Origin of the sequence: Paenibacillus sp. FSL H8-0079, from assembly GCF_037991315.1 — a bacterium.
Taxonomy (GTDB): domain Bacteria; phylum Bacillota; class Bacilli; order Paenibacillales; family Paenibacillaceae; genus Paenibacillus.
Genome location: NZ_CP150300.1, coordinates 2,940,000 through 2,997,670 on the forward strand (window position 1 = coordinate 2,940,000; position 57,671 = coordinate 2,997,670).

Sequence of the window (57,671 nt, forward strand, 5' to 3'; positions counted from 1 at the left end):
ACATTGGAATGGGACTCTTCAGGCTTCAAGTGAACATAACGTTTTTACGTAATAATATTTTTATACGGAATAGGGTTGACACCATCTCACCTCCCATGTAATATATGAAAAGTCGTCACACACGAATTACATCAAATTGCATATATCATTTCGTATAACCTCGCAGGCCGAAAGTGTACACAGGGCGAGGGTCTCTACGGGAAGCCTATACTTCCTAACTACGATGCCAAGGAATCGATGTATTCCTTGCTCATAGTTAGGATTTTTTGCATTTGCATGGTGTCTGTGACCTTGGCATGAACCAAACATGCGGACGTACTTTTTTGATCATCAGGAGGTTTATTCACAATGAAATATTATCTGTCCGTTCTGGCGGGAGCGATGAGCTATGGCATATTATCCACGATTGTGGTTCTGGCGTACGGCGAAGGATATAAACTTGGAGAGGTTGTGGGAGCACAGCTGATCACGGGTTTTCTTCTATCCTGGATGCTCGCGCTATACACACGGTTTAGAACCAAACGCAAGTCACAGGCAAATGGCAAATCATCAGGAGCCGTGGCACAGGTATTCAAACGGTTGACGTGGAAACAACGTCTGTTATTGATGGCTGCCGGAACACCAACAGTAATCACAGGTCTCGTGTATTATCAGTCTTTACGTTATATCCCGGCTTCACTTGCCATAATCCTGTTGTTCCAGTTCACATGGATTTGCGTATTGATTCAGGCGATTAGCAAACGTCAACGTCCAGATAAAGTCACGTTCCTGACGTTGATCATTCTGTTCGGCGGAACTTTGCTGGCAGCCGGTTTCCTGGAACAGGGACTGGGTGAGTTCAACGGTCTGGGTATTGCTCTTGGACTAATGGCAGCCGTTAGTTATTCCCTGTTTGTATTGTTCAGCGGCAAAGCAGTTCCTTCGGCACATCCGGCCTTCCGCAGTGCGTGGATGGTTACAGGCGGATTGATCCTGCTGTGCATTTTGTTCCCACCGACATTCCTCTTTAACGGATTGATCTGGAGCCAGTTGCTTGTATTTGGATTGTTGCTTGGATTCTTCGGGGCTTTCATTCCGCCAGTATTGTTCGCTATCGGCGTTCCACATATTGGTGGTGACATGGCCGGAATCCTGGGTGCAGTGGAGCTTCCAATTGCAGTACTGCTATCCTCTATCGTGCTCCATGAGCATGTCAGCGGATTGCAATGGTTCGGGGTTATCATTGTGCTCATTGGTGTAGCCCTGCCAGAGTTGTACAAATTACGCATGAGACGAAGTCGAAGTACCCCGATCTATTCCTGAGTTATACGAAAAGGGATATGGCGAAGCATGAACGGGAATAACCGTAGTAAAGCCTGAGAAATCAGGCTTTTTTTATTGAAATATTTTTGCTCAAACACAATAGCCCAGAGGGGTCATTTTCATTGTCATGCGAATCAGGTATGCTTAAAGAATACATCCGTCTGTTGATTGATTATTGATGGGACATCGAATGAGGAGTGTTTATATGAAAAGCTGGTTAGGAAAAACATGGCCTTGGTTAACGCTGGGCTTGACTGTAGTCGTATTGCTTGGATCATTTCTAGTTTATTTTATGGGCAAAGATTTATCCCCGGGATCGGGAAGTGCGGTAACTGCACAAGCCGATACTCCGGAGGATTTGAAGGGATATGAAGTCATTGATGTGGACGTGAGCAACGATGGTTTTGGACCAGACGTTATCGAGGTGAAAGCTGGCGTACCGACTAAAATTAACTTTATTCTGACCCGGTCGGTTACACATGTCAAATCGGTGGGATCACAAAAGCTTGGCATGGATCTATACATGCAAAAGGGGCCTAATTATTATACGGTCGACAAAGATCTGCCGAAGGGCGAATACGAGATTCACTGCGGTATGTACATGATATACGCAACGATTAAGGTCGTATAAGCAGAAGGAGCAAAGTTTCGGGTCACCGAGCTTTGCTCCTTTTTTTGGTGCGTGATATCATGGAAAAGTGGGTAAAATCGATCAGGAGGTGGCGAAAATGAAAGCGCTATTTATTGGAGGGACAGGCACCATCAGTACGGCCATTACGGAGATGCTTGCACAGCAAGGCTGTGAGCTTTATTTGATTAATCGCGGTAATCGGAACGATGAGTTGCCGGCAGAAGTCAACGTACTTCAAGCCGATATTAATGACGAGGCACGTGTAGCGGAACTGATTGCTGATCTGGAATTCGATGTTGTGGCAGACTTTATCGCCTTTGTACCGTCTCAATTGGAGAGAGATTACCGTTTGTTTAAGGATAAAACGAAGCAGTTTATTTTTATAAGTTCAGCATCGGCGTATCAGACTCCTTTGGCTGATTACCGGATCACGGAAGGGACGCCATTATCGAATCCATATTGGGAGTATTCTCGCAACAAGATTGCGTGTGAAGACTATCTGACGAAACAATACCGCGAGCAAGGTTTCCCGGTGACTATTGTGCGTCCGAGCCATACGTATGGGAACCAATCCGTACCTCTCGGAGTTCATGGTGCTCAAGGCAGTTGGCAGGTTCTCAAGCGCATACGTGAAGGAAAACCCGTTATCGTTCATGGAGATGGCACATCACTGTGGACCATTACGCACAATACTGATTTTGCCAAAGGGTTTATCGGGCTGATGGGAAATATCCATGCCATTGGTGAATCGGTACATATCACCTCAGATGAATCCGTCACGTGGAATCAGATTCATGAGATTATAGCCAGCGTGCTGGGCGTTAAGCTTCATGCGGTACATGTACCCTCCGAGTTCTTGGCAGCATGCAGTGACCAGGATTTGCGCGGCGGGTTGCTAGGTGACAAAGCCAATACCGTTGTATTCGATAACAGTAAGCTGAAACGGCTTGTTCCGGAATTTGTAGCGACTACAAGAGCCGATCAGGGCATTCGAAGTACGATTGAGCACATTCTGGAGCATCCTGAATTACAGACCGAAGATCCGGAATTTGATGTGTGGTGTGACAAGGTCGTTGGCACATTGGACGAGGCGTTACTGAAGATCAGAGATGAGAAATGAGAAGTAAGGCGTTCATGATCAACTGTTTACATTCATGAGCTGAATCGTTATAATCAAGAAAAAATGACACTTGTTAGGGGAGGCACCCCAACTTAGGACATCGTTCCTTTGTTGGGGTGCCTCCCTTTTTTGGTGTGCCAAAAAGGAGAGCAGACGTTGAAGAAATCAGGAAAACGTGTGAAGAAACAAGCCGAACAGTTAACCAAAGTGGTGCTGGCCTTTGCGTTATTATCACCTCAAGCCCTGTTACTTGAATGGGGTGCAGCCACGGTAATGGCTGAAACGGTTGAAACGATTGGGGTTGTAGCCGATACATCCAGCATGAAGGCTGTACAGTCCTCCAAAGTGAAAGTGGAGATGAACAGTGACGGTAAATACAGAATTGTATTACTACCGAACACGAATGTATTTTACGGTGGCGATACAGGGAATGTATCTACGATTATCGACCACAATGGATCACCCGTGAACTTCAAAACATTACCGCTTAATTATTACCGAATTAACAATAATGTGATTGAAATGTCCCGGCAAAAGGACAATGTCGAATATATTTTGCGAGTATCCATCGTCAACGCCACATCACAGGGCGGTTACATGAAAGTGGAACTGGAAGCCATCAATCGCAGCGGGTCGGCACTGAATTTGGGTGGAACATTTTATTGGGACACGATGGTGAATGGCAATGATGCTTCTCCGTTTGAAGTCATTGAGAATGGATGGCGCAATTATAGCGGCGGTGTTCAGGTCACGGCTTTTTATGCGAATACGTATAATGTTGTAAATGCAGACCGCATATATATGGGCCAGTACAGCAGTCCGGACAGCGCGCAACTTACAGGGGGTTCTTCACCTTCGACATTCAGTCCAGGCCAGACCGTGACGGCGAGTGATACAGCTGCACAGTTCTGGTGGAATGCCAAGGCAACAGCGAATCAGGCTTCACGCAAATTTTCGACCATTGTGGGGATTGGCCCCAAAAATGTTCCGCCTTCATTTACACTAACAGCACCCTCTTCGGGTCAAACCTATTATAAAGGCGAGCAACTGCAGATCTCCGGTACAACGCGAGACACCGATGTAGGCGACTTGTTGACCGTGAAATGGTCCATTGATGGTGGGTCAGAGAACATTCTGACCCAGATGACTGCGACGGGTTCGAATCAGTCGTTCAACACCAATTACACGTTGCCTGATACCCTGCCAGATGGCACGCACACATTGCAAGTATGGGTCATGGACGACAAAGGTGGGGTATCCTCGGCAGGAACCGTTAACTTCACGGTAAGGAGTTTTGTTGTGCCTGGAACGCCGACGTATACACTGGTTAACCCTAATAACTTGACTGTGAACTGGGATAAGAAGGCCAATGATGCATCCGTTACGTATGAACTGAAGAATATGACAACCAATCAGATCGTGGATACAGGTACGTCAAACAGTCGGCAGGTGACAGGCCTCACTCCGAATACGAGTTATTCTTTTGCTGTACGTGCCAAAAATTCAAGTGGTTCCTTCACGGGGTACTCCAGTCCATCCACAAAATATACATTGGCCAATCCACCCGCTACTGCGGCTGTGACACAATCAGGCAACTCTGTTACAGCGAGTTGGAATAATAATAGCAACCCTGCGGGCACCCAATACAAAACGGAAATAGTCAGTCCAGGCGGGCAGGTCCTTGCATCAGGAACAACAACTTCCACACGTACAGAGTTTGCCCTGACCGGACTCGCGGACGGAAAATATGAAGTATTTGTGGCGGCCCTGAATGGCGAAGGGATACAGACCCCGTATATATCCGCTGGAGAGATGATTAAAGATACGACGGGTCCAACTGCTCCTTCCGTTACAGTCACTCCATCCACATGGACAAAGGAAGATGTTCTGGTCACGGTTGGAGAAGGAAAGGATGCTTTGAGCGGAACTCAGAAGACTGAAGTTAAAGTCGGTCCGGCAGGAGAATGGCGTGAATACAGCGCTCCGTTTACCGTAAACAGTGAAGGCAACACAACTGTTATGGCACGCAGTATTGATGCGTTCGGTAATACGGGACAGGAAACAGCTGTGACAGCCAGGGTAGATCGGACGGCACCAACGCCACCTGTCATCTCGTTGAATCCGACAGAATGGACAAAAGCTGCGGTAATCGTGACATTGACAGAGGGTACGGACGAAGCGAGTGGCATTGGTCTGACACAGTATAAGCTTGGAAGCGAGGGAGAATGGATCGACTACAGGACCCCTTTTACACTGAACAAAGAAGGGATAACCGAGATTTATGCACGAAGTGTTGATCGGGCGGCCAATGTCAGTGCTTCCACTTCGGCAACAGCTAGAATCGACAAGACTGGGCCTGAGCAACCAACGATTATATTAAGTGAAGAGGATTGGACGAATGAGGATGTATCTTTTGCAATACATAGCGGAGAAGATACAGGCAGCGGGCTTGCCAAGAGCCAATATCGACTTAACGAACAAGGTCCCTGGCTCGATTACACGGGCGAAGTGAAGGTTACCGATGAGGGAGAAACGATCGTATATGCACGCTCGCTTGACCATGTAGGAAATATCAGTACGTTGGCTCAGGCTACGGTTCGAATCGACAAGACAGCTCCAACCGATCCGGTGATTAGTATAAGTGCATCAGGATGGAGCAAAGAACATGTGCAATTCACCATCGCTGGAAGTGTGGATGAACGAGCGATATCGTATGAATACAGTCTGAACGATGCCCCTTATATTACAGGCAATACGGGTACAGTAAGCACGAACGGGGCTACCACCATTCGGGCCCGAGCAAGGGATACAGTTGGCAATGTGAGCAAGGAAGTCAGTCGAATCGCCTATGTAGATCAGATTGCTCCCACGATTACATTTACACCGAACGGTCATGGCTGGACGGACACGGACATATCCACTACCATTCAGTATGCTGACGCCCACTCAGGCATTCAGGAGCTGGAACGATTCTATCAGGTTACGAACAGTGCAGAATCACCGGATCACTGGCTTGAAGCTCGTTCTGACGAGCATAAATTATCCATTGAATCGGAAGGTATCTGGTACATCCATGCCAAAACCATGGACAGAGCTGGTAATACATATGAGACAACATCCTCAACTTATCAGATTCAACGTAAGCCCGAGCAACCGAGTGGTGTGAGAATGACGCAGATCGGAGAGACATCAGCTGAACTTACAGTGGACTTGCCGACGGGTGAAAGGTATACCGATGGATATCAGTATGAGATAACGAATAAAACGACAGGACAGTCATGGACACTGGATTATCCTAACCACAGTATAATTGATCACTCCTTAAGTGGTGGCCAGGTCTATGAATATGAAGTTAGAGTGAGAAACCATACCGGAGTAAGTGATGCAGCCACCGCTAATGTATTGACCACCCCGGCAGCTCCAGGAACGTTGCACGTTCGAAAAGTAGATTCCCAGCCCACTTTGGCCGAAATTCAATTTGATTCAGTACGGGGAGCAGATGCTTACCGCATCATCGCAGCTACTTCGGATGGTATCACCGTGTTTGATCAGACGGTATCTGACCTCGCTAGTCTTCCCTATATCAGCAACCTCGTTCCAGGAACCATTCATAGCATTTCGGTAACGGCAATGAATGAAAGCGGAGCAGGCGGTAGCAGTAGAACTGGATTTCTCACATTGCCGGCAGTGCCCGGTGAGTTTATGGCGGTTCAGATTCGGGAGCATGATATTTCATTAACGTGGGAGACGGTGACTTCTGCAACGTATTATGATCTTTCACGCGATGGAACAGCTATATATGAAGGAGAGCAGACGGAGTATCTGGACTCGGGTCTGGATAGCGGAACGGAGTACAGCTATGCGTTAATTGCCGGAAATGAGACAGGACCAGGGCCGTTGGCAGGATTACCTTTGCTCAAGACGTTACCTGGGCAGGTGTCCGGCTTACAGGTATCAGATGCTTCAACAGCGAGCCTTCGTCTGAATTGGGAAGCAGTACGAGGAGCTGATCGTTATGAATTATGGTTGAATGGAGAGAAGTCGGGAACGGTTCCTGCCGGAACCCAAGAATGGGTCTTTGCGGGACTGAGTTCAGGAACATCATATCAACTGGATGTTCAAGCGGTGAACGGAAGTGGGCAAGGTGTGCGAAGTTCAGTATCAGGAACAACACGACCGGAGAGCCCGTCGGGACTTCACGTTGTTCAAGTAACTGAACAGGGAGGGATCTTGAGCTGGGAGCCTGTCGTTGGGGCAACAAAATATCGGGTGGTCATCGATGGGCAGAGTCGTGAGATATCAGATACACAACTTGCAGTCAACCATCTGACAAGCAGTCGTGAATATACCTATGAAGTACATGCAGGCAATGCTGCTGGGTACGGTGCATCAAACAGTAGTACAATTCTTACGCTACCCAGCAGGCCGGAAGGACTGAATGTCACATCGACTGGTGAAACGAGTATGGGACTTGCATGGCAAGCTGTAGATACGGCAAATCTCTATATTGTGAAAATCAATGGAACAGAAGTGGGCAGAACATCAGAACTGGTCTACACGGTTGAGGGATTATTGCCAGGTACAGAGTACGCTTTGGAAGTTCAAGCTACGAATGCTTCTGGTCCAGGTGAGACAGCGCAGCTCATCCGATTGTCTAAACCTGTGTCGCCTGCCGAAGTACTTGTTGATCCAGGAGTACATCATGCAAAAGTTTCCTGGTCTGTCGTGGAAGGTGCCGCTGAATACGTGATTGAGCAGAATGGCAAGAAGATCTATAGAGGAATGGAGAATGAAGCGACGATTACAGGGCTCCAGGATGGAACGTGGCATCGCTATCAACTATGGGCTGTCAACAGACAGGGGACTCGATCTGAAGCGACGGATGTATCCTTGCTGACTTTGCCTGAGAAACCCGTTAAGCTTGCGGTATATGATGTGACAAAAAACAGCCTGGGTCTGGATTTTAGCAATACAGGTGCTCAAGGGGCAGATCATTATATTATTGAAAGAGATGGAAGAGAAATCGCTCAGATGGATTCGAGTGAGACGCTGTTCGTAGACAAAGATCTATCCCCAGGAACGAAATACACTTACGTGATTCGGGCAGTCAATGGGAGTGGAACGAGTGCGCCGCTTACTTTCAGTGTAATGACTCAAACGTTGCCACTGGTTGCAGATGATATCACGGTGAAAGTTGGAACACATACGTTGGATATGGCTTGGGATGCTGTAAAAGGAGCGGCTGCTTATGAAATTCACAATCAGGTAACGGGAGAGGTACAGAGCGTATCTGACCAGTCTGTACATCTCAAAAGTATGCTGGATGGCACAGTGTATGAATTCGAACTCGTTGCCATTAACGAAGATGGTCATCGGTCGGAGCCCATTCAAATTCAGGTTTTAACGAAACCCATCGCGCCTCAGACGGCAGGTATAGCCTACATCACAGATCAGTCGGCGGTACTTGACCTGACGGGAAGCTCCACACGGGGAGCAGAGCAATTCATCATTATGAGGGATGGCGTGCAAGTCGCGAGGATTCCAGCAGATCAAGCTTCATTTGAAGATCATGGACTAACAGCAGGAGAAACATACACGTATACCATCAAAACATCCAATGCAGCGGGGGAGAGTGATTCCGGTTTTGAAGTTCAATTGCGGACATTGCCTGCGACCATTATTGAACCTATACATCCAAGCATGATTGGGGAAAAGGAAGGATTAATCTCTTGGCCAAAGGTACAAGGTGCGGAGGGATATACGATACGTATCGGAGATCAGATCATCACCACGATTGAAGAAGAGGATATCACAGAGATGAGATTAACCCATCTGGCGAGTGCGACCCGATATGATCAGGTGCAGGTTATTCCTTATAATACGGCTGGTTCAGGAAGCCCAATGACTGTGACCGCTTTTTACACTCTACCTCATGTTGATTCACTGGAAATGAAGATATATCCGGAGACAGATCACGTTAAATTGGAATGGGACTTTCCTTATGTGAACGAAACATTCGTTGTAATGCTAGATGGTACTGAAGTATACCGCGGCAAACAAAGAGAGTTTATTTTAAATCAACTGGATGCAGGCAATCGGTATCAAATTGAAATCTACACGGAAAATGATCAGGGAGAAGCGTCGGAGAAGCTGGCGTATTCCGTTCTGACCAAACCAGTAGCGCCTGTCAAAGTGGAGTATCATTCAGCGAAGGACCACATTCGTCTTTTATTGGAACAGAGCCGGGTCGAAGGCGCCGATCAGTTTATCATTGAGCGGGATGGTGTGGAGATTGCTCGTGTTCCGGCAGACGAACTGTTCTATGATGATGAGGGACTCGAACCAGGCGTGAACTATATTTATACGGTCAAGACCATGAATGCCTCGGGCAGTAGTGTTGGTGGTTATTACCTTCATGCCATGACTTTGCCCGGAAATGCTGCTTCATCTCCTGTAGTAGAGGGGCGTTCCATGTATGGTGCAGATATTGTGTGGGAGCTGATTCCTGGTGCTGCGGGTTATCGAGTTTATCGAAATGAAGAGCTTGTGGGAACAACAATGGAGACATCCATACATGTGTCTGAATTAAACAGTGCAGAGCGTTATGCTGACTTTGCAATCGTTCCATTTAATGAGGCAGGTGAGGGTGAGGCGCTTCAGGTTCCGGAATTCGAGACGTTGCCTTCCGAGGAACTTACAGTAGCAGCCATAGCGCAAGGTACTAATACGATTAAGCTAACTTGGGAACTGGAATCGATGAATGAAGTGATTGTGATTACCCATAAAGATCGTGAGATCTACCGTGGCACGGAGCGTAGTTATATATGGACGGGGCTGAATGCCGAGCAGCATTATGAGGTGGAAGTATGGACGGAGAATTCAGCAGGTGAAAAAAGTGAAAGCAATCGGGCAGCAGCTACGACTCTGCCGTATCCACCATCTACCTGGGGCGGTGGCAGTGTAGCACCAAATCCAACAGGTACTTCGGTCAAAGACGATGAGGTGAGTTCACTACCTGAACCCTCTGAGCAACCTAGCACAAAAAATATCAAATTTATCGATATCGGCCAAACGTTCAATAAAGACCAGATCACCTGGCTGGCAGAACAGAATATCATTCAAGGTGTAAGCGAAACTCACTTCGAACCGCGCCGTCCAATCACACGTGCAGAGTTCACCGCACTGATCGTACGATTGATGGGTGTGGACACATCAGCCAATGAGCAGCATGGATTTCATGATGTTAACGACGATGATTGGTTCGCTCCTGAGATCACGGCAGCAGTTCATCATGAGATGGTTCAAGGTATGGGGAATGGCAAATTCGCTCCGCATGCGCTGGTGACACGTGAACAGGCATCCAAGATTATAGCGAACGTTGTCCGTAAAATCAGACCGGAAAGGCTGACTTCCCCAAAAGTATTTACCGACCAGACTGATGTATCCGATTGGGCCAAAGAAGAAGTAGAGGAGCTTGCAGGTTTGTACATGATTACCGGATATGAAGACGGCAGCTTCCGCCCTATGCAGCACTTAAGCCGATCCGAAGCCGCAGCGCTGATCTTCCGCTTAAATAAGCTGATGCAAGTCATTACCGCTTGAATAGTTTTTAATGCTATAATAGGTTGCCAATATGATAAAAAAGGGTAATGAACAATGGTGATGAATAATGAATAATAAATTTATCCGGATATATGAAGATATTGCAGATCGTATTCGGACTGGAGAGATTGAGGCAGGTACGCTACTTCAATCGGAACTTGATCTATCGGAAAGTTATCAAACGTCTCGAGAGACTATTCGTAAAGCGCTGAAAATGTTGTACGAAGAAGGTTATATTCAGAAGATTCAAGGCAAGGGCTCGATTGTACTGGACATACGCAAGATCGATTTTCCCATCTCAGGTTTGGTTAGCTTCAAGGAATTAGCCAAAAAAATGGGGCATCGGGCTCAAACGTATGTGAAGGTTTTCGAGGAGCAAAAAGTAGATCAGGTGCTGCACAAGAAAATCAACTTTGGTCTGAATGAACAGGTCTGGGAGATCAGACGTGTGCGCAAAGTGGATGGAGAACACGTCATTCTGGACAAAGATTACATCAGCCAGCGTCTTGTTCCGGGTCTCAGCAAAGAGATCTGTAATGATTCCATCTATGAGTACATTGAACAGGAGTTGGGGCTTTCCATTTCGTTTGCCAAGAAAGAGATTTTGGTGGAAGAACCCACCGCTGAGGACAGGGAATTACTTGACCTTGAAGGTTTCCACAATGTAGTTGTGGTGAGGAGCCAAGTGTATCTGGAGGATGCTAGTCAATTTCAGTATACGGAGTCGAGACATCGACCGGACAAGTTCAGATTTGTAGATTTTGCACGTCGCAGATAAGTTAATCAAGATCAATCAGAGAGTACCTTTCACTGCATTATTCGGTGGATTGGTACTCTCTTTGGTTATGGGGAAATCCGAAGATCGTCCATCAAGAACCACTTAATGTCAATGTTCTTCCTTCATGCTGGAGCGTATGATCATCATATACACGAGGCCAAGGAGTGAGGGAATTGAATCACGTGACAGCGAAATCGAACGTACGCATATGGGAAGAAACCAGAGATATTCCAACCTATGGTACTGGTAAACCGGACAAAAATCCGATGTTTCTTGAAAAACGAATCTATCAGGGCAGTTCGGGTAAGGTGTACCCGCATCCAGTAATCGACAGCATTGAAGATGAGGCCAAAATGAAGTCGTATCGATTAATTATTCTCGAAAATGAATACGTTCGTATCGAGATGATGCCTGAATTGGGTGGACGGATCTATCGTGCGCTGGATCGGACCAACGAGTACGATTTTGTATATTATAACCGGGTGATTAAACCTGCACTTGTGGGTCTGGCAGGGCCATGGATTTCTGGCGGAATTGAATTCAACTGGCCACAGCATCATCGGCCGAACACGTTTGGTCCAGTCGATTATACATTTGACAGTAATGAAGATGGAAGCGCTACCTTATGGGTGGGTGAGATTGATCGTATGTATGGTACCAAAATGACCGCGGGCTTCACATTACATCCGGGTAAAGCCTATCTTGAAATCCATGCTGAGGTATACAATCGTACCAGTGCACCTCAAACTTTTCTCTGGTGGGCCAACCCGGCTGTAGCCGTCAACGATTACACGCAATCGGTGTTTCCACCTGATGTAACGGCTGTATTGGATCATGGCAAACGGGATGTATCCCGGTTTCCAATCGCAACTGGAACTTACTATAAGATGGACTATTCCGAAGGTGTGGATATCTCGCGATACAAAAACATACCGGTTCCAACATCCTACATGGCGTATAAGTCGGATTATAATTTCGTAGGCGGCTATGACCACGGAGTTCAGGCAGGTTTGTTGCATGTAGCCAATCACCATATTTCTCCGGGCAAGAAGCAATGGACTTGGGGGAACGGAGCATTCGGGCAAGCCTGGGATCGCCAGTTAACGGATGAGGATGGACCTTACATTGAATTAATGACCGGGATCTATACCGATAATCAGCCTGATTTTACGTGGTTACAGCCCTATGAAGCGAAATCATTTTCGCAGTATTTTATGCCGTATAAAGGAATTGGCATGGTCAAAAATGCAACGATTGATGCAGCGGTTAATCTGGAAATGGACGAAACGACCGGAATGGTAACCGTGATGGTATATGCGACGTCGGTTTTTGAACAAGTGACCATTGAAGTGATAGGATCAACCACGGTATATCTCCATGAGAGATGTGATATCTCACCTACGGAACTATATAAATCTTCATTCCCGTGGAGCGGACAAGATGAATGGCATCAGTTGAAGTTAAGTGTTCGAACTGCGGAAGGAAAAGTACTTGTAGCCTATCAGCCTGAACGTTCTGAGATTCAGGAAGTGCCCGATCCGGCGAAACCACTCCCACTACCATCCGAGATTCGTACGAATGAACAACTATATCTGGCTGGTCTTCATTTGGAGCAATATCGGCATGCGACGTATGAACCGGAACTTTATTATCTGGAAGGCTTGAAGCGAGATGCAACGGATATTCGTCTAAACATTGCGTATGGCACATTGCTGCTGCGAAGAGGATTGTTCCAAGCTGCAGAGAAGCATTTCAGACAGGCCGTTCAATCGCTGAACTGGAAAAATACGAATCCGTATGATAGTGAAGCATTTTACCAACTCGGTCTGAGTTTGAAATTACAGGGGAAACAGGAAGATGCCTACGCAGCACTGTATAAAGCCGTATGGTCTGCACAGTATCAGGATACGGGTTATTACATGCTTGCTCAGATCGATACGGGGCAACATCGCTACATCGAAGCTTTGGATCACATCGAACGTTCGCTGATTCGTAACACCAGAAATTATAAGGCTCGGCATCTGAAAGTGGCTCTGTTACGTAGAATAGGTCAAGATAAACATGCCATTCAATATGCACGTGAGACATTGGAACTGGACCCGGTTGAATTTGGAGCCGCACATGAATTAGTCCTGATCTACAGCGGAGCAACTGCACCTTCAGAGAGAGAACAAGCGGAGCAAGCGCGTGAACATTTCCATCGTCTGATGCGAGGAGACGTTTATAATTATCTGAATGTAGCCGCGGATTACGCGGATAGTGGGTTGTGGGAAGAAGCACTGACGGTACTCTCGTATGTTGAATCCGAAGTTTCACAACAGTATCCCATGGTTGGTTATGCGGAGGCCTACTTGTATCGTCAGTTGGGGGATGTGGAACAGGCACGAGAATATCAAAAGCAGGGGAAAGCTGCTCCAACCGATTATTGTTTTCCTAATACCCTATTTGAATTCCTGGTGCTTCAGGATGTATTGGCAGTGGATTCGAATGATGCGCGTGCTCACTATTACCTGGGAAATTGGCTATATGATCATAAACGCTACGAGGAAGCGATCACTCATTGGGAAACTTCGCGTGAGGAGGATGCTACCTATTCGACTGTACATCGCAATCTGGGACTGGCTTATTATAACAAGCTGAATCGGCCAGATCTTGCACTGGTATCCTTAGAGGAAGCTTTCCGGTTGGATTCACAGGATGCCCGAATCTTCTACGAGTTGGATCAATTGCGCAAGAAGATGGGATATTCTTGTGAGCGTCGAATTAGATTGTTGGAACAACATATAGAGTTGGTTCATCACCGTGATGATCTGTATATCGAGTGGGTGACTCTATTAAATATGCAGGGTAGTCATCAGGAAGCATGGGATGCTCTTCAGGCACGGCGGTTTCATCCCTGGGAGGGTGGAGAAGGCAAAGTTACAGGACAATATGTTACGGCACTGACGGAACTGGCGAAGCAAAATCTGGAGAAACAACAACCTGAACTAGCATTGGAGCTGTTGCAGAAGGCTTTGGTTTACCCGGAGAACTTAGGTGAAGGTAAACTGGAGGGAGCTGTAGACAATCCATTGTACTTTTATCTGGGCTGTGCCTACCAGCAACTGAAGAATAATCAGGCTGCAGAGGAGAATTTCCACAGAGCATCGATCGGCCTGAACGAACCGGCAAGCGCGATGTTCTATAATGATCAGCCGCCGGAATCGATCTATTATCAGGGACTGGCCTGGCAGAAACTTGGCAATACGAAGGAAGCAAACAGACGTTTTAACAAACTGATTGATTATGCCGAAAGACATATGCAAGATCACATCCGAATGGATTATTTTGCGGTCTCTCTGCCCGATTTTCTAGTATTCGATGATGATCTCGATCAGCGAAATGAAGAACATTGCCGGTATATGCGGGCATTGGGCCTTCTGGGACTGGGTCGGACGGATGAAGCAAAGGATGAGTTGGAGCGAGTACTGGAGAAGAACCCGAATCATCAAGGGGCAATCGTCCATGTATAATTGATAATCTACATCATCAACCATATCCCATTTATATCGAAGGAGTTATATAATCCATGAACGATAGTGTAGCAGGTAGCCATATTCGCTTTGTATTGGACGCGGAAGATAAGGACATTCGTGCTGGTCGCATGACTGGCAGCAGTGGCAAGAATCCACGAGGGGAGTCGTATGACTTTACCAATTATTATATGGTCCGCAACGATAAGCCCTACATTCCTGTGGTTGGTGAATTTCATTTCTCCAGATTCGCTTACCTGCAGTGGGAGGAAGAATTACTGAAGATGAAGGCAGGCGGGGTGAACATCGTCGCTTCCTATGTCTTCTGGAATTTTCACGAGGAGCAGGAAGGCGAGTTTAATTGGTCGGGAAATCTGAACTTGCGGCACTTTGTGGATCTGTGTGGCAAACATCAGCTGCCTCTCATCGTGCGGATTGGTCCATTCTGTCATGGGGAAGTTCGCAATGGGGGGATGCCGGATTGGTTATTCAGTTATGCATTTGAAGTCAGATCGAATGATGAAGGGTACCTGTATTACGCCAAGCGACTATATCGCGAGATTGCCCGTCAGCTCAATGGCTGTTTTCACCAGGAGGGTGGGCCCGTTATAGCCGTACAGTTGGAAAATGAGTACATGCACGCTGGCGCACCCTTGGATGCCTGGGGATATACACGTGAAAAGTATATTTCCTCCGGCCGGGACGGGCGGGAACATCTAAAGGTGCTTCGCCGTATTGCCGAAGAAGTCGGCATGAACCCCTTGTTCTATACTGCCACGGCTTGGGGGAATGCTGCGGTGCCTGAAGAAGGCACGTTGCCGATGCTCGCGGGGTATGCGTACACACCATGGATTCCGAATCAGCCTCCAAGCCGCGAGTATTTATTCCGGGATCTCCATATAAATCCTGTTGAAGAAGTGGATTATGACAGTCTGGAGTATCCTGCGGCGTATTGCGAGCTTGCTGGCGGCATGCAGGTCAGTTATCACGCACGGCCAGTTGTCGATGCGGACAGTGTTGAGGCGATGACCATTGTGAAGCTGGCAAACGGCAGTAATCTCGTCGGATATTATATGTATCATGGCGGTACCAATCCGATAGGGCAAAAATCTTATATGAACGAACAGGCATTGCCGAAAATGACGTATGACTATCAAGCCCCACTCGGAGAATTCGGACGTATTGGTGAATCGTATGACCGTATTCGTACCTTGTCCATGTTCCTGGAAGCATACGGTGAGCTGCTTGCGCCAATGGGAAGTGTTGTACCTGATGAACAGCATTCGATAACACCGGAGAACACGATGGATATACGTTGGTCTGTTCGCCAACAAGATGGCTCGGGATTCCTGTTCATGAATAATTATCAGGATCATGTGGCGTTGCCTGATCGTGATATTCAATTGGCGTTGCATACCAGCCAAGGGGTTGCTTCTTATCCCATAGAAGGAACGATGCAGCTGAAATCCGGCATGGCTGTCATTCTGCCATTCCATATGAATCTGAGTGGAATGAAGATCATTAGTGCTACCGTTCAGCCACTGACCCGATTTATGGTAAATCAGGAGCTTACGGCTGTCTTTTATGCCCATGAAGGTATGGCGCCTGAGTATGTTATTGATACATCATCTGTTACAAATGTGGATATGCCCGAAGGCAAAGTATCTGAGCAGGGAAATGAAGTTGTGATACACCCGATTGCCGGCAAGGACCATCATCTGAGAGTCACAACATCGGATGGTGTGGAAATACGAATCATTACGTTGACCCGTGAAGAGGCACTGCATGCGTACCGTTTCCATGTGGGCGGAGAAGAAAGGCTTGTAATTAGCAACAGTCATCTATATCTACAGAATGAGATGCTCATATGCACATCCGTAGAGCAAGCAGAGTTTGAGGTATCCGTTTATCCCGGAGCAGAACAGATTACCGCTTCTGAATATGCCGTCTCAACCCAGTCTAAGCAAAGAGTATTCGATACGTACACATTCCAAGTTTCGCCTTACGAGCCTGCTGTAGAGGTTGATTATCCGAAAGAGTATGCAGTAACACTGAGATTGGACACAGCGTGGCCGGAACAAGTAGATGACGTGTGGGTTAAGATTGATTATGAAGGAGACGTTGCTGCAGCACATATTCATCATCAGATGTTAACAGATCATATTCACTATGGGCACAGCTGGATGTTTGGTTTGAAGCAATCCCGTCATTTGTTGGCTGATCACGCGCTTCGTCTGTCTATAACCCCAATTCGAAAAGGGACGACTGAGAGTTATGTGAATCAGGCTTATGTGGAGCGGTTTGAGGGCGTGGAGATCGGAAAATTTAATGAGATTCGGGTGAAACCACAGTACCGGGTTGGGTTGGTATTGACGGGAGTTAGGGAAGACGCTTAGTCTAAATCAGGAGTTAAACAACAGATAAACAAGACTTAAACAAGAGTTAACTGATGTTTATGATACAGAGGGGTTCTTTCTCCGAGCAATTGTGAGGGGAGAGAGCCTTTTTTTGCTGTGTGATGTAAAAACAAATGATTCCTAATCATGGTAAAAACATCTTGACTAGTAAGCGTTTTCATTTTATTATAACCTCATAACCTTATCGATAAAGTTAATTTAACCTAATTACACAAATTAATTAGGGTGTGTAATCAAGGTTTAATTAGGGACAGGTTAATTCTATTACTAACGATTTTAGTTAACTTCTTGCCTTGAGCAGGGTTAATTGAAATAAAAAAACAAATACAGGAGGTTCCAAACGAATGGTTAATCTGAAAAAGTGTACAATCTTCACGGTTATTGCTGCTCTCATGTTCATGGTACTGGGAAGTGCAGCCCCCAAAGCATCTGCTGCCACAGGATTTTATGTAAGCGGTAACAAGTTATATGATTCCACAGGTAAAGCTTTTGTCATGAGAGGTGTTAATCACGGACATTCTTGGTTCAAAAATGATTTAAATACCGCTATCCCTGCAATCGCTAAAACAGGTGCCAATACAGTACGCATTGTTCTTTCAAATGGTGCCCAGTACACCAAAGATGATCTGAACGCTGTTAAAAATATAATTAACGTGGTCAACCAAAATAAAATGATAGCTGTACTTGAAGTCCATGACGCCACAGGGAAAGATGACTATAATTCGTTGGACGCGGCGGTGAACTACTGGATTAGCATTAAGGAAGCTTTGATTGGCAAAGAAGATCGGGTAATCGTGAACATTGCGAATGAATGGTATGGAACGTGGAATGGAAGTGCGTGGGCCGATGGTTACAAAAAAGCCATTCCGAAATTAAGAAACGCGGGAATCAAAAATACGCTGATTGTGGATGCAGCAGGATGGGGACAATTCCCTCAATCCATCGTCGATTATGGACAAAGTGTATTCGCAGCCGACTCACAGAAAAATACCGTGTTCTCCATTCATATGTATGAGTATGCTGGCAAAGATGCTGCAACCGTCAAAGCCAATATGGAAAATGTGCTGAACAAAGGATTGGCTCTGATCATTGGTGAGTTCGGGGGATACCACACGAATGGTGATGTGGACGAGTATGCGATCATGAGATATGGTCAGGAAAAAGGGGTGGGCTGGCTGGCCTGGTCCTGGTATGGAAACAGTTCTGGTCTGAACTATCTGGACATGGCTACAGGTCCGAACGGAAGTTTGACGAGCTTCGGAAACACCGTAGTGAATGATACCTATGGAATTAAAAACACTTCCCAAAAAGCGGGGATTTTCTAATCCGCTGATGAAACAGGAACACTCTGACGTTCACGTTAGGGTGTTTTTTTAAATAAAAGTGCTTAATCCATATTGGTTTTTGAATTTTTCCGTTTATATTTAAAATCTTTTGTTTTCAAAACAAAACAAAGATGATAAACTCGAATTAGGAATAAAACAAACATTATCGGAGGGAAACGAATGGTACAGAGTTTATGGAATGCATCACAGGCATCTGAGAAAACAACAGGACTGGAGCAATTGGTTTACCGATCCAACCTGATTGGAACCGATCGCAGTGTATGTAACATTTTCGGTGGTAATACATCTACCAAAACGACAGTGAAGGATTTTCGTGGTCGTGATGTAGAAGTAATGTATGTGAAAGGCAGCGGCTCCGATCTGGGTTCTATGGAAGCGAAGCATTTTACCGGACTTGGGCTCGAAGACATTCGACCATTAATTGAACGTGAATCCATGTCGGATGAAGAGATGGTTGAATATCTGGGACATTGCATGATTGATGCCAAGCATCCGCGCGCCTCCATCGAGACTCTGCTACATGCGTTCCTACCATATAAGCATGTGGATCATACGCACCCGGATGCGATTATCAGCCTGTGTTGTGCGAATAACGGCAAGGAATTGGCGAGAGAGATCTACGGTGATCGTTTTGTATGGGTACCTTACGTTCGTCCAGGGTTCACCTTATCTAAAATGATTGCTGAAAGCGTATTCTCGAATCCTAATGCCGAACTCGTACTGATGGAAAAACACGGACTTGTGACTTGGGGAGAAACATCCGAGGAATGTTACGCACAAACGATCAAGATTATCAATGAAGCAGAAGCATTCATCGAAGCACGGGTGGACGAAGGAAGTTTGTTCGGTGGTGTGAAACACCCGGCATTGGCCGCTGATGTTCGTCGTCAGATCGTATCACGTGTGATGCCAACGATTCGTGGAGCGGTATCGGATAGTAAAAAAATGATTTTGTCCTTTGATGATCAGGCGGATGTGCTTGCTTTTGTAGGCGGAGCGGACTCTCCGCAATTGTCTCAGGTGGGTGCGGCTTGCCCGGATCATCTGGTACATACCAAAGTCGTACCTCTGTTCATCGATTGGACACCGGATGCGGAAGATATCGAAGGCTTAAAAGCCAAGCTGGTAGAAGGCGTTGCCGCCTACAAAGAACAATATCAGCAGTATTTTGAGAGCAACAAAAACGAAGGTGATGTCATGTTCGAAGCGGCACCTCGCGTTATCCTCATTCCGGGTGTGGGCATGATCAACACAGGCAAGAGCTGGGCGCTCTCTCAAGTAAGCGGTGCATTATATCATAGAGCGATTGCCGTTATGCGTGGAGCCACTAGCCTAGGTCAATTCGTATCGCTCAGTGCAAACGAATCTTACAATGTGGAGTACTGGCCGCTGGAATTGTACAAATTATCTCTGGCTCCCGCAGAAACCGAATTCTCCCGCAAAGTGGCATTTATCACAGGTGGAGCAGGCGGGATCGGAAGTGAAACAGCACGTAGATTGGTATCTGAAGGTGCTCATGTCGTGCTTGCTGATCTCAACCTGGAGGGCGCACAGAAGGTAGCACAGGAAATCAATGATCAATACGGTGCGAATCGTGCGTATGCGCTGAAAATGGACGTGACCGATGAAGAAGCCGTTCAATCTGCGTATGCAGATGTTGCGGTGCAATATGGCGGAGTGGACATCATCGTGAACAATGCCGGATTGGCGACATCCAGCCCATTTGATGAAACGTCCCTGAAAGAATGGAACCTGAACATGAATGTACTGGGTACAGGGTATTTCCTTGTGGCTCGTGAAGCCTTCAAGCTGATGAAACAGCAGGGCATTGGTGGAAGCATGGTATTTATCGGGTCCAAAAACTCAGTGTATGCGGGTAAAAGTGCCTCTGCTTACAGCTCGGCCAAAGCACTGGAAGCTCATCTCGCACGCTGTATTGCAGCAGAAGGCGGGGAGTATGGCATTCGTGTAAATACAATTCTTCCAGACGCCATTCTACAAGGGTCAGCGATCTGGAACGGTTCCTGGAGAAACGAACGAGCAGCGGCATACGGTATCGAGCCGGATCAATTGGAAGAGTATTACCGCAAACGGACGACATTGCTCGTAAATATCTATCCAAGAGATATTGCGGAAGGGATCGCATTCTTTGCTTCTTCGAAATCCGAAAAAACAACCGGTTGCATGATGACCATTGATGGCGGTGTACCGGCAGCATTTACACGTTAAATAGGAGGGTTCTTGCGGATGGATAACCAAGTCAAGCAAGCGTATGAAGCAGCCAAGGCATTGTATGCCCAGCACGGAATTGATACGGACGAGGTGCTGAACAAACTTGCGGATATCAAAGTATCCGTACACTGTTGGCAAGGCGATGATGTTAAAGGCTTTCTGAATAAAGATGGGGAGTTAACAGGTGGTATTTCCGTTACAGGTCAGTATCCGGGGGCTGCGACCACACCTGCTGAACTTCGCAACGATTTGGAGCAAGCTTTCGCTCTGATTCCCGGCAAACATAAGGTCAATCTGCATGCGATCTACACGGATACAGACGAAAAGGTTGAACTGGATCGGATTGAGCCGAAGCATTATGAGAACTGGGTGAAATGGGCCAAAGAACAAGGACTCGGTCTGGACTTTAACCCAACGTGTTTTTCCCATGAAAAATCAAGTGACGGATTCACGCTCAGTCATCCGGACCCTGAGATTCGCAAGTTCTGGATTGATCACTGCAAGGCGTCTCGCCGGATTGGTGCTTACTTTGGTGAACAGCTTGGTCAGACCTGTGTAACCAATGTATGGGTACCGGACGGATTCAAGGATAACCCGGTTGACCGGTTAACACCACGCAAACGTCTCAAGGAATCGCTAGATGAAGTATTCGGCGAACCACTTAACCCGGAGCACAACCTGGACGCGGTAGAGAGTAAGTTGTTTGGTCTCGGTTCGGAAGCATATGTGGTGGGTTCTCATGAATTCTATATGGGTTACGGTTTGCAAAATGATACGTTAATCTGCCTAGATGCAGGTCATTTTCATCCAACAGAGGTTATTTCCAATAAACTGTCGTCCCTATCTTTGTTTACTAGCGGCATTCTGCTTCACGTAAGCCGCCCGATGCGCTGGGACAGTGACCACGTCGTAATCATGGACGATGAGTTGCTGGAAATTGCCCGTGAACTGGTTAGACATGATCTGCTTGCGACTACACATATTGGACTGGATTTCTTTGATGCAAGTATTAACCGTGTAGCTGCGTGGGTTGTGGGTACACGTAATACGGTCAAAGCCCTTCTGCGTGCGATGCTGGAACCGGTGGATGCCTTGAAACAGGCCGAGTTGGACGGAGATTACACCCTGCGTCTAGCATTGACGGAAGAGTTCAAATCCTATCCGTTTGGCGCGATCTGGGACTACTATTGTGCTCAGCAAGGCGTTCCAGTTCGTGAAAAGTGGATCACGGATATCAAAACCTATGAACAAGACGTATTGCTACAGCGTGATAAATCATTGGTGTAACCGCATTTATTTTTCGTATAAACCACTATGGAATGAAAATTCCGTGGTGGTTTTTTTGGCATAATCAAGCTGAAATGCATAAGTGAGGCGATTGTTTCCATACTAGGAATATAGATCCGAATCGCATACGTTTGCTTACGCAGAGGAGGTTAATAGAGTTGAATCTAGCCCATAACAAACTGTATATCGCTGCACTTGGCGGCGTGAATGAAATAGGGAAGAATATGTATTTCATCCAATACAATCAGGACATCATCGTGATTGACTGTGGTTCGAAGTTTCCCGATGAGACCTTGCCGGGTATTGATCTGATCATTACGGATGTAACGTATCTGCTGGAGAATCTGGATAAAGTAAGGGGTCTTGTGGTTACCCACGGACACGAAGATCACATCGGTGGCATTCCTTATTTGTTAAAACAAATGAACATTCCGGTGTATGCATCTAGGCTCACGCGCGGGCTGATCGAACTTAAACTGAAAGAGCATGGGCTGCTGCGCCAGGCGGACCTGCACACGATCGATGCTCACTCCAGCATTACGCTGGGAGGGATCGAAGTTTCCTTTTTCGCAACCAGTCATAGTATTCCAGATTGTCTTGGGATTTTCTTTCAGACCCCAGCCGGCAATGTCGTGCACACCGGAGATTTCAAATTCGACATGTCTCCTGTACATGGACCTTTCCCTGATCTGCACCGTATGGCCGAGATTGGAAAACAAGGCGTTCATATATTGCTCTCCGAAAGTACCAATGCAGAAAGACCCGGATTTACACCTTCCGAGCGTATTGTAGGAGACCACATTCTGGATGCCTTTATCCGTGCGAAACAAAAAGTATTTATCTCGACCTTTGCGTCAAATGTTAGCAGGGTACAGCAGATTGTGAATGCAGCATTCGAGACAGGGCGCAAACTGGCACTGTTGGGCAGAAGTATGGTGAATGTGGTATCGGTGGCAAGTGAATTGGGGTATTTGCAAGTTCCTGACGGACTGTTGATTGAGGCCATTGATTCGGATCAGTTTCCACCAGAACAAGTTGTTGTATTATGTACTGGTAGCCAGGGAGAAGCGATGGCAGCATTGTCACGTTTGGCATCCGGTAAGCATCCTCACGTAAGAATTAACGCCGGGGATACGGTTATTATTGCCGCCGGAGCTATTCCGGGTAATGAACGGAATCTTGCACATGTGATTGATAATCTGTATGTTCTCGGAGCACGTGTGATATATGGTTCTAGTGGTGCGGCAGGAATGCATGTCTCTGGACACGGCAGTCAGGAAGAACTCAAATTGATGTTGACCCTGATGAAGCCGGATTATCTGATTCCGATCCACGGTGAGTTCCGCATGTTGTATCAGCACAGACTGCTTGCCGAGTCCGTAGGTATAGCGCGTGATCATGTGTTTATTGTGAATAATGGGGATATGGTCCAATACAAAGACGGCACTGCTTCTCTGGGTCCCAAAATTGCGTCAGGCAACAGTCTCGTAGACGGTCTGATCATGGGTGATGTCGGCAACATTGTACTTCGTGACCGCAGGCAGCTGTCATCCGATGGCATGCTGGTGATTGTGACTACACTGAGCAAAACGGACAAACACTTGGTAACCTCACCCGAAATTATCTCCAGAGGGTTCGTATTCGTCAAAGACTCGGAAGAATTCATGCATGAGATTCATGAGCTGGTTCTGAACCGAATGGGGGAGTTGACCGGCGCTGGTGTGAATCAGTGGAATGTGATCAAAAGAAAGCTGAAAGACGAGATCGGTCACTACATTTACGCTCAAACAAAGCGAAGACCTATGATCTTGCCTATTATTATTGAAGTCTGAGACCATAAGGAATAGGAATCGTTCTTGTGCTGGTGCTCTGAGCAAACGTGTATATTGAAATTTAACAGCCTGATGAATGTCGGATCATACTTCTGTATGAACGTCACATTATTATCGGGCTTTTGCTGTTTAATAGGAACCGTTTAAATTGTACATAGGTGTGCGATAAATTGAGTTGAATCAAATTCGCCATGGGTTTGCGATTCGAAGTATAATAAAAGGTAAACTAGCTTATAGAAATAAGAGGAGTCTTTATGAATAAAACGATTTCTGATATCGCTCAGATGGCAGGTGTGGCGAAGAGCACGGTCTCTCGCTTCCTGAATGGCGGATCTGTTAGTGAGGATACAGCCCAGAAGATTGAGCGCATTATCAAACAATACAATTATGTTCCCAACACATTTGCACAGAGTCTAAAGGCGAAGAAGACTAGTATTATCGGTACGGTTGTGCCACGACTCGATTCTTTTGCGACATCCCAGACATTGATCGGAATTGATGAAGAACTGCGGAGTAATCAGTATCAGATGCTGATTGCGAATACGAGCCAGGACATGCAGCGCGAGATTGATGCCATATATGATTTTGCAAGACAGAAGGTGTCGGGTATTATTCTGCTGGCGGCTGAAGTAACTGAAGCACATCTGAAGGCCGTTAAGGATATAGGTATTCCGGTGTTATTGGTGGGGCAGCAGCATGAGCAACTACACAGTTTGGTTCACAATGATGATCAGGCAGGCTATGAGATGGGAAGATACGTCGTCGGACAGGGCCACCGCAAGATCGTGTATATGGGAGTTAGCGAGAAGGATCAGGCGGTGGGTATTCATCGCAAACAGGGATTCCAGCGAGCGATCGCCGAATGTGGTGAATGCGAAGTGAAGTATTATGAGACGAGCTTCAAGATGTCTGAAGCCATCGTTACCGCTGAAGCCATACTGAAAGAGATTACACCAACGATCATTGTAGGGGCTACGGATAATATCGCACTGGGTGTGATGAAGATTGCGTTCTCCAATAAAATCCGCATACCGCAAGAATTATCTGTTACCGGATTTGGCGGATACGATATTACGGAGATGATTCATCCCACGCTAACGACCGTGAAATATCACTATCTGCAGGCAGGCAAAGTAGCAGCGAATCATATTATACGTCTGGTCAAAGGCGAGTCGGTGGAGGAACGAACAACACTTGATGTAGAACTTATTCCTCGAGAAAGCGTTGACAAAATATAAAAACATCCTTTATGATAATTCCATCGAACCGGTTCCATTATATATATCCAATTCGGATATACGAACACGGGCAGGCACTAATGCCATATGGAATTATTTTTTTGCGTCTAACGGAACCGGTTCCTATAATTTGAATGGAGAACAGCTATGAAGATGACTAGAGAGCAACGATACAGACGAATTGAGCAAGCGGAGCCTGGAGAGATTGCGAAGCTTGAAGCACAGATATCCGTATGTCCTTGGAGACAGAGTTATCACATTCAGCCCGTAACAGGTCTGCTTAATGATCCTAACGGCTTTGCATATTATCAAGGCTATTATCATCTGTTCTATCAGTGGTTTCCACTTGGAACAGAACACGGCATGAAATACTGGTATCACACCCGCTCGAAGAATCTGGTGAACTGGGAAAATGTTGGCATTGGCATTCAACCTGGTGACCCATATGACTCGCACGGAGCTTATTCCGGTAGCGCCATTGAAAAAGACGGCAAACTGCATTTGCTGTATACAGGCAATACGAGAGATGAGGCTTGGGTCAGACATCCGTATCAATGCTTGGCAGTAATGGATGAAAGCGGTTCAGTAAGCAAGCTGAATCATCCGGTAATCTCTTCGGTTCCACAAGGATACACGGAACACTTCAGAGATCCCAAAGTGTGGCAACAAGGAGACACGTATTATTGTGTAATCGGAGCACAGCGAGCAGATGAGACGGGATGTACGGTGCTGTATCGCTCATCAGATCTGAGAAACTGGGAGTTTCTCGGTGAAATTCGTACGCAGCTAACCTCCTTTGGCTACATGTGGGAATGCCCGGATTATATGGAGATGGACGAGAAAGGTGTGCTTGTCTTTTCCCCACAAGGCATAGACGCTGCAGGAGATCACTATCAGAATATTTTTCAGTCTGGTTATCTGATCGGTGACCCGCTGGATCTACAGACGAGAGAGTTCAATCATGGTGAATTTCAGGAACTGGATCGTGGATTCGATTTCTATGCTCCGCAGACAATGCAGGGCCCGGACGGAAGACGGATTCTGGTTGGTTGGATGGGACTTCCCGATCTGCAATACCCGACAGACGATAGTGGCTGGGCTCATTGCCTGACCATTCCTCGGCAACTTTCACTGCGAGACGGGAAGTTAATTCAACAACCTGTTGCAGAGATGGTGCAATTGCGTCTGCATGAGGAAGGGACTCATATTCTTGCAACGATTGACAATGAGAGTCGATCCTTCGCTGGTTTTGAGGGGGTTGCCTATGAGCTGATATGTGAGATGAGCCATGTAGATGCAGAGACTGTAGGCATCGAATTTCGGGCAGATGGAGCTGAGAAAACGGTTCTTCTGTATGATCGGATCCAGCAAAAAGTTGTTCTGGATCGGACCATGTCGGGTGCCGAGTTGGCAGAGCAAAATGGTACGATACGGCGGTGCACACTTACTGCAGACGTGATTAAGTTCCATCTGTTCGTAGATTCGTCTTCGGTCGAGATCTTTGTGAATGATGGGGAAGAGGTCTTTACCAGCCGGATTTTCCCAAGTCGGGACAGCGTGGACATTCGATTCTTTGCACACGGCGGCAAGGCTGATTTTGAAGCAACTCAATGGAATTATTAAGTATTACGTGAGAGGAATGAGATAACATGTCGGAGAATCAACGCATTGCCCAGGAAGTCATTCATGCCATCGGGGGCAAAGAGAATATCGCATCATTTGCACATTGTGCAACACGTCTTCGGATCATGGTGAAAGATAAAGAGAAGATTGATCAGAAAACGGTCGAGAATATCGAGAAGGTTAAAGGTGCGTTTTTTAACTCGGGTCAATATCAGATTATCTTCGGTACGGGAACGGTGAATCGAATCTTTGAAGAGGTCGAGAAGCTGGGAATCGAAGGATCGTCCAAGGATGATGTCAAGAGTCAGGGGAAAAAAGAAGGAAACGCTTTTCAACGGGCTATCCGCACGTTTGGTGACGTATTTGTACCTATTATTCCTGTACTGGTTGCCACAGGTTTGTTTATGGGATTGCGCGGATTACTTACCCAGAATGAAATACTGGCTTTGTTCGGTGCAACACCTGATGATATCTCGGCCAATTTCCTGTTGTTCACTCAGATCCTGACGGACACGGCCTTTGCTTTCTTGCCTGCGCTTGTAGCGTGGTCCGCATTCCGCGTATTCGGCGGAAGTCCGGTATTGGGTATCGTACTAGGACTAATGCTCGTCAATCCGGCATTACCAAATGCTTACGCGGTGGCAGATGGATCAGCACAGCCGCTGCATATGTTCGGCTTCATACCTGTCGTGGGTTATCAGGGATCTGTTCTACCCGCGTTCTTTGTAGGTTTGATTGGAGCCAAGTTCGAGAAGGTTTTAAGAAGACGAGTGCCTGAGGCACTGGATTTAATTCTGACTCCTTTTATTACGTTGACAGTCATGATTACGCTCGGACTTTTCGCCATTGGTCCTGTATTCCATTCCCTTGAAGAGTGGGTGCTGCATGGAACGACGGCCGTATTGGATCTGCCGTTCGGAATCGCAGGTATTATCATTGGTTTCTTCCATCAGATTATTGTGGTTACCGGTGTGCATCACATCTTTAATTTCCTGGAGATTCAATTGCTGGAGAAGACGGGATTCAACCCATTCAACGCGATTATCACATGTGCTATGGCTGCACAAGGAGCCGCTTGTCTTGCCGTAGGTCTGAAGACCAAAAATATGAAACTCAAAGCACTTGCATTACCTTCGTCCTTGTCCGCATTTCTGGGCATTACGGAGCCAGCGATCTTCGGAGTTAACTTGCGTTATATGAAGCCATTTATTATGGGACTGGTTGGTGGTGGTGTAGGTGGTTTCATCGCTTCATTGTTCCATCTGCAGGGTACAGGTATGGCTGTAACGGTTATTCCCGGTACACTGCTCTATCTGAACAGCCAACTGCCGTTGTACATCTTGTCCAACGTGGTCGCCATGGCCATTGCTTTTGCACTTACCTGGTTCTTCGGATATAAGGATCGACCAGTTGCAGAGGAGTCGGTGAGCCATGACAACAGTGGAGTAACATCAGCTGAAGTTAGTGCAATGGATTCTAATCCGCGCACTGATTCAGCTACCAATGTCATTACAAGCAATCGTCCTAAGGTAAATTTGCTCGAAATAGCTTCGCCAATGAACGGTACCATCATTGCTCTGGAGCAGGTTCCTGACCCGGCGTTCTCGGAAAAACACATGGGTGAGGGCATTGCCATTGAGCCATCTGAAGGTAACGTGTATGCACCGTTTGATGGTGTCATCGCACATGTCATGAACAAGAGTAAACATGCGGTGATTCTGGAGCATGAGACAGGTGTACAGATGCTAATTCATATCGGAATTAATACGGTTGGACTGAAAGGAAACGGTTTTACCGCGCATGTGAATAGCGGAGATCGTGTAACTGCAGGACAATTGTTAATTGAATTCGACATGGATGTCATTCATGCTGCGGGTCTGCCGGTGATTACACCTGTGCTGATTCCAAGCGGAAATGAAACCATTGCGACTGTTACAGCAACGTCATCTGGCTATGTTCAAGCCAATGGGGAAGCAGTACTGCTCGTAAAATTTACTGAGCCACAATAGTGGCATGTAATCAGGGAAATGGTAGAGATTCATCTCTTCCGTTTCCCTTTTTTTTGTGTACAATCGTATGAAATTAAAGAAACAGATCATCGGTGATCTACATCAAATCTGCCGCAGATATCCTTGGCGCAAATTCTTCCGGCAGATCAGGTAGCTCAGGCACTGGTCCTCCATAACCCGGCAAGCCCGCAAAAGCTTCCAGTTTACCACCATCGGTTGGATGTACACCTTTCCAGATCTGAGCAATGCTCGGATAATCAGGGTTACTTGTACGTTATTCGGTCGTTCACAAACAAAACGTTCTGCCAGAGCTTTAGGCTCTGAGCAGAACGTTAGATGAGTTCTTATTTGGAAGCTACGCCAACAACGCTGGTTCCATTTTTCGTGATTTTGTACGTAATCACATCTCCGTTCCAGAAGTGGAACTTGAGGGTGACTTCACCATCATTGGTTTCATTAAAGAAGTTTGGTTTTAGCTCAATCACATTACGGTCGTAATCTGGGCTAAATGTATAGGAGAACTCTTTGAACGAAGTCCAGTTCTGTGGACCGGCGTTTTCTCCGTTTGCATATGTTGCTTCCATCGTTGCCAGTTGGTTACCGTTAAACGTAGTCGGAATGGCAAATGCACTGGTTGTACCTGTTGCATCGCTCAACGTAGGTGTGTCATATTTAATGATATTGAAGTTCCAGTCAGCACCTTCGTTGAATCCAGCGGTGAGTGTGGCATTGACGCCCAAATCACCAGAGGCTGTTAATCTGGTTAACAGATTGGATTTTAACGTAAGTACATCTTTTCTGATCGTATAGTCTTTACCTCTGACAAGAGGGGTATTGCCGTTCTTCAAAGAATTGAATTTGTTTCCATTCAGATTGAGCTTTACTTTTTTATCTTGAATGGCTTCATTTTGTTTAAGATATACGAGGTCCGTTTCAGCTGTGGATGATCGACCACTCCAGCTGGCTTGCATCGTATTGAATAATTCTTGGTCAGACCAAGTGAAGCTTGTGCGTCCGAAATGCTGTCCATTGTCCCATAACATCGTTGCCATCTGTTTTTGACGCAGATAATGTCCAACGAATTCGAAGAATTTCAGCTTTTCGCCTTGCTCAATGACACCTGTGTGCTGGTCAAACCCAAGCAAGCCATACTCACCAACGATCACCGGGATGCCTTTGGCTGTGAAAGCATTGTGTACCCGATCGAATGTATCAGTAATGTCTTTCTGTACTTCCTCGTTATACGTGGTGTTACCTGCGATGTTCACACTGAATGGCCAGAACCCATAATAGTGAACGGTTGCAATAATATTGGAGTCATTCAATTTTTGAATGGTTTTATTCAATGCATCCAGATCCGGTTGAGCAGAAGAGGTATGCATCGTCGGAAGCACAAGTGGACGTGTCTCGTTGTTTCCACCCGAAGTTCTTACGATCTTGTGAAAAGAAGTATTCAATTCGTCCAGCATGCGATATCCAATCGCTGCATCTGTTGTGCCGCCTTCGGAAAAGCGGGGTTCGTTCACACTTTCGAACATGAGCTTATCGGATGCATCTTTGAACTTGTCAGCAATCTGAGTCCAAGCAGAGTTGTAACGTGCAAGCACGTTGTCATGGTCTTTCTCCATGTAACTGATCCAACGCCAGGAATCATGGTGAAGATTGATCATGACATAGAGATCTGCATCGAGCGCCCAATCTACAACTTCTTGAACCCGATTCATGTAAGCGGAATCAATTGTGTAGTCGGGTGCGTCGCCGATATGGGCTTCCCAGGTCACAGGGATACGGATACTGTTATAGCCCTCATCTGCGATCGATTGAATCAGTTCCTTCGTAATGCGCGGGTTGCCCCAGGCTGTCTCATCCTCACCAACGGCGTCGAGAGAGTTACCCAGATTCCAGCCAGGCTCCATGGTGTTTACGTAGGCCTGCATTTTGCTTGGAGCAGCTGGTGCATCGGCCTGTTCGCTGTTGTCAGTTGCAGCGGAAGCCATAGCTGAAGAGAACAGAGATAGAATCATGGCAGTCACAAGCGTAAGAGAAAGGACTGATTTACGGTTTTTTTTCATCAATATAGTCTCCTTCAAGTATAGAATGGTTGAACTTGAATAGCGGTTAAGCATGGGTGAAAATAGAGCTCAACGTAAACAATAGTTTACTTGTTTAATACTGGAATCACCACCGATTTATGTACTGAAAGCGTTTTCGTAATTTACTATATCATGATTTAATATTGGACAATACCTGCACAATTGGAATAAAAATCATGTGAAAATCAGTGATTTTGTCATATGAATAGATTGTGTAGTGATCGTGTATTTCATTGGAAATGAAAATCATAAGGTTGCTTTTTAATGATAATTAGATTTAAATACCCTGGGAGGGATGTAATATGAAGCTGGACGCACATCAACATTTCTGGGAATACAATGTCGCCGATTACGGATGGATTGGAGAAGAGATGAAGGCCATTCGTCAATCTTTTCTCCCGGAAGATCTTGAACCTTTATTGGTCCAATCAGGAATGGACGGATGTATTGTAGTACAAGCCAGACAATCACTGACAGAAACCGAGTGGCTTCTGCAGCTGGCAGATCGGTACGAATGTATCAAAGGTGTAGTCGGATGGGTGGACCTTTGTTCGGATGAAGTTCGGACTCAGCTTGAATTGTTCGCGTCCAATCCGTGTCTGAAGGGCGTACGTCATGTCATACAGGATGAAGTTGATCTGAAGTATGTATTGAGAGAAGACTTTCAGCGGGGGATTTCATTACTCAAAGAGTATGATTTGGCATATGACCTGTTAGTATCCAAGGAGCAACTGCCTTATGCCGTTGAACTGGTTAAGGCATTTCCTGAACAGCGATTTGTACTGGATCATCTAGCCAAACCCGACATAAAATCAGGTATACTCTCACCCTGGAAAGAAGCACTTGAGTCATTGGCCGCACAACCGAATGCATACTGTAAACTTTCAGGGATAGTGACGGAAGCAGACTGGGCAAATTGGACTCCAAAGGATTTTACACCCTATCTGAATATCGCCATAGAAGCCTTTGGTGCGGAACGGTTAATGTTCGGGTCCGACTGGCCCGTGAGCAACGTTTCAGCTACGTATTCTGATGTATACGGTCTCATTATAACTCGCATTAATGCCCTACCTATAGCAGATCAACAGATGATTCTTGGCGGCACATGTGCTGCGTTCTATCAAATATCGTAGTGGGCAATCCGAAGCTATACCGGTTTCAAAAAGTTGACAACTGTTCTGATTCTTGCTAAAGTTTTATCCAATCCGCATAATCATGATCTGGGAATGTTACCGATATGGGCATAACCTGAGCTGGCTTGTTTACACGTAATCGTGTACCCAGGCTGGTTCGGGTTTTTTCTATTTTGTCTTTTTAATGTTTCTAACGATTGGAGCGGGTAGCTGAATTACATATTTGGAAGGAGAATGATGATGACGAATTTTAAATTTCCTAAAGACTTTCTGTGGGGTGGAGCCATTGCTGCCAATCAGGCTGAGGGCGCGTATCTGGAAGATGGTAAAGGGCTGAGTATCGTTGACTTGCTTCCGACAGGAGAGAACCGCAGAAGTATTATGAAAGGTCATGTTCCGGCCTTTACGCCGCTCGCTACCGAGTTCTATCCTTCGCATGAAGCAATCGATTTTTATCACCGTTACCCTGAAGACATTGCTTTATTTGCAGAAATGGGATTCAAAGCATTGCGTGTTTCCATTGCCTGGGCACGGATTTTCCCGACAGGAGAAGATGCGCAGCCGAATGAAGCGGGATTACAATTTTACGATAACCTGTTTGATGAATTGTTGAAAAACGGCATTGAACCTGTGGTTACATTGGCTCACTTTGATGTGCCTGTGCACCTGATCGAGAAGTATGGCAGCTGGAGAAGTCGTGAACTGGTAACTTTATTCGAGACTTACGCTAAAACGGTATTCACTCGTTACAAAGACAAGGTGAAATACTGGATGACATTCAATGAGATCAACATGCTGCTACATCTTCCGTTCCTTGGGGCGGGACTGGCGTTCAATGAAGGGGATAACATCAAGGAAATTCAATATCAGGCTGCTCACCACCAACTGGTTGCAAGTGCACTGGCAGTCAAGGCATGTCATGAGATTATTCCTGGTGCCATGATTGGGTGCATGCTCGCGGCAGGAAGCTTCTATCCGTATACCTGTAATCCGGAAGATGTGTTCAAGGGTATGGAAAAAGATAGAGAGTCCTATTTCTTCATCGATGTGCAGTCGCGTGGGGAATATCCGGGTTATGCCAAACGTTTCTTCAAGGATCACGAATTGAACATCGTTATGCAGCCGGGTGATGCAGAAATCTTGAAGAATCATACCGTAGATTATATCGGGTTCAGCTACTATTCAAGTCGTACAACCAGCACCGATCCGGCAGTTATCAAAAATATGACCAGTGGTAATGTATTTGGCTCGGTTGCCAATCCATATCTGGCGAAGTCTGAATGGGGTTGGACGATTGATCCCAAAGGGTTCCGTATTACCGCCAATCAACTGCATGACCGTTATCAGAAGCCACTGTTTGTCGTTGAGAATGGATTTGGCGCCAATGACGAAGTTACACCAGAAGGTGAAGTCGATGATGCGTACCGGATTGACTACTTGAAACGGCATGTAGCTGAAATGGGTGAGGCCATTCAGGATGGTGTGAACATCATCGGTTACACCAGCTGGGGACCTATTGATATTGTGAGTGCTTCCTCAGGTGAGATGAGAAAACGCTATGGCTACATTTATGTGGATCGTAATAATGAAGGTCAAGGTGAGCTGACACGACTGAAGAAGAAGAGTTTTGAGTGGTACAAAAATGTGATCGAATCTAACGGAACGAACCTGGGCGACGCGTAGTTTATATTTTTCTGAGTTAAAATGGTCTTGTACGGCAATAAAACATCGGAAGTTTCATCTATATAAATTGAACTAAACATTTACACAAAACAGAGAGGACAGAAAAAAGCTGGGGATAACATCGATCGGAAGGTTGTTCTGTCATCGGAGTAGCTAGTGTAAATATTCTCTAGTTCAATTTATATAACCATGGGACTTCCGATTGTCCTCACATTGAAAGCGTTGACATATAGTCAGGTTCGCGCTATACTTGACGCAATTATATCGTTTCTGGGATTGTTACTACATGACGTAGGCAAAACCTAAGCACCAAAAAAAGCAGACCGCCATGTCTTGTTTATTTTGTGATGCTTCAGGTTTTTTTTGTATGCCCAAAAGACGATGTATAACTGCCAAGAGAGTGGAACGTGACGGGGGGATTGAAGTGAAAATAGCAAAGGTTATCAACAATAACGTCATTAGCATCTATCAGGCGGATGGAGCAGAGCTTGTGGTGATGGGACGTGGGATTGCCTTTAAGAAAAAGCCGGGGGATAAAGTAGACGAGACCCGCATCCAGAAAGTATTTGCATTGAAAAACAAACAAACATCCGATAATTTCAAAATGCTGCTGCGCGAAGTTCCGATGGAACTGATTGAAATTGTGGAAGAGATCATCACGTATGCGCGTGACCATCTGGGCCGAAAGCTGAATGAGAACATCTATGTATCCCTTACGGATCATATAAACTTCGCGATCGAACGCTATCGGGAAGGGGTGGAGATCAAGAACGCATTAATGTGGGAGATTAAGCAATTGTACAAGCCCGAATTCGGACTGGGACTAAGGACGCTGGAACAGATCAACACTCGCATGAATATTGAGCTTCCACCCGATGAAGCCGCTTATATTGCTCTTCACATTGTCAACGCAGAGATGAATGAAGAAGTCATAACGACGATGAATATTACGAAGTTTATCCAGCAAATTATTAATATAGCGAAATATCATTTCAAAATGGAATTTGATGAGGATTCCCTCAGTTATTTTCGCTTCATCACACATCTGAAGTTCTTCTCTCAGCGTGTGCTCAGTGGAACGCATTACGACAACAACTATGATCATTTCTATGACATGATTAAAGAGAAGCATCCGGATGCGGCAGCGTGCACGGAGAAAATTGAATTGTTTGTCAAAAAGGAATACAACCACGAGCTGACCAATGAAGAAAAATTGTATCTGACGGTTCATATCGAACGAGTGGTTAATCGATAATATTTAAATGTTGACAAAAATGGTTTAATTATAATAATATGTGATTAACAGGAATTGAATACGATTTAACTGGGATTGTTACTGGTTATGCAGGCAAAACCTAAGTCATGAGAAGATCAGGACCATTGTGTCTCCTCACTCAAGGCTTAGGTTTTTTGCGTGCAAAAAAATCGGTAAATGGCCTGTTTGAGAAAAAGTGGGGGTGCAGATCATGAGTCAAGAGAAACTGGCCAAAGAGATTGTAGAACTGGTCGGCGGTGAGAAAAATGTGGAATCACTGGTTCATTGTGCAACACGATTACGGTTTGTATTGAAGGACGATGCCAAGGCAGACAAAGCCAAACTGGAGAGAACAGAAGGCATCATCGCAGTCAAAGAAAATGGCGGCCAGTTCCAGGTGGTAGTTGGTAACAAGGTGCCTGAAGTCTACAGTGCCATTGGACAGATCAGTAACATTCTGGACGATTCGTCAGATAAAGAAAAACCTCGCAAAGCAGCCAAAGGGCTCGGAGGTATTATCGATATCATATCCAGCATATTTGCACCGCTCCTTGGTGTTATGGCAGGAGCCGGTATTCTTAAAGGGTTATTGTTGATTGCAAGCAATATCGGATGGCTGGAAACGACAGAAACAACGTATAAGATCCTGTATGCAGCAGCAGATAGTCTCTTCTACTTCCTGCCTCTGTTGTTAGCGGTTACAACAGCTCGCAAATTCCAGGGTAATATGTTTGTAGCGATGACGATTGCGGGTGCGTTGATCTATCCTTCGATCGTTACGCTAAAAGCGGAGGGAACACCCACAGATTTCTTCGGAATTCCTGTAATCCTGATGAACTATTCATCTACGGTTATTCCTATCATTTTAGCTGTCATTGTCATGAGCAAGTTGGAGAAGTTCTTTAATAAGACTCTTCACGATAGTGTGAAAAACTTTGTTACACCTTTGTTTTTACTAGTGATCATGGTACCTCTGACATTGCTTGTATTCGGACCATTTGGCGTATACGTTGGAAATGGAATTGCAGCTGGACTGGTTGCCGCATTTGGATTCAGTCCATTGCTCGCAGGAGCCGTTATGGGTGCAAGCTGGCAGCTGCTCGTTATCTTCGGAATACACTGGGGTCTGATTCCAGTATTTATTAATAACGTTGCTGTATATGGACAGGATGGTGTTAAACCAGCTGCGACAGCTTCGATCTTTGCTCAAACGGGTGCTGCTTTTGGGGTAATGTTGAAAACCAAGAACAAAAAACTCAAAACATTGGCGGGATCATCCACGTTGACGGCTTTGTTCGGTATTACGGAACCGGCCATCTATGGGGTAACATTACCACTGAAACGTCCATTCATTGCAGGAGTTATCGGTGGTGCAGTTGGTGGAGCTATCATTGGTCAAGCGGGTACATTGGCATTCGCATCCGGCGCACCGGGCTTGCTGACCTTGCCAATCTTCTACGGGCCAGGTGGACAAGGTTTCCCAGGATTGATTCTGGGTATCGTAGTATCGTTTGTTGTTTCGGCTGTACTGACGTACATCATGGGCTTTAAAGATCCGGTCGAAGAAGAAACAAAAACCGAACCTACTGCATCTGCCGAGAAACCTGTTCGTGCAGCGAATGCTTCGGACGAAGATGTATTTAGCCCAATCGAAGGAACAATTGTGGAATTGTCGGAAGTTCCAGATCCGGCATTTGCATCGGGAGCAATGGGTAAAGGAATTGCGATCGAGCCAGCTGTAGGCAGAGTCGTAGCGCCTTTTGACGGTACAGTTACCGTTGCATTCAAGAAAAAACATGCCTTGGCTGTTGTATCAGACACGGGTGCTGAAATATTGGTTCACGTTGGAGTCGATACCGTTAAATTGGACGGACAACATTTTGTCTCCCATATCAAAGAAGGCGATCGGGTTCAAGCGGGAGATCTGTTGCTTGAGTTCGATATTGCACAGATTAAGGCTGCTGGTTATCACACGGTAACGCCTATTATTGTAACCAACTCAGCCAACTACGAAGAAGTGATTCCACAGGCTACAGGACAGGTTAGTAGCCAAGAGCTTCTATTAAAATTAAGTAGTGGTAATGGTCAGGAACAAAAGTAGATTGACGTACTAATCCGATGCTGTCGTATTTTCATGGTTCCGTTGACATGGTGGAATTGGAAAATTATAATTGGAGTTGTACATCTATTACATGATAATGAAAGGTGGATTATTGAACATGACACATGCGATGAGACTGCGCTTCCTCACTTTGAACCGGTAATTGAATACGTTCAAAGGCTCTGACCGTTGGTTCAGAGTAAACGGGATCAGTCAGTCATTTTCAATCATTCTGACCTTATAATAATGGTTTTACTCGTTTTCCCGTTTACATTGAATCACAGGCCCTGGCCTGTGATTTTTTGTTTTTCTTATCACTTAACTGATTAGATATAGCGTTCAATACAAACTACTGGAGGTACCGCTATGATGACGTTACTGTTCTATTGATACGAGCTGGCATGATAAGCTCGTATCGATAGAAGCATGCTTCGCTATCGATACGAAATAAATCTTATTTCGGAGGTAGCGAATATGGAAAAGATATGTTTTGAATTAGAACAGGTTGAGATGACCTATTTGGATAGAGCAGTACTGAACATTGAGCGACTGGCTGTGCATCAATTAGATCGCATCGGTGTAGTAGGTGGGAATGGTCAAGGTAAAAGTACGTTATTGAAACTCATTGCAGGACAGATCCAGCCAACAGCCGGAAAGGTAAAACGGTACGCGGAGTTTGGCTATTTGGAACAGGTGGAACCTCCCCAGTCTAATGGAAATCTGGAAGTTGATGGGGCTTTACTGAGTAAATTAGCTATACCTCAACATGACCAACTAGGGAGCGGCGGAGAACAAACCCGTTTGAAACTGGCTCAAATGTTCACTCATTACCATGAAGTATTGTTACTGGATGAACCAACAACACATCTGGATCAAGAGGGCATTACATTTTTGCTGGATGAATTGCGTTATTACTATGGGGCGCTTGTGCTGATCAGTCATGATCGTGCGGTTCTGGATGAACTGGTGACCACGATCTGGGAAATCCATCAAGGTGAGGTTCGCGTATATTCCGGCAACTATAGCGAATATCAGGCACAGAAGAGGCTGGAGCGTGAACAGCAAAATCAGGCCCATGAACAGTTCTTGAAGGAGAAAAGACGATTGGAGCTGGCCGCCCGGGAAAAGATGAAGAAAGCCGAGAAAATAACGCAGGCCGGAAGCATGTCCAAGAAAGAATCCAAGGCAAAAACAAACCGTATGGTTGAAACGAAATCCAAAGGTACCAGTCAAAAAGCGGTACACCGCGCAGCTAAAGCGATTGAACAGCGGATGCAACAACTTCACGAGGTAAAAGCGGTGCAAGAGGATCGGCCTATGATCTTCCGTCAGCCAAAGACACTGGAGCTGCATAATCGATTTCCGATTATGGCAGATCGCCTTACACTTGAGGTAGAAGGCCACGTATTATTGGAGGATGTAAGTTTTCAGGTTCCTTTAAAACAAAAAATAGTGATAACCGGAGCCAATGGCAGTGGGAAAAGCACATTGCTTAACCATGTTTTTCATGCTGGAGATCACATTACAATGTCTCCAAAAGCAAAGCTCGGTTATTTTCAGCAAATGAGCTATCGTTTCACGACAAAAGAGACCGTTTTACAATTCCTGAAGAATCGTTCGCAATATGAGGAATCAGAGCTCAGAAGTGCGTTGCATGCGATGCAATTCACAGGTAATGATTTGCTAAAAGATGTTGGGACATTAAGTGGAGGGGAAGCGATTCGTCTTCAATTATGTCACTTGTTTCTTGGACAATATAACATTCTATTGTTGGATGAGCCGACGAACTTTCTTGATATGCATGCATTGGAAGCGTTGGAGCGTTTTATCAAGGCCTATGAAGGAACGATTCTGTATGTATCTCATGATCTGAGGTTTATTGAAAATACAGCGGATCAACAATTTCAGATTACAGAGCGTCAATTAATTCAGGTGAATATATAAGTTGAACTAAAGAATATTAACACTGGACACTCTTATAACAGAACAATCTTCGAGGAAGAGAAGTAACGAAAACCGCCAAAGTGATTTTGGCGGTTTCGTCGTTTTCAAAGATAGGCAGATTAGTTAGCTTATGTAGCTTCTATTAAGAATCCGCCTTTATAACCGTGGAATGCATGTTACCTGTGAGACGTTGAGGTGGGAAAACCATGCGCACGGGCGCAATGATGATGGCAGCAAATACAGCCTTGATCAGATCCCCAATTATGTAAGGATAAAACCCTTGAATCATGGCCTCAGGTAGATCCATTTTATATGCATAGGCAAGCCAAGGGACCCCAGATACATACACGAGCAGTGAACCAAACAGTTCAAATATGATAAAAGCGAGAATGAATCCTGTGACACCTTTGATGTTGATTCGTGCAAGTAGCAATCCAATCAATAATGCGGAGATCGGCCACATCATCACATATCCCCCGGTAGGTCCAAGAAGCACCGCAAGTCCTCCGGTCCCGTGCAGTAAGGGGAAACCAAGAGAGGTGAGCAGAACAACCATGGTAACGCTTAGAAAGCCATAAAGTGGACCAAGTAACCCTCCAGCCAGCATGACAGCCAAAGTCTGTAATGTTATCGGTACAGGGGAGAAGCCAATGGGAATGCTTATGTAACCAAAAAGCACTAAAATTGCGGCCATAAGTGCGCTAAATACAATGCCTCGCAAAGATAATTTCATGTTTGAACAATCCTCTCCATTTTGTTAATATAATTGTTAACCAATTTAAAATACGTGGTTAACGATTAGGATCGTACCACATAACAATAGAAAGGGAAAGGACTAATTTACAATGCAAGGCAACCTGCCAATAATGATATTAGAAGATGTTAGAGTGCATTATGCTTCCGAAGGTGGTCAGGTGAGGAAAGCGCTGGATGGGGCCTCACTTACACTGCATCAAGGGGAATGGATTAGTATTGTAGGGGCGAATGGCAGTGGGAAAAGTACGCTCGCTGGACTACTGATTGGATTCACTCCGCTCTCGGGAGGGGTGCGGAATATCTCGGATGAACTAACCGTTCGGGGTGTATTGCAGCAACCGGATGCACAGGTACTGGGCGATACGATTGAAGAGGAGTTTCATTTTGCGTTGTCACCATTAATGAATACTGTAGAAGAACAATCGGAGCGCAGACAGGACGCATTACATACTGTAGGACTTCATTATCCGCCGGATACGGCCATCTCACAATTATCGGGTGGACAGAAACAGTTGCTTAACATCGCTGTAGCGCTCGCGGCCAAACCGGATGTATTGATTCTGGATGAACCGACAGCCATGCTTGATCCAGGGGCAAGAGACCGCATCGAGACCATCGTTCAGAAGATTACCGAGCGGGGGACAACGGTAATCTGGATAACACATCATCTGGAGGAAGCAACGCTGTGTGATCGAATTATTGCTATTGAACGGGGGCGTTGTGTGTACGACGGGGAGCCGGAGTCCTTTTTCTATAACACAGAGACGAAAGAGAAAATTACTGGAGAAAATGAGCAGCTATCCGCTTGTGATCGGTTAGGGTTAGACGCTCCGTTCACTGTAAAGACTGCGTTATTGCTCAAGCAAAAAGGCATGCTGCCAGAAGCCATGCCATTACGACCCGAGCAACTGGCTAAGGAGGTCGCACGTTGGAGATTGAATTAACCAATATACGTATAGAAGCATCGGATTCGAGCAAACGTGCACTGCTCGAAGATGTAACTGTTCACTTGAACAGTGGGGAAATCACCTTGCTGTTGGGCTGTACGGGTTCGGGAAAAACGACATTACTACAGACACTGGCGGGCCTACAACCACCTAATGCAGGGAGCATTACCTTGGATGGTACGCCTTTCTGGCGCGAAGGGAAAGTGCCGCAGTCGATTTTATTGCAGATGGGGCTGGTATTTCAATTCCCGGAACAACAACTGTTTGCCCGGAGCATTCAGCGTGAATTCACATATTCTCTGCGTCCTTATCGACTTTCCGAGAACGAACAACAAGAGCAGATCACAAAAGCACTCAACCAATGGGACCCGCCAGTATCTCCGGAGCTGGAGCGGCGATTTCATCTGGACAGGTCGCCATTTGCTCTAAGTGGTGGAGAGAAGCGCAGGCTTGGACTTGCTCTCGGAAGTGTGACCAATCCACCATGGCTTCTGCTGGATGAGCCGAGTGCTGGGTTGGAAGCGCAAAGTGTCGGACTGTTGCTAGATGCAATGGAGCAACATCGTCTGGTAGGCGGTGGGGTCGTGGTTGCAACTCATGATCTGGATACCTTCTTGCCTTGTGCGGATCGAGTATTATTGTTGCAGGAAGGCCGTTTAATCGCTGATCTTACGCCTAGAGAACTTCACAAAAGACCTGAACTGCTGGAGCAAACAGGGATCGGACTGCCACCTTCGATGAGATTGGCACAGCAGTTCAGAGCTGCGGGTCTTGATCTGCCTTTTACCGCGATGACGCCAGAAGAGATGGCTGAAAGCATTGTTCAGTCCACGTCAGTTGAGGTGGGGATTCAGAACGGATCGAAAGAAGCATCAGCGACGGTAACGATGGAAGTCAAGAGCGATGTACTGAAGTATGAAAAAGAAGCACGGATGCTGTCGTCCATTGAAATTGAGGATGATTCAAAGCTTCTTCCGAACACATTGACTCATTCAGGCGGATTATATGGCGTTATGGACCCGCGTCTGAAATGGATTTTGTATATTTTGCTGGTCACCGCAGCTATGCTTCAACAGCGATGGCTGGGATTGACGTTAACACTGGTGCCGGTAGTAGGAGCACTTGCCGTGCTCCCGCGTCAGACTTTGGCTGGATGTATGAAGTTAATGAAGCCATTATTATTCTTTTTCATCATCTCAACGGCGTTATCTGGGACAACACTTTCAACAGAGGGAGGAGGTCTGCACTTTGGCTTTTCCCTGGGTCAGGCGGAGGGCACTTTGCTGAATGTGTATCGTTTATTTATCGTCACATTGGCAAGCCTTTGGTTTTCGTTGACGACACCTTATGGGCGAATGGTAGAAGGGCTTAACTGGGTACTCGGTATCGGTAAAAAGATCAGGTTGCCCGTAGCTTCGTTTGCTCTTGCTGTATCGTTAATCTTTCGGTTTATCCCGATGATCTGGAGTGAGTGGCAGCGATTCTCACTGATCGTTCGGGCACGTGGAAAGGCGGCTTTAAGACCAAATACCGTTCGAATTCGTGACCTGGGTCCGATGGTGATTCCCTTGTTAATGGCACTGTTCCAACGTGCAGAGGATATGACCATTGCGATGGAAATGCGTAAAGTTAGAGAGCACACTACGCTCGGAGGACGTTCATCATTATTGGTATGGTCCAAACGTGATACCTGGATTAGCATGGCTGGCCTCATTGTTTTTGTACTTTTAATATGGGTTCGCTAATTGTGATGGCGATGATTAACGTGATTAATCCGGTGATGAATAAGACGATGGATTAGAACCATAAACGCAGTGTTTTCCAAAGATCATGCATAAATGCGTTTGTCCTCGCTCACAATAAGTGGACGTTGGTCATCTGAAGTGGATCAGGAGGGATAAACGATGAAAGATAAGTTTTTGCGTGAAGAACGGCAAGAATATACCGATGTATCTACGGTGGAGTCGCAACGAAACGATATCACACTCGAAGAATTCCCGGAGGGTCCTTACGGTTCATCTTTGTTATTTGAATCTCTTGGGAAAAGTTCTCCGTGGCGGGTGGATCAGCGGTCTGCACATCGTTTTGATTATGAAAATCATGAGCTTCACGAAGGAGATATACGGGATTATCCGGGTCAGGATGTTTTCGACCAAACAGTTCCGGATAACGTGTCCAAGCCTCAATACCCGGAAGAATCGTAATGACATATGGATATAAAATAGAGCGTAGCCTCCAACAGGTTTGTCCTGTTCGGGGGCTATTTTCGTTAGTGTGATAGTAAAACAAATCTCCTCTAATTCCACATTATGGGTTATTATATTTGTAGCTTACAGTAAAAATTCGGTTGGATATACGGAGGATTCGGAATGAGAGAGATCGATTATAGTCAATATTTCTGGCAGGATGATAAGGTTAGATTGCGTGCTTTGCGTGAGGAAGATTGGGAGGATCATTATTATAACCGCTTTGATACACCTGCCCGTCGGTTATTGGAGTGTGCAGTAGAGTTGCCGCCAACCCAAGTTGAAGCGAAGAGTTTCACGGAAAACTTCTCTGATTTTTCTTTAACCAAAGGACGGATCATGTTTACAATTGTAAATATGGATGGTGAAAATGTCGGAGGTGTGAATCTGAATAGCATTGATGAAAGGAACGGTACCTTTAGCATTGGCATTCAAATTGACAGGGATCATCGGGGAAAAGGATACGGAACCAGAGCCGTTCGAATCTTGCTGAACTATGCTTTTTTCGAGCGCAGACTCAACAAATTCAATGATTATGTACTCGAAGGAAATGAACCTTCCGCAGCGATGATGAGAAAGCTTGGCTGTGTCCAGGAAGGCGTGCGTCGCCAGGTGATCTATACGGATGGAAAATACCAGGATCTGATCCTCTTTGGATTAACCAAAGATGAGTTTATGGAAAAAGAGGACCTTGTTTGAAGTAAAGCTAATAAGCTGAAATTAAGTGTGTAGTAGGAGGAACTATGAATCAATATGTACAAAACGATGAATTAATCATCAATTGCAAGGATATTTATTTGCGCGAGTATCGACTTGAGGATTTGGAGAAATTGCAGGAAATTACTTGGCAACCCGAGGTGTATGAGTCCCTACCAGGATGGAACGCTACGATTGAAGAGAGAGCCCTTTGGCTCGGCGAATATGAAATCCCTGAGAATCAGAAGTTTAAACAAGTTGTTTTGGCGGGAGAGGATATCGGAGAGTTATATTTACGTATGGCTATCGTACTCAAAGAAAATGATGAGTTCATAGGATGGTGCTGCTCAGGGATCAAGGACGAACTGCCAGCACCCAATCGGGAGATTATGTACGGTATTTCGAAAGATTTCAGAAACCGTGGCTATACAACCCAGGCAGTAAAAGGAATGACGGAGTATTTATTTGAACATACAAACGTTGAGGTGTTGAATGCCATCGCATTGATTACCAATCAAGCTTCTAATAAGGTAATACAGAAGTGTGATTTTGAACGGGGCAGCTCGATTGAGATCGAAAATGAAAAGTATAACCATTACCAACTGCGTAAGCAACAAGGTCAAGTTTAATACATTTGTCTCAAGATGAATGTATTGACGTGATGATGTCAGGGCAAAAACATAGTCCCCTGAAAATAGCTATAACATTAGCATTTCAAATCAGGTTAGACAGTTATTACTGGCTGCCTGATTTTTTTCGTCGTTTAGTCTATAGGACAAGCTTATATTAATAATTTTCTCCGCGATAATAGCGCTCCAGTTTGTTATCCAAATGAACAAGTTGCGCTTTTTTCTCCTTTATATCATTCAACAACTTTTGCTTTTGATCTTCAATCAGTTGGGTTCTTTCCTTCAGGGTGGAGGTACCTTCATTTACCTGGTCATAATACTTTTTGATGTCTTCCACACTCATCCCGGTTTCGCGAAGACATTTGATAAAAACCAGCCAGTTCAGATCATCCTCCGAATAAAGACGGTTATTCTGCTCACTTCGCGCAGCAGGTTTCAACAGTCCCTTCCTTTCGTAAAAGCGGATCGCTCCGATCGAGACCTCGACTTTTTTCGCTACTTCTCCAATGGTTAACATGTTAAACCCCTTTTATAAAAAATTTGACCTACACTAAGTGTAGCATAGTAACTTATACATTGTTAAATATAAATCAATTTAGGGAAAGAAGGATCCGCATGAAAAAGACTGTCTTTGTAACCGGAGCAAATAAAGGAATTGGATATGAAATTGTAAAGCAATTAGGTGAAGCAGGATGGAAAGTCATCCTTGGCGCACGAAGTATCGAACGGGGTGAAGCAGCTGTTTCCGAATTATCTTCCAGAGGATTAGACGTAGAATTTGTACAGATCGACATGAGTGACTTGAAAAGCATCGAGCAGGCAGCCGACACGGTTAACAAGACTTATCCCACAATAAACCTTTTGATCAATAACGCTGGTATGCCGGGTGCTTTCTCTCAGTCTTTTACGGATACCAGAGAGAAAGATCTGCGGAACGCCTTTGAAGTCAACTTTTTCGGCACCTTCCGTTTGAATCAGCGATTGTTCCCGTTAATCAAAAATAATGAAGGCACAATCATTAATGTATCAACCGACATGGCTTCTCTGGACCATATGCAAAATGCGGAATTTACGTTAAATGCCTTCGATTATAACTCATCCAAAACGGCCAACAGCGCCATGACACTTTCGATGGCTTATGAAGTGAAAAACAGCAGGGCTCAAGTCTTTGCGGTAACGCCCGGATTCACATCAACCGATCTTAACGGCAATGCCGAAGGCGGTAAATCAAAAGAAGCCGGCGCTGCAATTATCGTGGGCTATGCGACGGATGGTAAACGCCATAACGGAGAATTCCTTGATGAAAATGGCGTATACCCTTGGTAATCCAACGTTGCCAAAAGTAACAATAGATCGAGATGCATTTTAGAGCGTGTATCTTCAAACTCAAACTCATATTCAAATTTACGGAAGCTATACGATGATGGATACCAAGGCCTCAAAAGTCTTGAGGTCCAAGATGGCTGATCTTGACGAATACCTAGACGATTTTCTAACGAACAGAGGACGTCTTATTCGGCCTTTAGGTATGCTTCTGCAATTGTAAGAGAACATCAGACACGCTTTTTTCGAAAACTTCCTGACAAAAACGCTGTACGCAGGTGTTTGTTCTAATATAACGGGGCTCAGGTTCATTAGATCTCTGCGGACGCTCCAAGTCCTTGAATAAGACGTCTCAGATTCGTTAGCCTGAAAGCCTGAGCCAATGGGGCTACCACTCTACTAATCGGATACAAAAAGAATCCCCCTTTCATTTCTCAACCGAAATGAGAGGGGGATTCGTCATGCAATGAAAAGGCGGAATGAAGATGGAAGAAAAGCAGCATTTGGAGAGCTTGCCTATATCTTGCGAAATGATCAAGTAGATCTTACGTAGAGCTGCTTGTAGCCAACTTATAGCAACTTGCAGCCGAAGCTCAGTCTAGACATCAGCCTTATACAGTGGCATCAATATCATAAATTCCGTTCCCAAGCCTAACTGACTTCGTACTGTAATCTTCCCACCATACGACTCCACAATCGAGCGGGTAATGGCGAGACCGAGACCTGCGCCCCCTTGTTTTCGCGAACGAGAAGTGCTTGTGCGGTAAAATCGCTCAAAGATATGGGGCAGATGTTCAGGTTCAATGCCCATGCCGTTATCCTTTACGGACAATTCAGCCTTATGGTGCGTGGCATATAACGTTATGGAGATGGCCCCATGCTCTGGATCGGTGTGCTGCACCGCATTATGGAACAGATTCAGCACAACCTGCTTCAGCTTATAAGGATCAGCCAGAACATGGACCGCAGCCGTCAGGTCGAGATGAATGGACCTCCGCTGAGCCATCATGGTCAGTTGTGGTTGCATTTCGAGTAACAGACTGTCCAGCTGAATTACTTCCTGTTCCTGCTTTGGAGCCTGATCCAGCTTGGTTAGTAACAATAAATCTTCGACCAATTTGTTAATTCGCACCGATTCGCCGTGCATGCTGTCTAGCGCTTTATATAGTTGATCTTGATTGGTAGCTGCACCCCGCTGCAGAACTTCAATAAATCCATGAATGGAGGTCAGAGGGGTACGCAGCTCATGAGAAGCATCGGACAAGAAACGCTGCATCTGATCTTTCGATTCCCGCTCCGCTTCAAACGAGTTCTCGAGCCTCTCAAGCATGCCATTGAATGAAAGTGCGAGCTGGTCCACTTCTTCTTGTCCCTGAACGACGGGAAGGCGATCTGCGAGACTTCCTGCATCGATCTGCTGTACTTTATTCACCATGTTAGACAGGGGAACGAGCGTCCGGCGTAATACCTTGGTGTACAGAATAAGACCGGCTACCATGGCTAACAGCGATAACATGATGAAGATCAGAAGTTGTTTAATAATCAGATCTCTCAGTGGTTTCGTAGCCGTACCCATCTGGACCATCGGTAAGCCGCGATTGCGCGGACCTGGTGAGGCGAAGACAATCAATTGCTCCTTCCCTTGGCTATCCGTTACGATCCGGTAGGGAATATGTTTTTGTTCTTTTAACTCATTTGTAATGTCCTGATATTCAGCGGTTGAGAGATGAGGGGCGTTCAGACCGTCTTCCCCAAAAACATCCTCGAACGTACCTTGGTTATCAAACAGAGCAAGTGAACGGTCAGGAATAAACAATACCCGATTGCCAGACCCGTTACCTGCCTGTCCACCGAAAGGGTTGTTGGAAGAGCCGCTACGTGACTGGATTCCGAGCCAAACCGGGGGCATGGACATGAGCTGTTCTTCCATGGTTTTTGCCTGATTCCGGTAGAGAAAACTTTCCATGATCCAGAATTGCAGAATACCGATTAACAATAACAGCCCGGCAAGCACGAACAGAGAACGTGAGAGCAATTGCGAACGCAGGGAACGCGGCCAAATCCATTGCTGAAGACGTCCTAAACGAAGTTTATTTTTCTTAGGCAGCGAATTCATCAGAGATCTACCCTGTACCCGACACCCCGAAGTGTGCGAATGAGTCTATGCTCTTTATCCCCGAGTTTGTCACGCAAGGAGCGGACGTATACCTCTACAATATTTTCTTCCCCGCCAAAATCATACCCCCACACACGGCTCAGAATGGTCGCTTTGCTGAGTACAATCCCATGATTAAGCACAATAAATTTTAACAGTTCGTATTCGGTAGGAGATAACTCCAGGACCTGATCCTGATAGGTGATTTCTTTGCGCTGATCATCAATTCGGAATGGGCCATGAGTGACGGCTCCTATTAATAAAGGAAATTGATTACGTAGTCTGGCCTGAATCCGGGCGAGCAGCTCGTCGAAGGCAAAGGGCTTGATCATGTAATCGTCAGCCCCGAGCCACAAGCCCTTAACCCGATTCTCGACTTCGTCCTTCGCTGTCAGCATAATCACGCCAACCTGGGCTCCGGTCTTACGCAGACGCTCGACCACTTCGAAACCATCCATCTCTGGCATCATGACATCCAGAATAGCCATATGTGGTCTGAATTCAAGCGCCAACTCAAGTGCAGCTGCTCCATCGGGTGCTGTACGCACATCGAAGCCTTCATTACTTAATCCAAGCTCCAGAAATTGCAAAATATGTGGTTCATCATCAGCCAATAGTATTTTAATTCCGCTGCTAAGCTTCATAATGTACGTTCTCTCCTTGCTTGATCCATCTAGATTTCTCCCTCACTTCGAAGGACTGTATGTAGTATTATCGCTTGCCAAACTGAAATTTAGCTGAAAGGATTGGGAATTATCCTCAGACAACATTCAGCGGGCACTCATCCCAGCTTTATTTTGGCATGTCACAATACTAGACATGAAGAACTAATAAGGAGTGAGTAACCTTGAATAACACCAAAAGAAGGATGGATCTTGTCCTTCTACCGATTGTATTACTGGCGGCATTTCTGAATGGGTACGGTATCTGGAACGATCAATATGCCAATTCCTATTATACGACCGCCGTCGGCAGTATGCTCAGCAACTTCCATAACTTTTTCTATGCATCACTCGACTCGGCAGGCTCGGTAACTGTTGACAAACCACCTGTTGTCTTCTGGATCCAGACGGCCTTTGCCTATGTATTCGGATTGCACGGATGGAGTGTTATTTTGCCTCAAGTATTAGCGGGAATCGGTTCGGTACTCCTGATCTATTTCATGGTGAAACCTACATATGGTCTTGCAGCAGCACGAATCTCGGCATTTACGATGGCGACTGTGCCTGTCGTGGCCGCAGTCAGCCGGACCAACAATATTGACAGCATGCTGGTGTTTACGCTGATGCTGGGTTCATGGTTTTTGTTCAAAGGTAGCAAACAAGGCAGTGCTTGGCGTATTCTGGTTGCCTTTGGATTAATAGGCTTAGCCTTTAATATGAAAATGCTTCAAGCCTACATGATTCTCCCGGCGTTTTACTTGTTCTATCTGCTCGCATTTCAGGCGAAGTGGAGAAGGAAGATCATCCTGCTGATCGGCAGCACAGCGGTTCTGGCGGTGGTTTCCTTATCCTGGGCGGTCACTGTGGATTCTATACCCGAAGACGAGCGGCCTTATATCGGCAGCAGTGAAACAAACTCGGTCATGGAACTGGCATTTGGATATAATGGCCTGTCCCGTCTAACGGGTCAGCAGAACACAGCAGGTAACGCGGGGATGCCGAACGCTGCTGGACAGGGCAATAATCGTGGCAATCGAGGGGATTCGACTTCTGCTCCTAATCAGACGGGTAGTGGTGCCCCTGGCACGGGGCAAGATGTCAATGCATCGGATAACGATAATATGAATGGTTCGAACGGCATGAATGCCATGGGCGGTATGAATGGGCCGAATGGCAATTTCCCGAATGGGCAGATGCCGAATGATATGGAAATGCCAAACGGAAGAAATTTCGGCGGTAATGGTGGCGGAGGCATGGGAGGAATGTTTGGTACGGGGGAGAAAGGTCCACTGCGTCTGTTCCAGACTGAACTGTCAGGTCAAGCCAGCTGGCTTCTGCCAGTTGTATTGCTTGGATGCATTGCCATATTTGCAGGGTTAAGACGGAGAAATATTACGAACAAGCACAAGGAGGCTTTATTTTGGCTGGCCTGGCTGCTTACTGTTGCTGCCTTTTTCAGTGTGGCAGGTTTCTTCCATCAATATTATCTGATTATGCTTGCACCTCCAATTGCGGCGCTGACTGGCGCAGGATATGTAGCTATGTGGAAGTTATATCGTGAACGAATTGGCTGGCAGGCCTGGTTGCTTCCGGTGTCCGTGCTGCTAACGACCTTGTTCGGCTGGTACATCATGCAGGTGTATAACGATACGATTGGTGTAGGCTGGTCCATTAGTGAATTAATCGCAGGCATTCTGGTCACGGTCATCCTGGTCGTTATGCTGCGTCGTACACATCGTTGGAAACAGGGCTTCATTGTCGCAGGATTCGTGGTCATGCTGATTGGTCCAATCTATTGGGCATTCACCCCAATTACTTATGGTGGTAACAGTATGATTCCTGCAGCAGGACCTACTGGTTCCAATAGCATGTTTGGTGGAGCAGGAATGGGCATGACGATGGGTAACGGTGCAGAAGGAACAGAAATGCCTTCAACGGGTGGACGCGGCGGAATGGGCAACCGTAACGAAGAAGTCGATATAGCTACACTGAATTATCTGAAAGAGCACAATACAGGCGAAACCTATCTCTTCGCGACAACAGACTATAATCAGGCAGCGCCTTATATCATCGATGAAAGAGCAGCGGTCATTACGCTCGGAGGTTTCTCCGGGTCAGACCCGGTGTACACAACGGAGGAACTGGAACAACTCGTCAAGAGTGGTCAAGTGAAGTACTTCATGGTTGGTGGCATGGGTGGACGTGGAGGGAACTCGGATATTAGCGATTGGATCAAGGAACACGGAACCGAGATTCCAACGTCAGAATGGAAGACAGGTACCGACAGCGGATCCATGGATAACGGTGACACGGAGAATGAAGCTGGACTTGGATTTGGATTCGGGTTCGGATTTGGCGGACAGACCACCTTGTACGAAGTGAAATTGTAGCTATATAAATTGAACTTATCATTTACACAATAACGGAGAGGACAGAAAAACCTGAAAAAGCGAAGCGTTCGCCTTTATCTCCGGATTTTCCCTTAGGAAAAGGGAATCAAAAAAATCTGGGGATAACAGCGATTGGAAGGTTGGTCTGTCATCGAAGTGTGCAGTGTAAATATTTTTTAGTTCAATTTGTATAGAATAAAAATCTCGAACGAAGTCCATTGGAAAAGGGAGGGGACAAACATGGCTCACGAGTACCGATACAGCATTATTATTCCCATGTATAACGAGGAAGCGGTGATCGAGGAGACTTATCGGCGTCTGAAGAAGGTCATGGGCGGCACAGGAGAGAGTTATGAACTGTTGTTTGTCAATGATGGCAGCGTGGATCGAAGTGCACAGATGATCCGTGATTACGCACGTTGGGACGAGAGTGTGAAACTGATTGATTTTGCCCGTAACTTCGGACATCAGATTGCGATAACAGCGGGCATGGATTATGCAGCGGGGGATGCGGTCGTTATTATTGATGCGGATCTTCAGGACCCTCCCGAACTGATACTGGATATGATCGTCAAGTGGAAAGAGGGCTATGAAGTGGTGTATGCCCGTCGCACCAGACGCAGTGGGGAAACCCGCTTCAAGAAATGGTCGGCAAGCCTGTTCTACCGTGTACTGCGTGCGTCGACGGATACGGATATTCCGGTGGACACCGGAGATTTTCGCCTGATTGACCGCAAAGTATGTGATGAGATGAAACGTCTTCCGGAGAAAAACCGGTTCGTGCGCGGGCTGGTCAGTTGGGTTGGATTCCGTCAGACTGCCATTGAATACGAACGTGATGAACGTCTGGCGGGTGAAACGAAATATCCGCTGAAACGCATGCTGAAGCTGAGCCTGGATGGCATTACTTCATTTTCGCATAAACCGCTCAAGCTCGCAGGTTATGTAGGTGCGATCCTGTCGGTAGGCGGGTTCATCTATATGTTAACGGTGATTGGTTCGGCGATCTTTACGGATTCAACCATTAAAGGATGGCCATCCATTGTTAGTATCATGCTGATGTTTAACGGATTCATCCTGATCATGCTGGGCATTCTGGGCGAGTACGTTGGCCGAATCTATGATGAGACCAAGGCACGTCCGCTATACATTGTGAGAGACGTGGTTCAGGCCGAGGGCCAGCAAGCTCAATCCCGATTGACAGCCCGAGTCGCTCACCATGACTAATCGTCTGGTCACACTCTTCAAGTTCGGAATTGTGGGTGTCGCGAATACGACAGTGGATGCAGTGATGTTTGCCTTGCTCGCAGTGATCGGTGTACCGCTTCTGATTGCCCAGGTAATCTCGTACAGCTGTGGTGTTGCGAACAGTTATTGGCTGAACGGCAGGTGGACTTTTCGAGATGCGGCAAGAGAGGGCAACGAAAGAGCGAAACTTATTCGTTTTCTAATCACCAATCTCGTCGTTCTCGTTTTATCCGCCCAGATTCTGATGTCTTTACACAACATGCTAGGTTGGAGTCTTGTGATGAGCAAGACCCTGACAACCTTGATGGGAATGGTTCTGAACTATATGGCTAGCAGATATTGGGTGTTTCGTTTAGCTATCAAATGAAAGGAGTGTATGATGAGATGCGAATTAAAAAAGCAGTTATTCCGGCAGCGGGTCTCGGAACCCGTTTCCTGCCAGCGACAAAAGCACAGCCAAAAGAGATGTTACCGATTGTGGACAAACCGGCCATCCAATACATCGTTGAAGAAGCGGTGCAGTCAGGCATTGAGAATATCCTCATTGTGACCGGACGCAACAAAAAATCCATAGAGGATCATTTTGATAAATCGGTTGAACTTGAACATTCTTTATATGCCAAGGGCAAACAGTCCTTATTGGAAGAGGTGCAGGCCATCAGCGAGATGGCAAATATTCATTTTATTCGTCAAAAGGAACCGCTTGGACTGGGGCATGCCATTGGGTGTGCACGGCAATTTGTAGGGGATGATGCCTTCGCTGTATTGCTCGGAGATGACATTATGGTGTCTGATCCGCCTGCACTTGCACAGATGGTGCATCTCTACGAAAAGACAGGCAACCAGATCATCGGTGTCCGTCAGGTAGACGCGGCAAATGTGAGCAAATATGGCATTATTGATTCGAATGGGGTAGAGGACCGGGTTCACCGGGTCACCAATCTGGTCGAAAAACCTTCTCTTGCAGAAGCGCCATCCCGAACAGCTGTAATGGGACGATACATTCTGAAACCTTCCATCTTTCCCATTCTGAATCAGATCGAGAGAGGGGCTGGAGGGGAATATCAGTTAACGGATGCTTTGAAAGAAGTAAGTCAGACGGAGGAACTATTGGCGCTTGAACTGGAAGGACGTCGCTACGATATAGGCGATCAATTCGGATATATTCAGGCAATCTTGGAGATTGGACTGATGCGCAAGGAATTACAGCCCATGCTGACACCTTATCTTCAGAAGCTTGTAACCCAGTGGGCATAGGGATTGATATGTAGCTTCCAGTAACGCTACAATTAGCAAGAAGTTCAAGTTGCTCTTTGAGGAGTGAGGAATCATGAATGAATCTATCATCAGGGACCTTATTAAGTATATGGACGTGGAGGACAACGCCGCCATTCAGTACATCCAGACCGAGCATCGGATGAGGCTGGGACTCTTTTGGGGAATACAGAAAGGTAGCCGCGTTCTGGAAATCGGATGTGGTCAGGGAGATACAACGGCCGTGCTTGCACATCTGGTGGGGGAGCACGGGTACGTTCATGGTGTAGATATTGCAGCAGAGGATTATGGTGCACCGCTGACCGTAGGGGAAGCGGCAACCAAGCTTCGGAAATCTCCGCTGGGTGACCGAATTCGAATGGATTATGATTTCGATATTCTAAGTGATCAGGTTCAATTCGCCGAGAATGAGTTTGATGTTATCGTACTTTCCCATTGTTCTTGGTACTTGAAATCGTTTGACGAACTCGCCCAGATTCTTACCAAGGTTAGGACGTGGGGACATCAGTTATGTTTCGCTGAATGGGATGCACGAGTTACAGATGTGAGCCAGCTCTCACATTGGTTATCCGTTCTAATTCAATCCCAGGTCGAATGTTACAAGGAGAACAGCTTCTCCAATGTGCGCACGCTCTTTACACCGTTGGATATCCAAGAGCTTGTCTCTGCGGCGGGCTGGACGATTAAGGAAGAGACTTCGATCCATTCTCCCGAGCTGCAGGACGGTCGCTGGGAAACCGAAATGACACTGGCAGAAGCGCCTGTGGAACTGCAAATGCTTCCGATCCCGGACAAAGTGAAAACACTTCTTCTTTCCGAACTGAAATTACTTAGGACACATCATGTCTCGGGGCCTGGGAGTCCACTGGGAACATATGCGATTGTTGCTAAAAAGCAGTAAAGAAATAGCCATTTGCAGCAAATTTTAAAAAATGTGTTTACTTCACGATGGTAATTTTGATATTATAATCGCAATATCAAATGCGACGAAGAGACGAGTAGATAAAAGTCATTCTTTCAAAGAGAGCTCCGGCAGCTGAAAAGGAGTAAAGAATCTTTTATTGAATAAAGACTCAGAGCAGCACATCGGAACTTAGCATTAAGGGATGGTGTGACAGGAGCTCCTGTTACAGAGCTAGAGTATGAACGGTCTACAGCTAGCAACATGGTTGTAATCCTTTACTTGAAGAGGCGGATATGGTGACATATTGGCGAATCTGGGTGGTACCACGAGAATTCAATCTCGTCCCTGAGACTATTGTCTTGGGGATGGGATTTTTTTGGTTTTTCCGAGGCTGTGATTACACGCTTTGGAATTGCCTGAATAGTGTTAATTAAGGAGTCCATTTCATAATACGTTTTTAGTGAGTTATGATATTGATTCAAGAGAAGAATCACTCAAACCGAAAGGAAATGATGATTGAATGTCAGCAAAATTGAAAGTCGGTATCGTCGGAGGAACGGGAATGGTAGGTCAGCGTTTTGTGGACCTGCTCGATCAACATCCATGGTTTGAAGTAACAGCAATTTCTGCAAGCGCCAATTCGGCAGGTAAAACATATGAAGAATCCGTACAAGGCAGATGGAAACTGGCAGTTCCTATTCCGGAAGCTGTGAAGAAAATCGTTGTTCAGGATGCTTCCCAGGTAGAGGCTTTTGCCAGCCAAGTTGATTTTATTTTCTGCGCGGTTGATATGAAAAAGAATGAGATTCAAGCGCTCGAAGAAGCTTACGCTAGAACAGGAACCCCTGTCGTGTCTAACAACTCGGCTCATCGCTGGACGGCTGATGTACCTATGGTTATCCCTGAGATTAACCCGGGACATCTGGACGTGATTGAAGCTCAACGCAAACGTCTGGGTACGAAAACCGGATTCATTGCAGTGAAACCTAACTGCTCGATTCAGAGCTATGTGCCAGCACTGCACGCCTTGCGTGATTTCAACCCGACTCAGGTTGTCGCTTCCACGTATCAAGCAATCTCTGGTGCAGGTAAAAACTTTACGGACTGGCCTGATATGCTCGATAATGTCATTCCATACATCGGTGGCGAAGAAGAGAAGAGTGAGCAGGAACCACTGCGGATCTGGGGTAGCATCGAAAACAATCAGATCGTCAAAGCATCGGCTCCATTAATTACAACACAATGTATTCGTGTTCCTGTAACGGATGGGCATCTGGCTACCGTGTTTGTAAACTTCGAGAAAAAACCAAGCAAAGACGAAATTCTGGAGCGTTGGTTGCAGTTCAAAGGCCGTCCACAGGAGCTGGCTCTGCCAAGCGCACCGAAACAATTCATTACGTATTTTGAAGAAGAAAACAGACCACAGACGAAACTGGATCGTGACATCGAACGCGGAATGGGTGTCTCCACAGGCCGACTTCGCGAAGATTCACTCTATGATTACAAATTCGTGGGATTGTCCCACAACACGTTGCGTGGAGCAGCAGGTGGTGCGGTTCTAATCGCAGAACTGCTCAAAGCTGAAGGATATATTCAGCCGAAATAAGCATGAAAGATTTATGAGCAGCAACAGATTTCTGAAAAAAATGATTAAATGAAAACCATCACTCGTTGATGGTTTTTTTCTATTGTGGACCCAACATTGGTAAGTGAAGCAGGTTCACTTATGCGGCGATTCAGGGGTTTATTATATTAATTTTTATATGGAAAATATTACATTGTAAAATCATGAGATTTCAGTTATTTTATTAACGGCAAACGTTTCTTCTCTAATTTAGAAGGACATTGTCTTAGCAGGTAGCTATTATATAGACGAAGAAAGGAGGACTTTATTATTATGCAAGCAGCTCCTAATCAAGCCGTACATAAACCAGGACCACAGCCAGTTAGTTTTGGTAGTTGGATGCTCACGTTATTGCTTTTGGCTATTCCACTTGTTAACATCATCATGTTGTTTGTGTGGGCGTTTGGTAATTCCAACCCTTCCAAAGCAAATTACGCAAAAGCATCATTGTTGTGGTTAGCCATCGGAATTGTGTTTTACATTCTTATCTTAGCTTTAGGTTTAACAGCAGCATTTTCAGGAACGGATTACTAGGTTTACGAAACGTAGCAGTATCGTAGCATTATAGTAATAATAGCAACACAAATCAAAACGCCGACAATCATGTCGGCGTTTTTTTTGATTATTCCAGTATGTTGTTAGGCGACAGATGTCTTATCTGACTTTTGCAGAAGCTGAGAGCGACGACCGAGCAGATAACCTGTCAATGATGCGAGCATCTGTTGGAATACCATACCAAGCACGACCGGGACAGCAACAGGTGGCGGAAAATACGAAACAGCGAGTACTGCACCTGCGCTAATATTGCGCATCCCTCCGTTGAACACCAGAGCGACCTGATCGGCCTCATTCCAGCCCAGCAATCGGGCGATGAAGTAACTTAGCGCATAACCGAATGATGCCAGGAAAATAATGATGACCGCAAGACCAGCCAACTTCCAGTTGAAATCGGCCAAGTAGGGTGCGACGACAGATCCGTTAATCGCGACAACAGATGCCATAAACAATTTGGATAACGGATTCAATCTCGGTCCCCAGACCGGGACTATGGCGCCTTTGGTCCACTCATTCAAAAGCATACCTACCAGGGATGGCACAACAATCATCCAGAACAGACTGCTCATCATAGCTGCCGTATCCAGTGTGACACTGGTGCCAATTAACAGGGATAACACGCCGGGCACAACGAAAGGCGCAAGCATGGTATCAATCAGGATGATGGAAAGTGTAAGTGCGATATTGCCCCGATAGATACTGACCCAGATGAAGCTGCTGATCCCTGTCGGAATCACGGCTGCCAGAACAAGGCCCGTTATGGTGTAAGCATCTGTAGGAAAGACCAGATGACCCATACCCAGAGCAATGAGAGGCATCGCCAGATGCAAAATAAACAGACATACAAACAGGGGGAACGGCTTCTTCAGCACGTTCACAAAATCCCGTATCCCAAGACTGATACTTCCAGCGAACGTCATGAACGCAAAAAGCCAAGGGGATAAAAAGGTATAAGAAGAAAGAAAACTCCCGCATAACACGCCAATAACAATGCTGATTGGGGTAATCAGTGGCATGATGCGGTTCAAGCGTTGGTTTAAGGCTTGAAGCATAATCATGACATCCCTTTACCGTGTGATTCTACTATTATACATGTTAATAACGCTGGTTGCAGACCCATTTG

The 57,671-nt window shown here is 46.0% G+C and carries 39 protein-coding genes, 1 pseudogene, 1 riboswitch and 1 other annotated feature (1 of these 42 only partly in view); of the genes and pseudogenes, 33 read left to right on the forward strand and 7 right to left on the reverse strand.

Annotation, left to right across the window (positions count from 1 at the left end; all coding sequences use genetic code 11):
- The 15 genes from MHI06_RS13280 to MHI06_RS13350 all read left to right on the forward strand — a co-directional run.
- Positions 1-33: the end of a DEAD/DEAH box helicase gene (locus MHI06_RS13280; protein WP_340401776.1), read on the forward strand. The gene continues 2,181 nt to the left of window position 1, outside the view; the window shows 33 of its 2,214 coding nt (coding positions 2,182-2,214); its start codon lies off the left edge, out of view; its stop codon occupies positions 31-33.
- A gap of 97 nt (positions 34-130) precedes the next feature.
- Positions 131-241: riboswitch (purine riboswitch) on the forward strand.
- 107 nt (positions 242-348) lie between these two features.
- Positions 349-1,302: a DMT family transporter gene (locus MHI06_RS13285; protein ID WP_340401777.1), complete on the forward strand. Its 954-nt coding sequence runs from the start codon at positions 349-351 to the stop codon at positions 1,300-1,302.
- A 205-nt stretch (positions 1,303-1,507) separates the two neighbouring features.
- Entirely contained in the window at positions 1,508-1,933 is a 426-nt protein-coding gene (locus tag MHI06_RS13290; RefSeq protein WP_340401778.1) for a cupredoxin domain-containing protein, read from the forward strand.
- 97 nt (positions 1,934-2,030) lie between these two features.
- The gene (locus MHI06_RS13295) at positions 2,031-3,053 is read left to right on the forward strand and encodes an SDR family oxidoreductase (protein ID WP_340401779.1); all 1,023 of its coding nucleotides are present in this window, start codon (positions 2,031-2,033) and stop codon (positions 3,051-3,053) included.
- A 156-nt stretch (positions 3,054-3,209) separates the two neighbouring features.
- A complete protein-coding gene (locus MHI06_RS13300; RefSeq protein ID WP_340401780.1) occupies positions 3,210-10,655 on the forward strand; it encodes a fibronectin type III domain-containing protein in 7,446 nt (2,481 codons plus the stop codon).
- Between the two features lie 67 nt (positions 10,656-10,722).
- Positions 10,723-11,433, forward strand: a complete 711-nt coding sequence (treR, locus tag MHI06_RS13305) for a trehalose operon repressor (RefSeq protein ID WP_169481776.1) — start codon at positions 10,723-10,725, stop codon at positions 11,431-11,433.
- A 173-nt stretch (positions 11,434-11,606) separates the two neighbouring features.
- Complete coding sequence (locus MHI06_RS13310; RefSeq protein WP_340401781.1) at positions 11,607-14,945, forward strand: DUF5107 domain-containing protein; 3,339 nt, start codon at positions 11,607-11,609, stop codon at positions 14,943-14,945.
- Between the two features lie 56 nt (positions 14,946-15,001).
- Positions 15,002-17,341: a beta-galactosidase gene (locus MHI06_RS13315; protein WP_340401782.1), complete on the forward strand. Its 2,340-nt coding sequence runs from the start codon at positions 15,002-15,004 to the stop codon at positions 17,339-17,341.
- Between the two features lie 365 nt (positions 17,342-17,706).
- The gene (locus tag MHI06_RS13320) at positions 17,707-18,687 is read left to right on the forward strand and encodes a glycoside hydrolase family 5 protein (RefSeq protein ID WP_169481779.1); all 981 of its coding nucleotides are present in this window, start codon (positions 17,707-17,709) and stop codon (positions 18,685-18,687) included.
- 180 nt (positions 18,688-18,867) lie between these two features.
- Complete coding sequence (locus MHI06_RS13325) at positions 18,868-20,937, forward strand: bifunctional aldolase/short-chain dehydrogenase (protein WP_340401783.1); 2,070 nt, start codon at positions 18,868-18,870, stop codon at positions 20,935-20,937.
- A gap of 18 nt (positions 20,938-20,955) precedes the next feature.
- A complete protein-coding gene (gene rhaA / locus MHI06_RS13330) occupies positions 20,956-22,227 on the forward strand; it encodes an L-rhamnose isomerase (protein WP_169481781.1) in 1,272 nt (423 codons plus the stop codon).
- Positions 22,228-22,385: 158 nt separating this feature from the next.
- Positions 22,386-24,059, forward strand: coding sequence for a ribonuclease J (locus MHI06_RS13335; RefSeq protein WP_340401784.1), 1,674 nt, complete (start codon positions 22,386-22,388; stop codon positions 24,057-24,059).
- 254 nt (positions 24,060-24,313) lie between these two features.
- Complete coding sequence (locus tag MHI06_RS13340) at positions 24,314-25,297, forward strand: LacI family DNA-binding transcriptional regulator (protein ID WP_169481783.1); 984 nt, start codon at positions 24,314-24,316, stop codon at positions 25,295-25,297.
- 147 nt (positions 25,298-25,444) lie between these two features.
- The gene (locus MHI06_RS13345) at positions 25,445-26,920 is read left to right on the forward strand and encodes a sucrose-6-phosphate hydrolase (RefSeq protein WP_340401785.1); all 1,476 of its coding nucleotides are present in this window, start codon (positions 25,445-25,447) and stop codon (positions 26,918-26,920) included.
- A gap of 26 nt (positions 26,921-26,946) precedes the next feature.
- Positions 26,947-28,929, forward strand: a complete 1,983-nt coding sequence (locus MHI06_RS13350) for a sucrose-specific PTS transporter subunit IIBC (protein WP_340401786.1) — start codon at positions 26,947-26,949, stop codon at positions 28,927-28,929.
- A 97-nt stretch (positions 28,930-29,026) separates the two neighbouring features.
- Here MHI06_RS13350 and MHI06_RS13355 read toward each other — a convergent pair.
- A pseudogene (locus MHI06_RS13355) lies at positions 29,027-29,197 on the reverse strand (manganese catalase family protein); the annotation flags it as partial.
- A gap of 76 nt (positions 29,198-29,273) precedes the next feature.
- Entirely contained in the window at positions 29,274-31,004 is a 1,731-nt protein-coding gene (locus MHI06_RS13360) for a cellulase family glycosylhydrolase (protein WP_340401787.1), read from the reverse strand.
- Between the two features lie 320 nt (positions 31,005-31,324).
- Here MHI06_RS13360 and MHI06_RS13365 point away from each other — a divergent pair, with 320 nt between their 5' ends.
- The 5 genes from MHI06_RS13365 (at position 31,325) to abc-f (ending at position 39,138) form a co-directional block, all read left to right on the forward strand.
- Entirely contained in the window at positions 31,325-32,155 is an 831-nt protein-coding gene (locus MHI06_RS13365) for an amidohydrolase family protein (RefSeq protein WP_340401788.1), read from the forward strand.
- A gap of 240 nt (positions 32,156-32,395) precedes the next feature.
- Positions 32,396-33,838, forward strand: coding sequence for a 6-phospho-beta-glucosidase (locus MHI06_RS13370; RefSeq protein ID WP_340401789.1), 1,443 nt, complete (start codon positions 32,396-32,398; stop codon positions 33,836-33,838).
- Positions 33,839-34,262: 424 nt separating this feature from the next.
- A complete protein-coding gene (locus MHI06_RS13375; RefSeq protein WP_169481789.1) occupies positions 34,263-35,093 on the forward strand; it encodes a PRD domain-containing protein in 831 nt (276 codons plus the stop codon).
- Between the two features lie 211 nt (positions 35,094-35,304).
- Positions 35,305-37,194: a beta-glucoside-specific PTS transporter subunit IIABC gene (locus MHI06_RS13380; RefSeq protein ID WP_340401790.1), complete on the forward strand. Its 1,890-nt coding sequence runs from the start codon at positions 35,305-35,307 to the stop codon at positions 37,192-37,194.
- A gap of 474 nt (positions 37,195-37,668) precedes the next feature.
- A complete protein-coding gene (gene abc-f / locus MHI06_RS13385; RefSeq protein ID WP_340401791.1) occupies positions 37,669-39,138 on the forward strand; it encodes an ABC-F type ribosomal protection protein in 1,470 nt (489 codons plus the stop codon).
- Positions 39,139-39,280: 142 nt separating this feature from the next.
- On the opposite strand, the gene MHI06_RS13390 is transcribed toward abc-f, so the two are convergent.
- Entirely contained in the window at positions 39,281-39,871 is a 591-nt protein-coding gene (locus MHI06_RS13390; protein ID WP_340401792.1) for a biotin transporter BioY, read from the reverse strand.
- 154 nt (positions 39,872-40,025) lie between these two features.
- Between MHI06_RS13390 and MHI06_RS13395 the strand changes: the two genes are divergently transcribed.
- The 5 genes from MHI06_RS13395 (at position 40,026) to MHI06_RS13415 (ending at position 44,412) form a co-directional block, all read left to right on the forward strand.
- Complete coding sequence (locus tag MHI06_RS13395) at positions 40,026-40,838, forward strand: ATP-binding cassette domain-containing protein (protein ID WP_340401793.1); 813 nt, start codon at positions 40,026-40,028, stop codon at positions 40,836-40,838.
- Positions 40,823-42,586, forward strand: coding sequence for an ATP-binding cassette domain-containing protein (locus MHI06_RS13400; RefSeq protein ID WP_340401794.1), 1,764 nt, complete (start codon positions 40,823-40,825; stop codon positions 42,584-42,586). Before MHI06_RS13395 ends, MHI06_RS13400 begins: the two co-directional genes overlap by 16 nt.
- 159 nt (positions 42,587-42,745) lie before the next feature.
- Entirely contained in the window at positions 42,746-43,045 is a 300-nt protein-coding gene (locus tag MHI06_RS13405) for a hypothetical protein (RefSeq protein ID WP_340401795.1), read from the forward strand.
- Positions 43,046-43,210: 165 nt separating this feature from the next.
- On the forward strand, positions 43,211-43,786 hold the full coding sequence (locus tag MHI06_RS13410) for a GNAT family protein (RefSeq protein WP_340401796.1): 576 nt from the start codon (positions 43,211-43,213) through the stop codon (positions 43,784-43,786).
- Between the two features lie 44 nt (positions 43,787-43,830).
- Positions 43,831-44,412: a GNAT family N-acetyltransferase gene (locus MHI06_RS13415; RefSeq protein ID WP_340401797.1), complete on the forward strand. Its 582-nt coding sequence runs from the start codon at positions 43,831-43,833 to the stop codon at positions 44,410-44,412.
- Positions 44,413-44,569: 157 nt separating this feature from the next.
- On the opposite strand, the gene MHI06_RS13420 is transcribed toward MHI06_RS13415, so the two are convergent.
- Entirely contained in the window at positions 44,570-44,929 is a 360-nt protein-coding gene (locus MHI06_RS13420) for a MerR family transcriptional regulator (RefSeq protein ID WP_340401798.1), read from the reverse strand.
- 98 nt (positions 44,930-45,027) lie between these two features.
- Between MHI06_RS13420 and MHI06_RS13425 the strand changes: the two genes are divergently transcribed.
- Positions 45,028-45,738: an SDR family NAD(P)-dependent oxidoreductase gene (locus tag MHI06_RS13425; protein WP_340401799.1), complete on the forward strand. Its 711-nt coding sequence runs from the start codon at positions 45,028-45,030 to the stop codon at positions 45,736-45,738.
- A 595-nt stretch (positions 45,739-46,333) separates the two neighbouring features.
- Here MHI06_RS13425 and MHI06_RS13430 read toward each other — a convergent pair.
- Positions 46,334-47,851 carry an ATP-binding protein gene (locus MHI06_RS13430; RefSeq protein WP_340401800.1) on the reverse strand — a complete coding sequence of 506 codons (1,518 nt, stop codon included), beginning with the start codon at positions 47,849-47,851 and terminating at the stop codon, positions 46,334-46,336.
- Complete coding sequence (locus MHI06_RS13435; RefSeq protein ID WP_062834175.1) at positions 47,851-48,534, reverse strand: response regulator transcription factor; 684 nt, start codon at positions 48,532-48,534, stop codon at positions 47,851-47,853. The genes MHI06_RS13430 and MHI06_RS13435 overlap by 1 nt, the downstream gene beginning before the upstream one ends.
- Before the next feature lie 224 nt (positions 48,535-48,758).
- Here MHI06_RS13435 and MHI06_RS13440 point away from each other — a divergent pair, with 224 nt between their 5' ends.
- The 7 genes from MHI06_RS13440 to MHI06_RS13470 all read left to right on the forward strand — a co-directional run bounded on the left by MHI06_RS13440 (position 48,759) and on the right by MHI06_RS13470 (position 56,527).
- Positions 48,759-50,942 (forward strand): glycosyltransferase family 39 protein, encoded by a 2,184-nt coding sequence (locus MHI06_RS13440; protein WP_340402109.1) that lies wholly within the window; start codon positions 48,759-48,761, stop codon positions 50,940-50,942.
- Between the two features lie 240 nt (positions 50,943-51,182).
- Positions 51,183-52,169: a glycosyltransferase family 2 protein gene (locus MHI06_RS13445; protein ID WP_340401801.1), complete on the forward strand. Its 987-nt coding sequence runs from the start codon at positions 51,183-51,185 to the stop codon at positions 52,167-52,169.
- Positions 52,162-52,557, forward strand: coding sequence for a GtrA family protein (locus tag MHI06_RS13450; protein WP_340401802.1), 396 nt, complete (start codon positions 52,162-52,164; stop codon positions 52,555-52,557). Before MHI06_RS13445 ends, MHI06_RS13450 begins: the two co-directional genes overlap by 8 nt.
- 17 nt (positions 52,558-52,574) lie before the next feature.
- On the forward strand, positions 52,575-53,447 hold the full coding sequence (galU, locus tag MHI06_RS13455) for a UTP--glucose-1-phosphate uridylyltransferase GalU (protein ID WP_340401803.1): 873 nt from the start codon (positions 52,575-52,577) through the stop codon (positions 53,445-53,447).
- Between the two features lie 73 nt (positions 53,448-53,520).
- Entirely contained in the window at positions 53,521-54,366 is an 846-nt protein-coding gene (locus tag MHI06_RS13460; RefSeq protein ID WP_340401804.1) for a class I SAM-dependent methyltransferase, read from the forward strand.
- A gap of 76 nt (positions 54,367-54,442) precedes the next feature.
- Positions 54,443-54,719, forward strand: a binding site (T-box leader).
- A 170-nt stretch (positions 54,720-54,889) separates the two neighbouring features.
- The gene (asd, locus tag MHI06_RS13465; RefSeq protein WP_340401805.1) at positions 54,890-55,975 is read left to right on the forward strand and encodes an aspartate-semialdehyde dehydrogenase; all 1,086 of its coding nucleotides are present in this window, start codon (positions 54,890-54,892) and stop codon (positions 55,973-55,975) included.
- Between the two features lie 291 nt (positions 55,976-56,266).
- Positions 56,267-56,527, forward strand: a complete 261-nt coding sequence (locus MHI06_RS13470) for a hypothetical protein (protein WP_340401806.1) — start codon at positions 56,267-56,269, stop codon at positions 56,525-56,527.
- A 104-nt stretch (positions 56,528-56,631) separates the two neighbouring features.
- On the opposite strand, the gene MHI06_RS13475 is transcribed toward MHI06_RS13470, so the two are convergent.
- Complete coding sequence (locus MHI06_RS13475; protein ID WP_340401807.1) at positions 56,632-57,600, reverse strand: bile acid:sodium symporter family protein; 969 nt, start codon at positions 57,598-57,600, stop codon at positions 56,632-56,634.
- Positions 57,601-57,671: the final 71 nt, after the last annotated feature.

What these genes read in the sequence shown, in the direction of transcription:
- MHI06_RS13285 (WP_340401777.1), top strand. Translation starts at nt 349, where the DNA reads ATGAAATATTATCTGTCCGTTCTGGCGGGAGCGATGAGCTATGGCATA.
- MHI06_RS13290 (WP_340401778.1), top strand. Translation starts at nt 1,508, where the DNA reads ATGAAAAGCTGGTTAGGAAAAACATGGCCTTGGTTAACGCTGGGCTTG.
- MHI06_RS13295 (WP_340401779.1), top strand. Translation starts at nt 2,031, where the DNA reads ATGAAAGCGCTATTTATTGGAGGGACAGGCACCATCAGTACGGCCATT.
- treR (WP_169481776.1), top strand. Translation starts at nt 10,723, where the DNA reads ATGAATAATAAATTTATCCGGATATATGAAGATATTGCAGATCGTATT.
- MHI06_RS13315 (WP_340401782.1), top strand. Translation starts at nt 15,002, where the DNA reads ATGAACGATAGTGTAGCAGGTAGCCATATTCGCTTTGTATTGGACGCG.
- MHI06_RS13320 (WP_169481779.1), top strand. Translation starts at nt 17,707, where the DNA reads ATGGTTAATCTGAAAAAGTGTACAATCTTCACGGTTATTGCTGCTCTC.
- MHI06_RS13325 (WP_340401783.1), top strand. Translation starts at nt 18,868, where the DNA reads ATGGTACAGAGTTTATGGAATGCATCACAGGCATCTGAGAAAACAACA.
- rhaA (WP_169481781.1), top strand. Translation starts at nt 20,956, where the DNA reads ATGGATAACCAAGTCAAGCAAGCGTATGAAGCAGCCAAGGCATTGTAT.
- MHI06_RS13340 (WP_169481783.1), top strand. Translation starts at nt 24,314, where the DNA reads ATGAATAAAACGATTTCTGATATCGCTCAGATGGCAGGTGTGGCGAAG.
- MHI06_RS13345 (WP_340401785.1), top strand. Translation starts at nt 25,445, where the DNA reads ATGAAGATGACTAGAGAGCAACGATACAGACGAATTGAGCAAGCGGAG.
- MHI06_RS13350 (WP_340401786.1), top strand. Translation starts at nt 26,947, where the DNA reads ATGTCGGAGAATCAACGCATTGCCCAGGAAGTCATTCATGCCATCGGG.
- MHI06_RS13365 (WP_340401788.1), top strand. Translation starts at nt 31,325, where the DNA reads ATGAAGCTGGACGCACATCAACATTTCTGGGAATACAATGTCGCCGAT.
- MHI06_RS13370 (WP_340401789.1), top strand. Translation starts at nt 32,396, where the DNA reads ATGACGAATTTTAAATTTCCTAAAGACTTTCTGTGGGGTGGAGCCATT.
- MHI06_RS13380 (WP_340401790.1), top strand. Translation starts at nt 35,305, where the DNA reads ATGAGTCAAGAGAAACTGGCCAAAGAGATTGTAGAACTGGTCGGCGGT.
- abc-f (WP_340401791.1), top strand. Translation starts at nt 37,669, where the DNA reads ATGGAAAAGATATGTTTTGAATTAGAACAGGTTGAGATGACCTATTTG.
- MHI06_RS13390 (WP_340401792.1), bottom strand. Translation starts at nt 39,871, where the DNA reads ATGAAATTATCTTTGCGAGGCATTGTATTTAGCGCACTTATGGCCGCA.
- MHI06_RS13405 (WP_340401795.1), top strand. Translation starts at nt 42,746, where the DNA reads ATGAAAGATAAGTTTTTGCGTGAAGAACGGCAAGAATATACCGATGTA.
- MHI06_RS13410 (WP_340401796.1), top strand. Translation starts at nt 43,211, where the DNA reads ATGAGAGAGATCGATTATAGTCAATATTTCTGGCAGGATGATAAGGTT.
- MHI06_RS13415 (WP_340401797.1), top strand. Translation starts at nt 43,831, where the DNA reads ATGAATCAATATGTACAAAACGATGAATTAATCATCAATTGCAAGGAT.
- MHI06_RS13420 (WP_340401798.1), bottom strand. Translation starts at nt 44,929, where the DNA reads ATGTTAACCATTGGAGAAGTAGCGAAAAAAGTCGAGGTCTCGATCGGA.
- MHI06_RS13425 (WP_340401799.1), top strand. Translation starts at nt 45,028, where the DNA reads ATGAAAAAGACTGTCTTTGTAACCGGAGCAAATAAAGGAATTGGATAT.
- MHI06_RS13430 (WP_340401800.1), bottom strand. Translation starts at nt 47,851, where the DNA reads ATGAATTCGCTGCCTAAGAAAAATAAACTTCGTTTAGGACGTCTTCAG.
- MHI06_RS13435 (WP_062834175.1), bottom strand. Translation starts at nt 48,534, where the DNA reads ATGAAGCTTAGCAGCGGAATTAAAATACTATTGGCTGATGATGAACCA.
- MHI06_RS13440 (WP_340402109.1), top strand. Translation starts at nt 48,759, where the DNA reads ATGGATCTTGTCCTTCTACCGATTGTATTACTGGCGGCATTTCTGAAT.
- MHI06_RS13445 (WP_340401801.1), top strand. Translation starts at nt 51,183, where the DNA reads ATGGCTCACGAGTACCGATACAGCATTATTATTCCCATGTATAACGAG.
- MHI06_RS13450 (WP_340401802.1), top strand. Translation starts at nt 52,162, where the DNA reads ATGACTAATCGTCTGGTCACACTCTTCAAGTTCGGAATTGTGGGTGTC.
- galU (WP_340401803.1), top strand. Translation starts at nt 52,575, where the DNA reads ATGCGAATTAAAAAAGCAGTTATTCCGGCAGCGGGTCTCGGAACCCGT.
- MHI06_RS13460 (WP_340401804.1), top strand. Translation starts at nt 53,521, where the DNA reads ATGAATGAATCTATCATCAGGGACCTTATTAAGTATATGGACGTGGAG.
- asd (WP_340401805.1), top strand. Translation starts at nt 54,890, where the DNA reads ATGTCAGCAAAATTGAAAGTCGGTATCGTCGGAGGAACGGGAATGGTA.
- MHI06_RS13470 (WP_340401806.1), top strand. Translation starts at nt 56,267, where the DNA reads ATGCAAGCAGCTCCTAATCAAGCCGTACATAAACCAGGACCACAGCCA.
- MHI06_RS13475 (WP_340401807.1), bottom strand. Translation starts at nt 57,600, where the DNA reads ATGCTTCAAGCCTTAAACCAACGCTTGAACCGCATCATGCCACTGATT.